This is a genomic window from Aeromonas schubertii (assembly GCF_000820105.1).
Lineage (GTDB): Bacteria > Pseudomonadota > Gammaproteobacteria > Enterobacterales > Aeromonadaceae > Aeromonas > Aeromonas schubertii.
In genome coordinates, this window is record NZ_CDDB01000074.1 from 1 (window position 1) to 56,101 (window position 56,101).

Here is a 56,101-nt window from a genome sequence, read left to right on the forward strand (position 1 = left end):
CGGTCCGGACAACCCCATGGGCCTGTTCGCCCTCTATATCGGCAAGCTCTACGCGATTCACGGCACCAATGCCACCTTTGGTATCGGTCTGCGAGTGAGCAGCGGTTGCGTGCGCCTGCGCAACGAAGATATCGAGTACCTGTTTAACACAGTGCCGGTGGGGACCCGGGTCGAGTTCGTCAATCGCCCGGTCAAGTTCAGTGTCGAACCCGATGGCAGCCGCTATCTCGAGGTACACCAGCCCCTGTCGCGTACCGAAGCCGAGTTCAACTCAGATGTGGTGGTGCCGCTGCCCATGACTCAGGCTCTGACCCGCTTCATCGCGAACGGTGAGAACGACTCCAAGCTGGTCAAACAGACCCTGGAGCAGCGTTCCGGCATGCCGACCCAGCTCAATCCCTGATGATGGGGCGGTAAGTGGTGAAGAAACGGCGACCCTGGGGTCGCCGTTTTGCATCATGCCGCGGGGGGCGCGTAGAGGGCGAGCCGGTTGCCCTCGGTATCTTCGATGATGACCCGGGATCCGTGGATGCCCATGGTGTGCAGGGGCTCGAGCACCTTGCCACCCAGGGTCGGTACCCGTGCCTCGGCCTCCTTGAGTCGATCGTTGAGTCCCAGATAGATGAGGGGCCCGCCACCTCCCGGCTGGTGATACTGATCCATGGGGCCGAGGCAGGCGGCCGCATTGCTGCCGTCGTGGCGCAGCATGGCAAAATCCATCCCCTCTTCGTGCTGGGCGTGAACGGGTACGTCCAGCAGGCCGGCATAGAAGGCCATGGCTCGCTCGAGATCCCGTACCGGAATGTCGGCCCAGACCAGAGTATTGTCCATCACCGTATTCTCCTGTATGACCGGCCGATGCGACCGGCGGCCTTTTCAGGGTAGGAAGGGGTGGGGGAGGGCGCCATCGGCCCCAAAAGGGGCGGCGCCCGAAGGCGCCGCTAAGTCATTTGCCGGCGACGGCGAGGCCACCAAAGCGGATGAGGGGGGCGTAGAGTCCCTTTCCATCGTCGTGATGCAGCCGGTTACCCACCGCTTCCACCTCCTTGAGCAGGCGATAGAAGTTGCCGGCTACCGTGATGCCGCGTACCGGCTGGATGCGCTCGCCGTCCTGACACAGGAAGCCAGAGGCGCCGAACGAGAAGTCGCCGCTTACCGCATCGGCACCGGAGTGCAGGCCGTCGAGCTTGACCAGTTCCAGATAGCGGCCGCTGGCGACCTGCGGCTCGTCGTGGGGACCGAGGCCGAAGACCAGGTGGCGCGGGGCCACGTCCAGGCTAGAGCGAGGACCACGGGCGGCGCAGCCGTTAGGGGTCACGCCGAAGTGGCGGGCGGTGGCGCTGTTGTGCAGCAGGGTCTTGAGCTCTCCCTCGCCGATCAGCAGCAGATCGGAGGTGGCGGCCCCCTCGCCGTCGAAGGCGCGGATCTTCATGCCCCCCGCCATATGGGCGTGGCTCTCCAGGGTGAGCAGGGGGCTGGCGACCGACTGGCCCAGCTTGTCGCGCCAGGGGTTGATCCCCTGCATGGCCCACTTGCCGGAGAGGGCGGCGCCAAAGCAGCCCAGCAGTTCGCTGAAGGCGTTGGTGCTAAACACCACGCTATAGTGACCGGTCGGCACCGCTTCGCCCTCGAGCAGGCCAAGGGCGGTGCCGTAGATGGTCTCGATCAGGCCGTCGACGGCCAGATCCGCGAAACGGCGCTCGCTTTGTCCCCGGTAATGCATGGACTGACGCCCACCCAGCTCGATCAGGGCCGTGGTGTAGCAGCCGACGCTCGCCTCCCTGTGATGGCACAGGGTGCCGAGGCTATTGGCCAGCCACAGCTCGCTGCTTCCCTCGTAATAGGCGTTGTAGGGGGCACCCTTGACCCCTTCCCGGCGCAGCATCTCCCCCTCGAGGCGCAGGGCCAGGGCAATCTTGTCATCGACCGGAGTCTCGTCCGGCTGCAAGATGGTCGGGTCCCGGGTTTCCAGCCGGCTGCCGGCGACCGTGATGCGCTGATCCGGGTCCGCCTTGGCGAAGCGGCTGGCGTCCAGTGCATCCTGCACCATGGCGTCCAGCGCCGGCTCGTCGAGGGCCTCCGAGTAGGCGATGCCGACCCGGCCATCCTTGATGAGACGGATGCCGATCTGCTGGCTGCCGGTCACCTTGTACTCCGACAGCTCCCCCTTGTCGGCCTTGAGGGAGAAGCTGCGATCCTGGCTGGCGATAAGGTCCGCCTCTGCCCCCAGATCCGCCACCTTGCCGAGCAGGCGCTCGAGCCGTTGCTTCATCTCGCTCATCAGCCGTTCCCCCCTACCAGAATGTTATCGACCTTGAGGGCCGGCTGGCCCACCGTGGTCGGGACCGAGCCCGACACCGAACCGCACATGCCGGCGGCCAGGGCCAGGTTGTTGCCGACCATGGAGATCTCCTTGAGCACTTGCGGGCCTGTCCCGATCAGGGTGGCCGACTTGAGGGGGCGGGTCACCTTGCCCTTCTCGATGAGGTAGGCCTCCTGCACGTTGAAGTTGAACTCGCCGGTGCCCGGTTGTACCGAGCCGCCACCCATCTTCCTGGCGTAGATGCCGTAGTCGACCGTGGCCAGCATGTCCTCCAGGCTGTGGGGACCGGCCTGGATGTAGGTGTTGCGCATGCGCGAGGTGGGGGCGAACTTGTAGGACTCACGCCGACCTGAGCCGGTGCGGGCATAGCCGGTCTTGAGGGCCCCCATGCGATCGACCAGGAATCCGGTCAGCACACCGTCCCGGATGAGCTGGGTGTTCTGGGTCGCCATCCCCTCGTCGTCGATGTTGATAGAGCCCCAGGCGTTGGGGCTTAGTCCCTCGTCGATGGCGCTGACCGCGGGGTTGGCGATGAGCTCACCCATCTTGTCGTGAAACACCGAGGCCTTCTTGGCCACCGAGGTGGTCTCGAGCAGGTGGCCGCACGCCTCGTGGAAGATCACGCCGCCAAAGCCGTTGTCCATGATGACCGGCAGGGTGCCGGAGGGGCAGGGTGCTGCACCTAGCTTGATCAGGGCCTGGCGGGCCGCGGTCTGGGCCAGCTCGAGCGGATCGATGAGGGCGCTGTGCTCCCATCCCATCAGGGCGCCTGGCGCCTCGTAGCCGACGCTCTGCTCACCGTCCTTCATGGCGATGGCGCGAGCCATCAGGCGGTTGTAGTGGCGGCGGTCACTCACCTCCAGTCCCTCGGAGTTGAACAGGGTCACCTCCTGCTCCCAGCCCAGGGCGTCGCCGCTGAACTGGCTGATGAGGGGGCTCTCGGCGCGGGCGACCCGATCCAGGGTCTGCAGGTAGGCGATCTTGGCCTCCAGCATGCGGTCGCGCGCCAGGGGCTCGCGCACCGGGTGACGGTCGGTCAGGGCGGTGAAGTCGAAGGCGGTGCGGGTGACTCGGGGATCGCGGCGATCCTTGGCCGCCAGCAGGGTGACGATGCGCAGCAGCTCCTCGCGATCGCCGCTGTTGGTGTAGCCGTAGAGCACCTTGTGGCCGTAGCACAGGCGCACGCCGATGCCGAAGTCGAGGCCGCCGCTGATGCTCTCGATCTGGCTCGAGAGCAGGCTGACCTGGCTGCGCCGGCGCCGCTCCACGAACAGTTCGGCAAAGTCGGCACCGAGGGCCAGGGCGTGATCGAGCACGGCCCCGGCCACCTCACTGCCAAGCAGTATGGGGTGGGTCATGAAAAACTCCTTTTTCTGAAATCTCGTCCGTTTGCTTCCGGCCCCTTGTCACCCGAGGCCTACGCAAAGAGTGACAGAGTTATGGAAACCTGTCACGGACGAGCATCATCTGATGATGCCAATGGGGTCTCATGGCGCCAGATTTTGCGACCAGGGTCAGAGCAGGCTTTCGATCTCGCCGAGAATTTGTTCAACCCATTGACCTATGCGTTGATCGGTCCTGTCATACTGGTTTGCCTCATCCAGGGCCAGCCCCACGAAGTGGCGACCGTCGTCGATGAGGGCCTTGGAGGCGTCGAACTCGTAGCCCTCATTAGGCCAGTAGCCGACCAGGGTGACCGGCTTGGTGATGAGGGCGTCGTGCAGCATGCCGAGGGCATCCTGAAACCATTCGCCGTAACCGAGCTGATCGCCGAGGCCAAACAGGGCGATGATCTGGCCGTCGAGGGGCAGGGTATGGATCTCGTCCCAGTGGGACTCCCAGTCCTCCTGCAGCTCACCGAAGTCCCAGGTGGAGATGCCGAGGATCAGCACCTCGTAGTCGCGCATCCGGGTCAGCGGCACGTCCTTGATGTTGTGGATATCGACCAGCTCGGGGCCGATCAGATCACGGATCTTCTCGGCGACCATCTCGGTGTAGCAAGTGGTGGAGCCGTAAAACAGACCTATCTTCATCTTGGTGTCAGGCTTGGTGGAGGTGGCTTCATCTTAACAAAAGCGACCGTCCCCTGCAGGCTCGGTTACAATGGCCCAAATAGAGTGGAGTCATCATGAGCCAGCCCCTGATCCAGCAATTCCTCGACGCGCTCTGGTTGGAGCGCGGCCTCTCCGATAACACCATCGCCTCCTATCGCACCGACCTCGAGAAGTTTTCCCTCTGGCTCGATGGTCAGGGCAGCTCGGTGTTGCTGGTCGATCTCGACACCCTGCAGCACTACCTCGCCTGGCGCATCGATCAGGGTTTCGCCGCCACCTCAACTGCCCGGTTCCTGAGCGCCCTGCGCCGCTTCTATCAATATCTCAACCGGGAGAAGCTGCGTGCCGACGATCCGACCGTGCTGCTGGAGGGACCCAGGTTGCCCAAACATCTGCCGGGTGATCTCTCGGAGGCCGAGGTGGAGGCTCTGTTGGCCGCCCCGCGACACGATGATCCGGTAGAACTGCGTGACAAGGCGATGCTGGAGCTGCTCTACGCCACCGGCCTGCGGGTCTCAGAGCTGGTTGGCTTGTGCGCCGAGCACCTGAGCCTGCGTCAGGGAGTGGTGAGAGTCGTGGGCAAGGGGAGCAAGGAGCGGCTGGTACCCATGGGGGAGGAGGCGATGCACTGGCTCGAACGTTACTACCGGGAGGCGCGGGGGCTGCTCATTCCCGAGGGGAGCAGCGACGTGGTGTTTCCCTCGAAGCGCGGGCGCATGATGACCCGTCAGACCTTCTGGCATCGCATCAAGGTGTACGCGATCCGGGCCGGTATCCCGGGGGAGCTCTCTCCCCACACCCTGCGCCACGCGTTTGCCACCCACCTGCTCAACCACGGAGCAGACTTGCGGGTGGTGCAGATGCTGCTTGGTCACTCGGATCTCTCTACCACCCAGATCTACACTCATGTGGCGGGAGAGCGGCTCAAGGCGCTCCACGGGGAGCATCATCCCAGAGCCTGACGGGTCAACCTCGCAAGATGCGGTTCTTGCCCGCCTGCTTGGCCCGGTAGAGGGCCTCATCGGCCCGCTCCAGCAGTTGGGCCGGGGCCGCCCCCTGTGCCTCGGCGATGCCGCCGCTGAAGGTGACACTCAGCCCGGGCTCACGCCACTCCAGCCTGGAGAGGGCGAGGCGCCAGCGCTCCATCGCCTGCTCCGCCTTGGCAAACTCACTCTGCTCGAAGATGGCGACCATCTCTTCGCCGCCGAAGCGGCACAGGGTGGCCATACCCGCCAACAGCTCCTCGCCTAAGGTGGCGGTGCGCCTGAGCACGGCATCCCCCGCGGGGTGGCCATGGGTATCATTGATCTGCTTGAAATTATCGATATCGATGATAGCCAGCACATAGGGGGTATTGTCCTGATGCAGGCGGATCATCAGCTCATCCAGATAGCGGCGATTGTAAAGGCCGGTGAGGCCATCGCGCTGTGCCTTCTCCGTCTCGGCCTGCATCTGATCGGAGATCATGGTGATCTCCTCCCCCAGCTCCTCTATGCCTGGAATGTGGGGAATGACGATCTGCTCACCCGGCGGGGTGACCCGTAGTAGTCTCACCACCTGGACCAGGGCCGTGATGGTGTGCTCCAGGCGTTGACGGAAGATGGTGGCCACCAGAATGAAGATGGCCAGGGACATGCCGAGCCAGATCAGGGTCGTGGGAAGCAGTTGTTGATAGAGGTAGCTCTGCCTGAGGGGGTAGTAGCTGACCACGGCCCAGTCGCTGTTGTTACTCAGAATATGAAAGGCCACCAGATCACCACTCGCCTGATCGATAAACTCCCCTTCCTGTGAGGGGCCCAGTCGAGAAAGCCAGCCGGGGGAGAAAGAGGTGCCGTTTTCGATCTCCTTGGCGCTGATCACTATGCCGGGATGACTCAGGTCGATGATCTGGTGCACGGCGCCGCTGGCGCGCTCCAGCACCTTGCCGATGCGCATGGACCAGGCCGGCAGATCGAGGTCGACACCGATGACACCGAGCAGGGATCCATCATCGTTGAGCACGGCCTGGGAGAGGGTTACCGTGGTGTCGTGGGTGACCAGGTCCTCATAGGGTTCACCCCATACCTGCTTGCCCGGCAGGGCGAGCGCATCCCGATACCACTGCCGCTCGCTGGCGGTGAAGGGGGTGGCGATGGGGTCGGGGGGATAGACCCTGAATTGGCCGTCTACCGAGGCGAAGAAGAGTGAGCGTACCGGCCCTATCTTGGCCAGTTGAGGCCAGCGCTTGAGGTAATGGGCATGTTGTTCGGTGTCAAACACGCCCTTGCTGGCGCGTATTTCGTCCCCAAAGAGCGTCAACTCCTGGCGTGAGAGTCGCAGGGTGTTATCCCACTGCAGGGCCAGGGTGCTGTTGAGCAGGCTCAGGGTGCGCAACTGGGCATTTTGCTGGTTGATGACGAACAGATAGAAGAGTCCGAAGCTGATGATAAGCAGAGGCGCTGCCAGCAACACCAGATAACGGAGGATAAAGGCATGGGAGCGGGGTTTGCTGCTGGTCACTGCGCGGGTCCCGGGTTGAACGTTGCTGAAATATGAGACAAAGCTAAACACACGCTCCCGGTTTGTCGACCCGAATTGGTGGGCGTTAGTTTTTTATTATGTGAAGGGCGTTGCGGCAGGGAGGCGCCTCCCCGCCGCAGTGACTTACTGATCGCGCTCTTTCTTGAGCAGGTCGCGGATCTCGGTGAGCAGCGCCTGATCCAGAGTCGGTGCCGGGGGGGCCGCCGGCGCCTCTTCCTCGGCACGCTTGAGGGTATTGATTGCCTTGAGCCCCATGAAGATGGCGAAGGCGATGATAAGGAAGTCGATCACAGTCTGAATAAACTTGCCATAGGCGATCACCACGGCCGGAGCACTCCCTTCGGCGGCTTTCAGGGTGACGGCCAGATCGCTGAAGTCGACCCCGCCCAGAATGAGGCCAATGGGGGGCATGATGACGTCACCCACGAAGGAGGAGACGATCTTGCCGAAGGCGGCGCCAATGATGATACCCACGGCCATATCGATGACGTTGCCACGGGCGGCGAAGGCCTTGAACTCTTGTAACAGGCTCATGTTGGAATCCTTTCGTTGTGATGGTTATAGAGCCTGCCCAGTCTCACACGAAAGGGGCGAAATGCCCAGTACCCCACCCCTTGGATGATAACCTGTCACTATTGACAGTTTTCAAGATATCGCGTTGTCGCCGGGGCTTATATTGGTTAGATTGTTGCAAAATCTCATTCATTATCAGAATTAAATGATAAAGCACCTCTTTCTGATAGGGATGTTGTTATGCGTCAGCATGATGGCCAGGGCGGCTGAACAGCAACTGGGCGAGCGGATCCATCAACGGCTCGGGATTCGGGTACTCGCCGTTTCCGAGAGCCCCATCCCCGGGCTTTACCGTCTGGAGACACCGGATGGAATCGTCTACAGCGACCGGGCCGGTGACTTCGTCCTGCAGGGGGCTCTGCTCGATATTCGCTCCGGCGTCGTCAATCTGACCCTGCGCGATCAGCAGCGACTGCGCCAACAGCGCCTGGCAAAAGAGCATCAATCGGGTCCGCTTCTTCAGGCCACTCCCGAACGCTATCATCTTCAGCTCTTTACCGATCTGGATTGCGATGAGTGCCTCTCCATGGGGCAAGAGCTCAGTGCGCTCCGGCAGGCCGGGGTCAGTGTCAGCCTGTTACCCATAGCGCACCCTCGTCAGGGGTGGTCCCAGTTTCGGCAGCAGTGGTGCAGCAAGATCCCCGCTCTGGCCCCATTCGATTTGCCAGAAGAGGGCTGTGATGCGATCCTCGAGCGACAGACTAGCCTTGCCAGTCAGTTGGGTATTCGCCGTTCGCCGACCTGGGTGCTTCCCAGCGGTGAGCGGGTGAGCGGCTATCGCAGCCCCAGCCAACTGCTGCAACTCCTGGAAAACAGCTGACAGATCCATGACCCTCTTGATTCGCCGCCGTCCCCGGGTAGATGACACTCATCTGCCCGCTACCCTCCATCCCTTGTTGCGCCAGATCCTTGCCAGCCGGGGAGTCGATGATCCCCGCCTGCTGGAACGCAGTGCCACCTCCCTGCTTTCTCCCCATGGTCTGATGGGGATGGCGGGGGCGGTCGATCTGCTGGTGGAGGTGCTTCATGGCCAGCAACGGATCCTCATCGTCGGGGACTTTGACTGCGACGGGGCGACCAGCTCGGCTCTCTGCGTGTTGGCCCTGCGAGCCATGGGGGCGCAGCAGGTGGACTTCCTGGTGCCGAATCGCTTCGAATACGGTTATGGCTTGACCCCCGAGATCGTCGAGCTGGCGGAGGCGCGCGGCGCCGAGCTGCTGATCACGGTCGATAACGGCATCTCGAGCATCGCCGGGGTGGCCGCGGCCAAGGCGGCGGGAATGCGGGTGCTGGTCACCGACCATCACCTGCCGGGCCATGAGTTGCCCCAGGCCGACGCCATCGTCAATCCCAACCAGCACGGCTGTGACTTCGACTCCAAGTCCCTGGCCGGGGTAGGGGTGGCCTTCTATCTGATGGCGGCACTCAATACCCGCCTAAAGCAGACGGGCTGGTTTGAGGCGCGTGGACTCACGGCCCCCAATGTGGCCGATTATCTGGACCTGGTGGCGCTCGGCACTGTGGCCGACGTGGTGGCTCTCGACGGCAACAATCGCATCCTGGTGCATCAGGGATTGCAGCGTATTCGTGCCGGTCGCTGCCGGCCCGGGATCCAGGCGCTGATCGAGGTGTCGCGTCGGGAGGGGCGCCGCCTCACCGCCTCCGACCTCGGCTTCGCCCTCGGTCCTCGCCTCAATGCGGTGGGCCGCCTCGATGACATGTCCCTCGGGGTGGCTTGTCTCCTGTGTGAGGACATTCATCTGGCACGTCAACTGGCGACCGAGATGGACTCGCTCAATCAGGAGCGCAAGGAGATAGAGCAAGGGATGCAGCAGGAGGCTCTGGCCACACTTGAGCAGGTCCGTTTTCGCGATGGTGAGGTGCCCTGCGGCATAGTGCTGCACCGCAACGACTGGCATCAGGGGGTGGTCGGTCTGGTCGCCTCCAAGGTCAAGGAGAAGTACTACCGCCCGGTGATCGCCTTCGCCGAGAGCAGCGAAACGGAGCTCAAGGGATCCGGCCGCTCTATCCCGGGGGTGCACCTGCGCGATGCACTCGAACTGCTCGACACCCGCCACCCCGGCATCATCAGCAAGTTCGGTGGCCACGCCATGGCCGCCGGCTTGTCATTGCCCAAGGATCGCATCGAGGCGTTTCGCAGTGCCTTCGAGGCGGTCATCGCCGAGCTGGTGACCCCGGAGATCCTGACCGGGGAACTGCTCACCGACGGGGCTCTGCTGGATGAGGAGCTGAGTCTGGAGATGGCCGAGCTGATCCGCGCCGCCGGCCCCTGGGGTCAGGCCTTCCCGGAACCCCTGTTCGATGGAGAGTTCGTGCTGGTGCAGCAACGTCTGGTGGGGGAGAAACACCTCAAGATGATGCTCACCACAGAGAGCGGACTCGCCATCGATGCCATCGCCTTCGGGGTGGATGTGCGCCGCTGGCCCGATGCCTCGGTGCGCCGGGTGCGCCTTGTCTATCGCCTCGATATCAATGAGTGGCGCGGCAACCGCAGCCTGCAACTGCTGGTGGAGCACCTCGAGGCGCTATGAGTGACGAATAGACAAAGCCCGGCATTTGCCGCAATGTCATTCAGATACGCATTTTTTTGTCTAAATATTCATGGTGTTGCTTGAGTTGGGAGAGAAGGGCTGTTTTAGGTCCATCTTCCTCCAGCCCTTGTACCGCGTGGCTGGCAAAGCAAGAGGGAGGCATCATGCCTCCCTCGTTTTTTAGCCCAGATACGACGTGGGCTGGCACTCAACGTCTCTTAAGTGATCAAATAGCGGCATCTGCCGGCCTCTCTGTTATCTGACCCTGAGGTCACAGGATAAAGGTGGCGACCTGACGGTTCAGGTCGTTGGCCCGTCCCTTGAGGCCGTGGGCCTGATCCAGATCGCGCATGGCGGCGGCGGTGATCTCGTCGGTCACATCCTTGATGGCGGTGGTGTTCTGGGTGATCTCGCCGGTAACCTGGGTCTGCTCCTCGGCGGCGGTCGCTATCTGGCCCGCCATGTCGGAGATGAGGGCGATGGCCTGGGTGATCTCCTCCAGGGCGCGAGCCGCCGCATCTGCATCCTGCACGCTGTTGTCGGCCAACGATTGACTGGTCTGCATCAGGCTGACCGCCCGGTTGGTGGTCTGCTGCAGGGTCTCGATGGTGGCGTGGATCTCCTGGGTCGAATCCTGGGTACGCTTGGAGAGCACCCGAACCTCATCGGCCACGACGGCGAAGCCGCGTCCCTGCTCGCCGGCGCGGGCGGCCTCGATGGCGGCGTTGAGCGCCAGCAGGTTGGTCTGCTCGGCGATCCCCTGAATGGTGGAGAGGATGCCCGAGATGGCCTGGGCGTGGCGGCTCAGCTCGCCGATCACTTCGGTGGCTTGCCCGACCTCCTCGGCCAGGTTGTTGATAGAGGCACGGGTCTGGTTCACCAGTTGCTTGCCTTGCTCGCTGCTCTGGGCCGACTGTTGGGCGGCGGCGGCGGTGCTCTCGGCGTTGTTGGCGATCTCCTGGGTGGCGCTCGCCATCTCGGTCACTGCGGTGGCGACCATGGTCACCTCCTGCTGCTGGCGTTGCAGCTCATTCACGGCCTCCTGGTTGGTGATGAGACTGCGCTCGGCATCTCCGTCCAGTTCGCTCGCCAGGGTACGAATGTGGCCGATTAGCTGGTGTTGACTGCCTACGAAGCGGTTGAAGCTCTCGGCCAGTTGGCCCACCTCGTCACGGGTATCGATCTTGATACGCTGGGTCAGATCGCCATTGCCGTCGGCGATGCGGGCCAGGGCCTGGGAGACCTTGGCCAGGGGGCCGAGCAGCATGCCGATGAGCCAGGAGATGGCGGCGATGCTGGCGACCAGGACCAGCAGAGCGAGTCCGAGTTGGGTCATCAACAGGGCAGAGAGGGGGGCTTCCAGGGTCTCTTTGTCCAGTACCAGTACCAGCTCCCAGTCGGTGCCCGGCACGTCGGTGGCCCACATCAGCTTGTCGCGCCCTTCACTGTCGAAGAAGACGGGGGTCAGGGTCTGACCGCGTTTGCTCTGCTCGATGATGGTGTTGGTCAGATCGTTATCGATCTCGGTAGCCGGCTTCATCGCCTTGGCCGGATCCTTGTAGGCGATAATGGTGCCGTCCTTGTGCATCAGGATGGCGTAACCGTCGGCCGGCAGGGTCATCTTGTTGACGTCTTCCACCAGGGAGGCGATGGAGAGATCCCCCCCCACGACTCCGCCGGGCACGGGTTGGGCCAGGGTGACGACCAGGGTGTTGTAGGCCACATCCAGATAGGGCTGGGTAACGACCAGCATTCCCTTGTTCATCGCCTCCTGATACCAGCCGCGAGAGCGCGGATCGTAACCGGTACGGTCGATGGAAGGATCCGAGTCGTGCATCTTGCCGTTGGCCTCACCGAAATAGGTGAGCTGGAAGCGACCGGAGATCTGGGCCTGCTGCAGGGCGTTGAGGGGCTCGCTACTGGCCTTGCCGGCCAGGGCTTTGACCACGTCCTGACGGGCTGAGAGCCAGTCGGCGATACGTTCTGCCTGTTGGGTGCCGAGGCGGCTCGCCTGCTCCTGGCCATCTTGTAACAGCATCTCTTTCTGGCCACTGTAACTGCGCCAGGAGAGCAGGGTGATGACCAGGGTCAGGGCCAGCACCACGGACAACAGTATCTTCTGCTTGAGTGATAGGTTGTTCATTTTGTGTTCTTCTTATGTTCCGTCAGAGAGGAGTGTGAAATTCCGCTTTTCTCGCGGCAGCGCATCACTAATAGCGGCCATTCCCGGAAAAACTGAATACTCAGTAGTCGATGGCGCTCAATTATCTGCCGCTTGTCGTGGCAAGCACAGAAAAATGTAAATTTGCATCCCCCCGACAGGGTGCTTGCCCTGTTTATTCCTTCCGCAATTGGCTAGAATGTTCCGCTTTACATGCACATCGATCCCGAGAGTTTTCACGATGTTTGAAGTCAATCCCGTATTGAACAAGCTTAAGGAGCTGTCTGAGCGGACAGAGCTCCTTAGGGGGTACCTTTGACTATGACGCCAAGAAAGAGCGTCTAGAAGAGGTCAACGCCGAGCTGGAACAGCCGGACGTATGGAATGAGCCCGAGCGCGCACAGGCGCTGGGCAAGGAGCGCGTCAACCTGGAGGGCGTGGTCGGTACCATCGATGCCCTGACCCAGGGGGGAGACGACGTGGCCATGCTGGTTGAACTCGCCGTCGAGGGCGAGGACGAAGAGACCTTCAACGAAGCCGTGGCCGAGGCCGAACTGCTTGAGACCAAGCTGGCCGAGCTGGAGTTCCGTCGCATGTTCTCCGGTCCCCACGATGCTGCCGACTGCTATCTGGACATCCAGTCCGGCTCAGGTGGTACCGAGGCCCAGGATTGGGCCAACATGGTGCTGCGCATGTACCTGCGCTGGGGTGAGGCCCACGGCTTCAAGCCTGAGCTCATCGAATGCTCCGAAGGGGAAGTGGCCGGCATCAAGTCTGCCACCATCAAGTTCACCGGCGAGTATGGTTATGGCTGGCTGCGCACCGAGACCGGCGTGCACCGTCTGGTGCGAAAGTCACCGTTTGACTCTGGTGGTCGCCGTCACACCTCCTTCTGCTCTGTGTTTGTCTATCCCGAAATCGATGATGACATCGAGATCGAGATCAACCCGGCCGATCTGCGTATCGACGTCTACCGCGCCTCTGGTGCCGGTGGTCAGCACGTCAACCGGACCGAGTCTGCGGTGCGGATCACCCACATCCCTACCAACATAGTGGTACAGTGTCAGAACGACCGCTCCCAGCACAAGAACAAGGATCAGTGCATGAAGCAGCTGAAGGCCAAACTCTACGAGTTTGAGCTGCAGAAGCAGAATGCCGAGAAGCAAGCCCTGGAGGACTCCAAGTCCGACATCGGTTGGGGTAGCCAGATCCGCTCTTATGTGCTCGACGATGCCCGTATCAAGGATCTGCGTACCGGCGTCGAAACCCGCAACACTCAATCGGTGCTCGACGGGGATCTGGACAAGTTTATCGAAGCCAGCCTGAAATCAGGCCTGTAAAACGAAGTAAGCAGGAATCACCATGTCTGAACAAACCATGACTCCGGAAGTAGAACTCGGCCAGGAACTCAACAATGAGATGGCAGAGCGTCGCTCCAAGCTGGCCGCCCTGCGCGCGCAAGGCAATCCCTTCCCCAACGACTTCCGTCGTGACAGCCTCTCCGGCGAACTGCACGCCGAGTTCGGCGATAAATCGGAGGAGGAGCTGGCTGCCCTGGGTAAACGGGTGAGCATCGCCGGTCGTATCATGACCCGTCGCATCATGGGCAAGGCGGCATTTGCCACCCTGCAAGACATGGCTGGCAAGATCCAGGTCTATGTGACCCGTGACGACCTGCCGGAAGGTTTCTACAACGAGCAGTTCAAAAAGTGGGATCTGGGCGACATCGTCGGTGTCGAGGGGACCGTCTTCAAGACCAAGACCGGTGAGCTCTCCGTTCACGTCTCCACCATCCGCCTGCTGACCAAGGCACTGCGTCCGCTGCCCGAGAAGCACAAGGGTCTGACCGACCAGGAGGCTCGCTGCCGTCAGCGTTACCTGGATCTGATCGCCAACGAAGAGTCCCGCAAGACCTTCGTGACCCGCACCAAGGTAGTACAGGGGATCCGCAGCTTCCTCAACAGCAAGCAGTTCATGGAAGTGGAAACCCCCATGATGCAGGTGATCCCGGGTGGTGCCTCTGCGCGTCCCTTCGTGACTCACCACAATGCGCTGGACATCGACATGTACCTGCGTATCGCCCCCGAGCTCTATCTGAAGCGTCTGGTGGTCGGTGGTTTTGAGCGTGTCTACGAGATCAACCGTAACTTCCGTAACGAGGGTATCTCTGTTCGCCATAACCCCGAGTTCACCATGCTCGAGTTCTATATGGCCTACGCCGACTACATCGACCTGATGGATCTCACCGAAGAGATGCTGCGCACCCTGGCGCAGGACATCCTGGGCGATACCAAGATCCGCTACGCCAAAGAGGGTGAAGAGGGTCTGGAGATCGATTTCGGTCAGCCGTTCCAGCGTCTCTCCATGGTTGACTCCATCCTGAAGTACAACCCGGAGGTGACCCGCGATGACCTCTCCACCCTGGAGAAGGCCACCGCCGTCGCCAAGCGCCTGAAGATCGAGCTGATGAAGAGCTGGGAGCTGGGCCACGTGATCACCGCCATCTTCGAAGAGACGGTCGAGCACATGCTGCTGCAACCCACCTTCATCACCGAGTACCCGGCAGCCGTCTCCCCGCTGGCTCGTCGTAATGACGTGAACCCGGACGTGACCGACCGCTTCGAGTTCTTCATCGGTGGCCGCGAGCTGGCCAACGGCTTCTCCGAGCTGAACGATGCCGAGGACCAGGCCGAGCGTTTCCGCGCCCAGGTGGCTCAGAAGGAGGCCGGCGATGATGAGGCCATGTTCTACGATGCCGACTTCGTGACCGCGCTGGAGCACGGCCTGCCGCCGACCGCCGGCCAGGGGATCGGTATCGATCGCCTGGTGATGCTGTTCACCAACAGCCACACCATTCGCGATGTGATCCTCTTCCCGGCACTGCGTCCGCAGAAGTAAGTGACCTGCTCACGATGAATTCCAAGCCCCGGTTTCCCCGGGGCTTTTTGTTTCTGGGGCGCCTTGAGGGCCAGACCGGATTGGGGCATGCTGTCCCCTTCTCATGGCAGAAGGAGCCATCACCCATGAACCTGCGCGATCTCGAATATCTGGTGGCCCTGGAAGAGGAGCGGCACTTTCGCAAGGCGGCCGAGCGCTGCTTTGTCAGCCAGCCGACCCTGAGTGGCCAGATCCAGAAGCTGGAGAACGAGCTGGGAGTGATCCTCATCGAGCGCACCTCGCGCAAGGTGCTCTTCACTCCGGCCGGTGAGGCGATTACACGCCAGGCACGCCAGGCCCTCAGGGAGATAGGGGAGATGAAGGCGTTGGCACAAGGCTTTGCCGAGCCCATGTCCGGCGAAATCCATATCGGCCTCATTCCGACGGTAGGACCCTATCTGCTGCCCCATGTGATCCAGGATCTGCGCGAACAGTTTCCCAGACTGGAGTTCTTCCTCTACGAAGATCAGACTCAGGTGCTGCTTAAGCGCCTCGAGGCCGGTGAGCTGGATTGCTTGATCCTGGCCGAGCTGGAGGGGATGGAGGGATTTGGCACTATCCCCCTCTATCAGGAGTCCATGTGGCTGGCGCTCCCGGCCGGCCACCCGGATGCCGGGCAGGAGCGGGTGCCGTTTCAGGTGCTCAAGGGGAAGAAGCTGCTGATGCTGGCCGATGGCCACTGCCTGCGGGAGCAGGCACTCGGCTTCTGTTTCGCCGCCGGAGTGGGGGAGGATCCGCGTTTCAAGGGAACCAGTCTCGAGACCCTGCGCAACATGGTGGCGGCCGGCAGTGGCATGACGCTGGTGCCTGAGCTGGCGGTACCGGGCAGGGATGAGGGGGGAGTCAGCTATCGCCCCGTGGTGGATCCGGTACCGGGGCGGATCATCTCACTCCTCTACCGTCACTATTCGGTACGCCGCCCCTGTTTTAATGAGTTGGCGGCGCGTATCGCTCAGCTGATGGCAAACAAAATGGCGGGATGACCCGCCATTTTGTTTCTTCCTTATCAGAAGATGTCATCCGTGGAGATACTCTCCCCACCGTCGAAGGGATCGCTGCCCCCCGCCGGCTCGGCATAGCGGGTGGGCTCTGTGCCCTGTTTGAAGTACTCGTTATGGCTACCGGCGCCACCGTGGCCGAGCAGTCCAGTCTCGTTGTCTATCGAGAGAGAGACGATATCGGCCGGCTTGATGTACTCCTGCTCCGGCATGCCCTTCAGCGCGACCTTCATAAAGTCGATCCAGATGGGTTGGGCCGTGTTGCCACCGAAGGCACCGGCACCCAGCGAGCGCTGGTGGTTGTCAAAGCCGATCCAGGCCGTGGCCACCATGCCGGGGGTAAAGCCGGAGAACCAGAGGTCGCGCGCCTCGTTGGTGGTGCCGGTCTTGCCTGCAATGTCGTGGCGCTTGAGCTCGACGGCGGCACGCCAGCCGGTGCCACGCCAGCCGTTGCCACCCCAGATGGCAGTCTTGAGGGTATCGGCAATGAGGAAGGCGCTCTGTGGGCTGATGGCCTGGGGAGCACAGGGCTGATCGCCCTGGACGCATTGGGCCGGTTGACCCACAACCTGGGGAGCCTGGTCGCCTTCAACGGGGACGGGGCTGCTCGCGGCCATGGGGCAGTCGGCACAGGCGACGGTGGGCTTGGCCTCGAACAGAGAGTTGCCATTGTTGTCGACCACCTTCTGGATGAAGTAGGGGGTCACCAGATGACCGCCATTGGCAAAGGCGGCGTAACCCCGAACCACTTCCAGCGGCGTGAATTCGGCTGCACCCAGTGCCAGCGGCTCATAGGGGGCGAGCTGATCCCGCGGGAAACCGAAACGGGAGAGGCCATCGACGAAGGTGTTGATGCCGATGGCGCGCAGCAGACGTACCGACATGACGTTCTTCGACTTGGCAAGGCCCATGCGCAGCGGCAGCGGTCCCTCATAGACGGGCGGCGAGTTTTTCGGCTGCCATGCCTTGCCGGAAGAGGGATCCCACTGGTTGATGGGGGCATCGTTGATGAGTGAGGCCAGAGTATAACCCTGCTCCAGCGCCGTCGCGTAGAGGAAGGGCTTGATGTTGGAGCCAATCTGGCGACGAGCCTGCTCAACCCGGTTGAACTTGGAGAGCTCGAAGCTGAAGCCGCCAACCAGTCCTTCGACCGCCCCGTCGTGGGGATTCAGTGCCACCAGGGCGGCGTTGGCGTCGGGGATCTGGCCGAGAATGAGGCGTTCGCCCTGCTCTCTGACCCAAATCTGGGCACCGACCTTGAGAATATCGCGGGCTGTGCGCGGAGCAGGCCCCATGCGCGAGTCGTTGATGAAGGGGCGGGCCCACTTCATGGCGTTCCAGTCCAGTTCGCCCTGCTTGCCAAACTTGAGGATCACCTGAACATTGCGCTCGCCGACCTCGGTCACCACGGCCGGAATAAGCGGGGTATAGCTGGGCTGTTTGGCCAGGTAGTCGGTGATCTGCTGATATTCCCAAGCGGTCTCACCATGTTGCCAGAGCTGCTTCTCGGCACCCCGATAACCGTGGCGCATGTCATAGTCAAACAGACCGGTGAGCAGGGCATCCCTGGCCGCTTGCTGACGCTTGGCGTCGACCGTGGTGTAGATATGCAGGCCCATGGTGTAGGCGTCTTCACCAAATTGCTCCACCATCTTCTGGCGTACCATCTCCCCCAGATAGGGGGCGTAGAGGGTCAGCTCTGCCCCGTGATAGCGGGCTACCACGGGTTTCTGGGAGTACTCGTCAAACTGGGCCTGGGTGATCTTGCCGGTATCGAGCATACGACCAAGCACCACGTTGCGGCGGTCGAAGGCCCGCTGGGGCGAGCGGATCGGGTTGAGCAGGGAGGGAGCCTTGGGCAGGCCCGCTATGATGGCGATCTGGTCCAGGCTTAATTCGGAGACCTGCTTGCCAAAATAGACCTGGGCGGCCGCACCGACCCCGAAGGCGCGATAACCGAGAGGAATCTTGTTGAGGTAGAGCTCGAGGATCTCATCTTTGGTGAGGCTCTGCTCGATGCGCCAGGCCAGGAAGATCTCCTTGACCTTGCGAATGATGGTCTTCTCATTGGAGAGGAAGAAGTTACGGGCCACCTGCTGGGTGATGGTACTGGCCCCCTGGCTGGCATGGCCTGAGGCAGCGACAGCCAAGGCCGCCCGCAGTATCCCGATGGGGTCGATCCCCGGGTGCTCATAGAAGCGGGCATCCTCGGTTGCCAGCACGGCATCGATCATCGGTTGGGGGATCTCGCTCAGTTTGAGCGGGATACGGCGCACTTCACCATACTGGGAGATGAGCTCGCCATCGCGGCTATAGACCCGCATCGGGGTGGCCAGCTGGACATCCTTGAGCGAGCTGACATCGGGCAGCTGGGGTTTGATGTAGAAGTAGATGCCGAGCAAGGAGGCTGCCCCGAGAGCAGCGCATAACATTCCGGCAAAGAGCAGGCGCACAAGCCATTTCAACATGGAGTTACTACCGATCGTCTTAAATTTGGCCAACGGGCGCAGAGTATAGCCGTTTTGGGGGGGCGAAATCGACGTTTTTCCCCTGTGGCGGCAGTGGTGTTTGATGGTTGCGCCTGTGCTTTTGTGAGGCTCATTGGGGTTTGATACGGCTTAATCTTGTTCAGTCTGTCCAATCCGGGAATCATGGAATAGACTGAAAAATCAATAGACATGGATGTGGCAGCCTTATGATTGCACTCTTCAGGGAAGGATCCTTGGTGCCCATGCTGGGGGTCGATTTCGGAACACACACCGTCAAAGGGGTCATGCTGACGGGGCGTTCCGGCAAGTTCGTCATAGAGGGAGCGGCCGATGGCGCCATGCCCAGAGGCGTGCTGGTCGACTATCAGTTGCAGGATATCGAGAAGGTCGGGCATGTCCTCAAGGGGCTGAGAAGGAGCCTGCCTACGGCGGGACAGTTTGCCGCCACTGCGGTTACCGGCTCCAATGTGATCAGCAAGGTGCTGCTGCTCGATGCAGGCCTGAGCGATGCAGAGTTTAACGCCCAGGTAATGCAGGAGGCCGAACAACTCATCCCCTTCCCCCTCGATGAAATCAGCCTCGACTACGAGGTGCTCGGGTTGAGCAGCAATGATCCCGAGCGCCAGGAGGTCTTGCTCAGTGCCGCCCGCACCGAGAGTATCAGCGGGCGGGTCAGCGCCCTGGCCGAGGCCGGTTTTGTTACCAAGGTAATGGATGTGGGGGCCCATGCCCTGGGGCGCGCCGTGGTCGCCTGTTATCCCCAACTGATCGAGAGCAACAAGGCGACAGCAATTGTCGACATAGGGGCCAGCGCACTCACGTTCGCGACCATGGTGAGGGGAGAGGTCATCTATTCACGTCTGCAAAACTTCGGTGGTGACCAATATACCCAGGCCCTCTCCTCCTTCTATGGGATGACCCTCGAGGAAGCGGAGCAGGCAAAACAGACCCGTAATCTGCCGGCTGGCCATGATCAGGATGTGACAGAACCCCATCTGGCGACCCTGTTGCAACATATCAAGCGTAACACCCAGCTCTTTTGCAGCTCCTCCGGATTTCGCGATATTTCGGATCTGGTCCTCACCGGTGGGGCCAGTCTGGTCGCCGGGCTACCTGCCTATCTTGCCCGAGAACTGGAAATTGAGGTCCTTCACCCCGATCCCTTTGCCGAGTTTGGCAGCCAGCAGATCAAGGAACTCGGTCATGGGGCTCGTTACATGACCGCATTCGGCCTGGCTCTGCGGAGTTTTACCCCATGTCAAATATAAACCTGTTGCCCTGGCGAGAGGCTCTCAGCCAGCGAAAGAAGAAACAATTTGGCCTGGTTCTGGCGATTTGCCTGGGGGTGACCGCATCACTGGGGTTGCTGGCCAATTGGCTGGTGATGAAGCAAGTCGAGATTCAACAGGCCCGCAACCAACGGATCCAGACCGAGATCGGGCTACTCGACATCCAGCTGGCCGAGATCGCCAAACTCAAAGAGGAGCGTCAGGCCTTGATTGCTCGTATGAAGCTGATTGAGGGGCTACAGGAGCGACGCAATCTGCCGGTACGGGTGTTTGACCAGTTGCCAGAAATGGTGCCAAATGGAGTCTATCTTGCCTCTCTGCAACTTCAGGGGGCCAAGATTGATGTCACCGGCAAGACCGAGGCCTATGGACGGGTGGCCAACATGATGCGGCGCATCGATGGCTCAGGATGGCTTGGGCAGTCACAGATGAACTCCATTTTTGCCACCGATAGTGGTCCGGTGGCCCTCAGCCAGTTCTCCCTGCTGTTTATGGTGCAGGGCGGGCAGGCGATGACGGGAGCGCCACAATGAATCTGCAGCAGCTCAATGAACTCGACTTTAACGATATCGGTAACTGGCCCCGGTTGGCCAAAGGGGTCTTGATCCTCTTCTTCTGTGGCCTGCTGGGGGGGGCGCTCTACTACTACGTCATCTCGCTCTCGATAGACTCACTCAAACAGGTGCAGGCTCAGGAGGTGGATCTCAAGAGCCAGTTTGAAGGCAAGGCTCAGTTGGCCGCCAGCCTGCCCGCCTACAAGCAGCAAATGGCCGAGCTGGTGAAGATGATCGATACCCAACTCAAGCAATTGCCCAACACCAATGAGGTCGCCGGTCTGCTCGATGACATCAGTTTTATTGCGACCGACAACGGGTTGAAGCTTAATCGCATCAACTGGGAACCCGAGGTGGTGAGAGAGTTTTCCACGGAATTGCCCATGCGCATCGAGGTGGAGGGTGACTACCATCAACTGGGTCGCTTTACGGCGGGATTGGCTGCGCTGCCCCGCATCGTCATTCTCGACACCTTCACCCTGACCGGCAGCAAGGAGGGGGATGGTATTGCCATGAGCATGTTGGCCAAGACATATCGCTATAACGGCAAGGTAGAGGAGAAGAAACCATGAACAGTGGCCGGGGGGTCAGTTTGTTTCTTCTTGGTGCTCTCCTGACGGGGTGTGACGGGGTCAGCGATGTCGAGGGTTATATCGCCGAGGTTCGAGCCAGGCCACCTGCACCTATTGAACCTCTTCCTGAGGTCAAGCCGTTTGTTCCCATGACCTATCAGGCGGGTGATGAACGAAGCCCCTTTATCCAGCCCCAGCCGGAGCAGGGGAGTGCCGTGGCTGAAGTCAAACCCGAGTGTCGCCGTGAGGAGCAGGAGAGAGCCAAGGAGATGCTCGAGCAGTATGGTTTGGAGAACCTTGCCATGACAGGGTCCGTAGGCCTCAAGGGTCAGTTGTGGGCCCTGATTACCACGCCGGATGGGCAGGTGGTCAGGGTCGGGCTGGATCAGCATATGGGATTGAACAACGGGCGCGTGATACGGATCAGCCGGCGCGCAGTGGATCTGATTGAAACGGTACCGGATGGCAAGGGGTGCTGGGTGACGAGGGATACCCGGCTGGCAATGGCAGGCACCAATTAGAATCATAAGCAGGGACAGTTATGAAAGGGACAGTGAGGTTTGTCAGGACAGGTGTGGCGCTGTTGGCTCTGGTATGCCAAGGGGCATGGGCGGTGGCCACCCTGCAGGAGGTAAGGGTTAATCCCCTGATGTCTGGACGGCTGGTGCTCGAACTCAAGTTCAGTGAACCCGTCTCCGGTTTCACCGATCGCTTGGCCTATCAACCAGATCAGCTCTGGATGCACATTCCAGGCGCGGTCGGAGCCCTGCAGACCAACCCCTTGCCCATCCGTCAGCAGGGGGTGGGTGAGGTAAAAGTCGAGTCCAAGGGGTCCGGGCTCGATGTGCGGGTCGGCCTCGATGAGCTGATGCCCTACCAAATCAACCAGCAAGGCAGTTCCCTGTTGATTGCCTTGGGTAATGAGGCCAATGCCCCGTTGCGGACCAGTCCGGCCATGACCCCCACTGCCGCTTCGGGTCTGAGTTCCGCCACTTCGGGATTGACTACGACGCCGCCTCGTCCTGTGATGAGCAAGAGTGCTGGACAGGCCACCGGGGATTATTTCAATGCGGTACGCAACCTCGATTTCCGCCGTGGCAAGGATGGGCGAGGCGAGTTTTTGGTGCGGCTGGACAACAGCTCGGCGGCTATCGATATCAGTGCCCAGGGGCCGAAGGTCAAGGCCAAATTTTTTGGCACCCGGCTGCCGGATGAGTGGCTCAACATCATGAATGTTCGAGACTTTGCGACTCCGGTTACCCAGGTTGAGGCCTTTCGTCAGGGGCGGGATACCCTGTTTGAGCTGACCGTCAACGGCAGTTACGACTACCGCTACGATCAGGCCGAGAATCTGTTCATCATCCAGGTGAACAAGAAGGCAGGGGGGGCGACCAGGCAGTATGCAGGCAAGCCCATCTCATTGAACTTTCAAAACATTCCAGTCCGGACTGTGCTGCAAATCATTGCCGACTTCAATCACTTCAACCTGGTGACCACGGATTCGGTGGCAGGCAATATCACTCTGCGCCTGGACGGGGTCCCCTGGGAGCAGGCGCTGGATGTGATCCTCAAGGTGAAGGGGCTCGACAAGCGACTGGACAACAACATACTGCTGGTGGCTCCGGCCGACGAGATTGCGGCCCGGGAGAAACAGCAGATGGAGAGCCGTAATCAGGTGGCCGAGTTGGCTCCGCTAGAGACTGAATTCTTGCAGATTAACTACGCCAAGGCAGCCGAGGTGGCGAGCCTGCTCTCGTCTGAGAGCACCAAGCTGCTCTCCAGCCGGGGGGCGGTGAGTGTCGATGAGCGCACCAACCTGCTGGTCATCAAGGATACCGCTGCGGTGATCGACAACGTCAAGCGGATGCTGGAGATGCTCGACATTCCGGTGCGTCAGGTGGTGATCGAGGCGCGCATGGTGACCATAGATGATGGTTTCGACGAAGCGCTGGGGGTGCGTTGGGGGGTCACCAAGACGGATGGTCATGGTAATGGCACCTCTGGTCACATTCAGGGGATCGACGGTGCAGGCAACGATAACGGCTCCAGTCTGATCACCCGGCCTGGCATTGAAGACAGGCTCAACGTCAATCTGCCGGTGGCCAATGCGGCGGGGACCATTGCCTTCCAGGTGGCACGTCTGGCTGATGGAACCCTGCTTGATCTGGAGCTGTCGGCCCTCGAGAAAGAGAGCAAGGCCGAGATCATCGCCAGTCCGCGTGTCACCACGGCCAACCAGAAGCCGGCGTTGATCGAGCAGGGGACCGAGATCCCCTATGTGGAGTCCTCCTCCAGCGGCGCCACCTCGGTGACCTTCAAGAAGGCGGTGTTAAGCCTCAAGGTCACGCCACAGATCACGCCGGATAACCGGGTGATCCTGGATCTTACCGTGACCCAGGATACCAAGGGGGAGACGGTGCCCACCGGGACGGGGGATGCTGTTTCCATCAATGCCCAGTCCATCACCACTCAGGTGCTGGTGGATAATGGCGAGACGCTGGTGCTGGGTGGCATCTATCAGCAAACCATCAAGAACGATGTGAGCAAGGTGCCACTGCTGGGGGATATCCCGGGTCTGGGGATACTCTTCAAGAAGACCATCAGTGAAAACAAGAAGCGTGAATTGCTCATCTTTGTGACCCCGAGAATCGTCACCGACGACCTCTAAGCGCTTTACAGCGACTGACAAAACACATATAACCTAACGCCCCAAAGCGGTCGGGGCGTTGGGTTGGCCGGTTGCCAGCCCCCCTTTCAATTGAGATAATTCCCCGTCTGATCCATCGCAAGATGAGGTTCACCGGCATCCCGGAGTCTCTTTTCCGGGATCTAACACAGTGAAAGAACAAACGAAAAAACATGGCTGAGAAACGCAATATTTTCCTGGTAGGGCCCATGGGTGCGGGCAAGAGCACCATTGGCAGACATCTGGCTGAGCAGCTGCATATGGAGTTTTTCGACTCCGATCAGGAAATCGAGCGCCGCAGTGGTGCCGACATCAGCTGGGTCTTTGATGTCGAAGGGGAAGAGGGTTTCCGGGTGCGTGAAGAACGCGTCATCGGCGAACTCTCCGAGATGCAGGGTATCGTGCTGGCGACCGGTGGTGGTGCCATCAAGAGCCGCGAGACTCGCAATCGCCTCTCCGCCCGCGGTATCGTTGTCTATCTGGAGACCACCATCGAGAAGCAGCTAGCACGCACCCAGCGTGACAAGCGTCGCCCCCTGCTGCAGACCGCAGAGCCGCCCCGTGAGGTGCTCGAGCGTCTGGCCGGGGAGCGTAACCCCCTCTACGAAGAGGTGGCCGATTTTGTCGTGCACACCGATGAGCAGAGTGCCAAGGTGGTCGCCAACCAAATCGTCAAGCTGATTGGCATGTAACACGGAGAGGACCATGGAAAGGTTGGTCGTAGAATTGGGTGAGCGCTCCTATCCCATCGAGATTGGAGCAGGTCTGTTGCGTCAACCCGAGCGTTATCGCCAGGTGATCAAGGGCCAGCGCGTCATGGTGGTCACCAACGAGACGGTGGCTCCCCTCTACCTCGAGACCCTGTTGGCCCAACTTGGTGACTACCGGGTCGATACCCTGGTCCTTCCTGATGGCGAGGCTCATAAGAGCCTTTCTACCTTTGAGACGGTGATGAGCGCCCTGCTCGAGGGCAATCACGGCCGGGATACGACCCTCATTGCCCTCGGTGGTGGTGTGATAGGTGATCTGGTCGGGTTTGCCGCCGCCTGTTATCAGCGGGGAGTGCCCTTCATCCAGATTCCGACCACTCTGCTCTCTCAGGTCGACTCCTCGGTGGGCGGCAAGACGGCCGTCAATCACCCCCTCGGCAAGAACATGATCGGTGCCTTCTACCAGCCCAAGTCGGTGATCATCGATATCGACTGTCTGGCCACCTTGCCCGAGCGTGAGTTTGCCGCCGGCATGGCCGAGGTGATCAAGTACGGGATCATTTGGGACAGCGATTTCTTCGTCTGGCTCGAGCAAAATATGGCGCGTCTGCAGCAGCTCGATGAAGAGGCGCTGACTCAGGCCATTCTGCGTTGCTGTGCCATCAAGGCAGAGGTGGTGGCCGAGGACGAGACGGAGTCCGGCGTGCGTGCCCTGCTCAACCTGGGTCACACCTTCGGCCATGCCATCGAGGCCGAGATGGGGTATGGCAACTGGTTGCACGGTGAGGCCGTGGCTGCCGGTACCATGCTGGCGGCCGACACCGCTGTTCTGTGTGGCATGATGAGCGACGCCGAGCGTGAGCGGATCCGTCGCCTGCTGCTGGCGGCACGCCTGCCGGTTCACGCCCCCGCAGAGATGGACTTCTCCGCCTTCATCGCCCACATGCGGCGAGACAAGAAGGTGCTCAATGGCACGCTGCGCCTGGTGCTGCCCCGTGGCATTGGCAAGGCCGAAGTGGTTGCCCATGTCACCGAAGCACAGCTGGCTCAGGTCATAGAGCAAGCGCGTGGCTGACATCAAACAGCTGCAACTGCCGAGCCAGCGTCAGCTGGTTGACCGCATGTTGCACCTCATCGAGTTTGACACTCCCTTTGTCCTGCTCTCCGGGCGGCCTGGTTCGGGCCGCTCGACCCTCTTCGAGCAACTCCTCGGGCAGTTACCCGATACCCTGCGTCCGGTGACCCTGATCCCGACCAAGACCATGAAGATGGAGCAGGTGCGAGAGGCCTTGTTGCGTCAGATGGTTCCCTCTCCCCTGTTTAATCCCGCGGATGCCCTTGCCGACAGTTTCTTGCGCATGGCGCAGGGACTAAGGCAGCAACTGGTGATCCTGATCGACGGGGTGGACAGGTTGCCACGGGAGCTGTTGGCCGAATTGTGGGCACTGATGCTGGCCAACGATGCCTTGCCACGGCCTCACCGTCTTGCCATCCTGCTCACCGCCGATGAGCAGTGGGCTCGTCAGCACCGTCCTCTGCTCAAGGGGCGGGCGCTGCCAGCTCTGGAGGTTGAGCTGGTACCACTGACGGCTCCCGAGCAAAAGATTTTTCTCTACGAGAAGGGCAACCAACTCAAGGTGCCCTCTCTGCTGTTGACCAAAGAGAAGGTGGTCGAGATCCTGGCCGTGGCCAAGGGTCATCCCGCCACCATCATGATGTCTCTGGAGGAGCTGATGAGTGATCGTCGTCCACGCAAGCGTCCCGAGCCCTTTCCGATCCGCAAGGCGGCCATCGGGCTGGCCGCTACCGCCCTCGTCTTGTTGGGCCTGACCTATCTGGTCCCTGCCTTCATGGGGGGCGCCGCCGACGCCCCCAAGGTCGAGAGCGTCTCCGGTACCCTGCCGCCACCGGTACCGACCGGGCCTGTCTCTACGGATCCGAGTCAGCCTGACACTCCGGCGACCCCCACGGGATCGGCTCCCGTCGTCCAGGAGTGGAAGTCGGAAAAGGCTGCCCTGCCCGAGCAGGTCAAGGGCGATACCCTGACCACAGAGAGTCAGAATTACGAAGGGCGCCGTGTGGTCATCGCCGATGAGGTGGTGCAACAGCTGATGAAGGACAAGCCGGTCAGCGGCGCGCTGCCCACCGAGGTACAGCAAGCCGTGGTGCCGGGCAAGCAGGTGATTGGCGAGCCCCAGGCTCCCGCCAAACCCGCCGCCGTGGTCAAGCCGGCCCCCGAGGTCAAACCCGTTCCCGAGCGGCAGACTGTCAGCCTGACCCCGGCCAAGACTCTCAACCAGAAACGCAGCAACCACTTCAGCGTCCAGCTGATGGGGGCCAGCAACATGAAGGCGGTCGAAGAGTTTGTGGGCACCCACAAGTTGGCCGGTCAGGTTTGGGTCTACCAGACCCAGTTCCGTGGTAACCCCTGGTACGTGGTGCTGAAAGGGGATTATGCCACTCTGGAACAGGCCCGCGCCGCCATTCGCCAGTTGCCGCCTCCTCTGCTCAAGGAGCAGCCCTGGCCCAAGTCATTTGCCCAGGTGAAGAAAGAATTGAAGAAATAGCGCGGAAAAGGGGGTAAACTTCGCCCCCTTTCGGGCCTCACTCCACTCACCGGAACTTCATGAAAAAAACACGCGCCTTCCTGAAATGGGCCGGGGGCAAGTTCTCCCTGATCGAAGAGATTGCCGAGCGGCTGCCCGAGGGGCGTGTGTTGCTGGAGCCCTTTGTTGGCGCCGGCTCCGTGTTTCTGAACACAGACTTCGAAGAGTATGTGCTCAACGACATCAATCCTGACCTCATCGACTTCTACAACCACCTCAAGCACTCTCCTGACCGCTTGATCGCTGAGGCGCGGCGCTGGTTTGACCCCGAGTTCAACAACAAGGCAGCCTACTACCGTCTTCGCACCCAGTTTAACCAGGCGAGCGACAGTCTGGAGCGGGCCCAACTGTTTCTCTACCTGAACCGGCATGGCTTCAACGGCCTCTGCCGCTACAACAAGAAGGGGGGGTTCAACGTTCCCTTCGGATCCTACAAGAAGCCCTACTTTCCGGAAAAAGAGCTCTGGCTGTTTGCCGAGAAGGCCCAGCGTGCCACCTTCATCTGCGAGAGTTATGTGGATGCCATGGCCCGTGCCGAGTCGGACTGGGTCATCTACTGTGATCCTCCCTATGCGCCCCTCTCTACCACCGCCAGCTTCACCAGCTATGCGGCCAGCGGCTTTACCCTGGACGATCAGGCCGTGCTGGCCCGGGTGGCCAGGCACACGGCGGCCGAGAAGGGGGTCCCCGTGCTTATCAGCAACCACGACATCGAGCTGACCCGAGAGCTCTACCGTGGTGCTCGCCTCGACGAGGTGCAGGTCAAGCGCACCATCAGCCGTAACGGCGGGGGACGCAACAAGGTGGCCGAACTGCTGGCCCTCTATCTGCCCGGCATCTCTCCCGAGCAGGGATGGTATCCCGAAGAGCCCCACATCGAGCCCGCCACTCGGGCGTGATTCGGCCTCGTCTCTGTCCTGGCTTTGCGGTAAAATTGCGCCGCTTTTTTGCCCCGCAGCCAATGGATGATGCCGATGAAAGACTTTCTGATTGCACCCTCGATCCTCTCTGCCGACTTTGCCCGTCTGGGTGAGGACGTGGCCAAGGTGCTGGCCGCCGGTGCCGATGTGGTTCACTTCGATGTAATGGACAACCACTATGTGCCCAACCTGACCATTGGTCCCATGGTGTGTGAGGCCCTGCGTGGCTACGGTATCGAGGCGCCCATCGACGTGCATCTGATGGTCAAGCCGGTCGATCGCATCATTCCCGACTTCGCCAAGGCCGGTGCCTCTCTCATCACCTTCCACCCGGAAGCCTCCGAGCATCTGGATCGCTCCCTCGGCCTTATCAAGGAGCTGGGTTGCCAGGCTGGCCTGGTTCTCAACCCCGCGACCTCTCTCTCCTGCCTCGAATACGTGATGGACAAGCTGGACGTGATCCTGCTGATGTCGGTCAATCCGGGCTTCGGTGGTCAGAGTTTCATCCCCGGCACGCTCGACAAGCTGCGCCAGGTGCGCCGCCTGATCGACGAGAGCGGGCGCGACATCCGCCTCGAGATCGACGGCGGGGTCAAGGTCGAGAACATTCGCGAGATCGCCGAGGCCGGTGCAGACATGTTCGTGGCGGGCTCCGCCATCTTCGGCAAACCCGACTACAAGGCGGTGATCGATCAGATGCGCGCGGAGCTGGCTCATGTCCGTCGTTGAGCATCCCTTCGACCTGGTGCTGTTTGATCTCGACGGCACCCTGATCGACAGCGTTCCCCAGTTGGCGTTGGCGGTGAACCAGATGCTGCGAGAGTGCGGTTTTGACGAGGTGCCCGAGGCGGTAGTACGCACCTGGGTCGGTAATGGTGCCGATACGCTGGTGCAGCGCGCCCTGGCCCATGCCGGAGCCGGTGAGGCGCTGTTTGCGACCGCTCGTCCGGCCTTTGGTCGCTACTATCAGGCCTGCCTGCTGGAGGGGCTCGAGATGTATGAGGGGGTGGCCGCCACCCTGGCACGATTGGCGACGGCGGGGTATCGTCTGGCTGTGGTGACCAACAAGCCAACCGCCTTCGTGCAGCCGATCCTCGAGGCACTGGGGATAGCAGGCTATTTCTCTCTCTGGCTCGGTGGTAACTGTCTGCCCGAGAAGAAGCCCCATCCCGCCCCCCTGCTGCACGCCTGCCACGAGCTGCAACTCTCTCCGGCGCGCACCCTGATGGTAGGCGACTCCGAGAACGATGTGCTGGCTGCCAAGGCGGCCGGTATGCGGGTTGTGGGGCTCACTTATGGCTATAACTACGGGCGTCCCATCGCCGACTCACAACCCGATTGGGTCTTTGAACACTTTTCCGGGCTGGACACGATCCTGCCCGGTTAATAAAGGAACTCACACTCTATGGCTAAACCAATCGTACTGAGTGGCGCCCAGCCCTCCGGCCAACTGACTATCGGCAACTACATGGGAGCCTTGCGTCAGTGGGTCAACATGCAGGATGACTACGACTGCCTCTACTGCATCGTCGATATGCATGCGGTCACCGTACGCCAGGATCCCCTGGCCCTGCGCAAGGCGTGTCTGGATGCGGCAGCCCTCTATCTGGCGGTGGGCATCGATCCCAAGAAGAGCACCGTCTTTATCCAGTCTCATGTTCCCCAACATGCTGAGCTGGGCTGGGTCCTCAACTGCTATACCCAGATGGGCGAGCTGTCGCGGATGACCCAGTTCAAGGACAAGTCGGCCCGTTTCGAAAACAATGTCAACGTCGGGCTGTTCGGTTATCCGGTGCTGATGGCCGCCGACATCCTGCTCTACCAGGCCAACCAGGTGCCGGTCGGCAACGATCAGAAGCAGCATCTGGAGCTGACCCGCGACATCGCCTATCGCTTCAACAACCTCTATGGCGAGGTCTTCACCATGCCGGATCCCTTCATCCCGACCGAAGGTGCCCGGGTGATGAGCCTGCAGGACCCCACCAAGAAGATGTCCAAGTCCGACGACAACGAGGCCAACTTCATCGGTCTGCTGGAGGATCCCAAGCAGATCGCCAAGAAGATCAAGCGCGCGGTCACCGATTCCGACAATCCGCCCGTGGTGCGTTTCGATGTGGAGAACAAGCCTGGTGTCTCCAACCTGCTGACCCTGATGTCGGGCGCCACCGGTCGCTCCATCCCCGAGCTGGTCGAGCATTTCGACGGCAAGATGTACGGCCACCTCAAGGGTGAGTGTGCCGACGCCGTGGTGGCCATGCTCGAGCCGATGCAGGCCCGTTTCAACGAGTTGCGCCAGGATGAGGCGCTGCTGCTCTCCATTTTGGCGGAAGGTGCACAAAAGGCACGCGAAAGGGCTGAAAAAACCCTCGCCAGGGTATATGATGTAATCGGCTTCGTTCCTCGAGCCTGACATACTGGGAAGGTGTAGTAGAAGAGAGCCGGGTATCGACCTGGCTTTCTTTGTTTTCATCGATAACAATTGTCCTCAGTGGCTCGTATTCCGGGCCTTCCTCTATACCTCAGAAACTCGTTGAGAAAGCATGACCGCCCACGCCGAAATACCCATGACCGAACTGGAAGACAAGGGGCACTGGCTCCGCAAGTTCCGCAAGGCAAAGAATCTCAATACCCTGCAGCTGATGGTTTCCAACGCCATCGACAGACATCACACCATGCCTTCGGTAGCGGCGGCCATCTACCTGGCCGAGTGCCAGCGGGAGCGGGAGCTGGAGCAGGGACGCCTGCTGGATCGCTAATCTCTTTCACCGACCGCGTATCGTCTTCTTTCCGTGTTGAGCCGCTCGGGTGATGGCACATCCCGGCGGCGCCATTTATTACGTCGGTGAACCATGCCAGAATGTGCCCCCGCCTGACCGGCCCCGTTTCTGATCTGACTGTTTGCGGTTTTCTATGTTGCTGCTGATCGATAATTACGACTCCTTTACCTGGAACCTGGTGCAATATTTCGGGGCGCTGGGCAGTGAGGTCGTGGTGCGTCGCAACGATGAGATCACGTTGGAAGGGATTGCCGCACTGGCACCGGATCAGCTGGTCATCTCCCCCGGTCCCTGTACCCCCAACGAGGCCGGGATCTCCCTCGAGGCCATTCGCCACTTTGCCGGTCAGTTACCGATCCTGGGAGTCTGCCTGGGTCATCAATCCCTGGCCCAGGTGTTTGGGGCCCGGGTGGTGCGTGCCCGCCGGGTGATGCACGGCAAGACGTCATCCATCCGGCACACGGGGGAGGGGGTGTTTCGCGGGCTCGCCGATCCGCTGACCGTGACCCGTTACCATTCGCTGGTGGTGGCGTGGGACTCCCTGCCCGATGCCTTGGCGGTCACTGCCTGGAGCCTGGATGAGGAGGGACGACCCGACGAGATCATGGGCCTTCGGCATCAATCTCTTAACATTGAGGGGGTTCAGTTCCATCCGGAGAGCATCCTCAGCCAGCAGGGACTCGATCTGTTGGCCAATTTTGTCCGTCCATCCCGCTGATTTTGTGATTTTCTTCGCAAATCCGACAGCCGATTTGCTTTTTCACTCCTGATAATTTATTCACCCACAACTCCCGCCATATTGGGGCTTGCCAAGCATGGCTGCTCCGTTATGCAATAGGCCCGCCTATTTTCTCATGCCTTGTCGAACATTGTTTGCCCAAGTACGGCAGGTTGCAGACTTTTTTCTTTTTTTTTGTGATAATCCGGTCGTGTTTACACGGATTTAACTTTTCGGCGGTCAAATATTCTGAGCGCCGATCACAAGGAGCAAGCTATGTCAGTGCAAGTGACACGTGATCAGTTCGATGAAGTGATGGTACCCAACTATGCCCCGGCCAAGATCATCCCGGTGCGTGGTGTTGGCTCCCGTGTCTGGGATCAAGAGGGGCGTGAGTACATCGACTTCGCCGGCGGTATCGCGGTCAACGGTCTAGGCCACTGCCACCCCAAGCTGGTGGAGGCCCTCAGGCACCAGGGTGAGCAGCTCTGGCACCTCTCCAACGTCATGACCAACGAGCCGGCCCTGCGTCTGGCTCGCAAGCTGGTCGATGCCACCTTCGCCGAGAAGGTCTACTTCTGTAACTCGGGTGCCGAGGCCAACGAGGCCGCCCTCAAGCTGGCCCGTCGTTATGCCATCGAACAGTTTGGCGAGCACAAGACCCAGATCATCGCCTTCCATCAGGGTTTCCATGGTCGCACCTTCTTCACCGTGAGCGTCGGTGGCCAGGCGGCTTATTCCGACGGCTTCGGTCCCAAGCCCGGTGACATCACCCATGTGGCCTACAACGATCTGGCGGCGCTCGAGGCGGTCATCTCCGACAACACCTGCGCCGTGGTCATGGAGCCGCTGCAAGGGGAAGGTGGCATCATCAGCCCGACCGATGAGTTTGCCAAGGGCGTGCGTGCCCTGTGTGACAAACACAATGCCCTGCTGGTGTTTGACGAGGTGCAGTCTGGTGTGGGCCGTACCGGTCACCTCTACGCCTACATGGGCCTCGGTATCACCCCGGACATCCTGACCAGTGCCAAGGCGCTCGGTGGCGGCTTCCCGATCGGTGCCATGCTGACGACCTCCGCCATCGCCGCCCACCTCAAGGTCGGTACTCACGGCTCTACCTATGGTGGCAACCCGCTGGCCTGTGCCGTGGCCGAGGCGGTGATCGACGTGGTCAACACCCCCGAGGTACTAAACGGCGTGAAACAGCGCGAGCAGTTGATCCGTGAGGGCCTGGAGGCGATCAACGCCAGGTACCACTGCTTCAGCGAAGTTCGCGGCCAGGGCCTGCTGCTCGGTGCCGTGTTGAACGAGGATTACAAGGGGCGCTCCCGCGACTTCCTGCTGGCCTCCATCGACCAGGGGCTGATGGCGCTGGTGGCCGGGACCAACGTGGTGCGTTTCACCCCCTCCCTGATTATCCCCGAAGCGGATATCAAAGAGGGTCTGGCCCGCTTCGAGAAGGCGGTCGCCCAGGTGGTGGGCGCCTAATCCTGTATTGAGGCGGGGAGCGTCTCCTGGCAGGAGCCGGGAACCCCGCCTGTCGTCAATCAAGGGAGTTGTCATTCATGTTGGTTATTCGCCCCATAGAGCAGAAAGATTTTGCGGGCCTCAAGACCTGTGCCATCGAATCCGGCACCGGCATGACCTCGCTGCCGGTCAACGATGAGCTGCTGCAACGCAAGATAGACGCGTCCATGCAGACCTTCTCCGACAAGCCGGCAGGCAAGGGAGATTGCCTCTACTTCTTCGTGGCCGAGGATCTCGAGACCGGCGAGATGGTGGGCACCTGCGCCATCGATGCCGCCGTCGGGCTCTCCCAGCCCTTCTACAACTACCACATCGGCAAGGTGGTCCACTCCTCGCCCAAGCTCGGCATCTACAACGTGGTCGAGACCCTGACCCTTTCCAATGATTACACCGGCAGCACCGAGCTCTGTACCCTGTTTCTGCGCGAGTGTGCCCGTGAGGGGCAAAACGGACGCCTGCTCTCCAAGCATCGCTTCCTCTTTATGGCGGAGCATCAGGAGCTGTTCGACAACACCGTCTTCGCCGAGATGCGCGGTGTCTCCGATGAAGAGGGGCACAGCCCCTTCTATGAGTGGTTGCAGACCCACTTCTTCTCCCTCGACTTCCCGACCGTGGACTACCTGACCGGTATCGGCAAGAAGCGCTTCATCGCCGAGCTGATGCCCAAGTACCCCATCTATGTGAACCTGCTCTCGGATGCGGCCCGAGCCGTCATCGGCAAGACCCATGACAAGACCCGTCCGGCCATCAAGATGCTGCACGACGAGGGTTTTGTGAACCGCGGTTATGTGGACATCTTCGACGCGGGCCCCGCCGTGGAGTGCGAGCTGCAGAACATTCGCAGCGTGCGGCGCAGCCGCCGCCTGGCGGTTCAGGTCGGCGATCCGGTGGGCGGGCAGAATTTCCTCATCTGCAACTCCCGCTTCAGCCAATATCGGGCCTGCTACGGCAACATCAGCATCAATCCCGACACCCATGAGGCCATCATCCCGCCCAAGATGGCGGCGGCCCTCAAGGTGCAGGACGGGGATCTGGTGCGGGTAGTCGAACTCGACTGATGATTTGCCGGGCCAAGGTCCGGCGTGACGGGCGCAGCCCGCTGGAGACAATGGAATGAATGTACAGCTGATTAATGGCCAGTGGCTGGCCGGTGAAGGAACAGAATTCGTCTCGGTCGATCCGGCCAAGAATCAGGTGGTCTGGCGTGGCCAGGCCGCCAGCCCCACCCAGGTGGATGCTGCCGTCAAGGCCGCTCGCGCCGCCTTCTACCAGTGGGGGGATAGCTCCCTCGAGGCGCGTCTGGCCATCGTGACCCGCTTTGCCGAGCTGCTCGGCGAGCATAAGGAGTCCCTGGCCCTGACCATAGCCCGGGAGACCGGCAAACCCCTGTGGGAGACCCGCACCGAGGTGGTCGCCATGCAGGGCAAGATTGCTATTTCGATCCGCGCCCATGAGGAGCGCACCGGCACCGTCGAGAACCCCATGCCGGGCGCCAAGGCGTTCGTGCGCCACAAGCCCCACGGTGTGGTGGCCGTGTTCGGTCCCTATAACTTCCCGGGGCACCTGCCCAACGGCCACATAGTACCGGCCCTCATCGCCGGTAATACCGTGGTCTTCAAGCCCTCCGAGCTGACCCCCCTGGTGGCCGAGGCAACCCTGAAGATCTGGCTGGAGGCCGGTCTGCCGGCCGGCGTCATCAATCTGGTGCAGGGGGAGGTCGAAACCGGCAAGGCCCTGGCGGGTCACGTCGACATCGATGGCCTCTTCTTCACCGGCTCGTCGCGCACCGGGCACCTGCTGCACCAGCAGTATGCCGGGCAACCGGGCAAGATCCTGGCCCTGGAGATGGGTGGCAACAACCCGCTCATCGTCAAGGACGTGAGCGATATGGACGGTGCCGTGCATGCCATCGTGCAGTCCGCCTTTGTCACCTCCGGCCAGCGCTGCACCTGCTCTCGCCGTCTCTTTATCCAGCGCGGTGCCGCGGGCGATGCCTTGCTGGCGCGTCTGCGCGATGTGGTGAGTCGTATCCGTGTCGGTCACTATGACGACGTTGAGCAACCCTTCATGGGCGCCATGATAAGCGAGAGGGCGGCACTGGGCATGGTTGCAGCCCAGAGCCACCTCAAGAGCCTGGGTGCCGAGCCCCTGCTCGAGCTCAAGCATCTGGAGCCGGGCACCGGCTTCGTCTCCCCCGGCATCATAGATGTCACCGGCGTCGCCGCGCTGCCGGACGAGGAGTACTTCGGCCCGCTGCTGCAGGTCATTCGTTATGACGATTTCGACGCCGCCATCGATCAAGGGAACGCCACCCGCTACGGCCTCTCGGCCGGTTTGCTGGGGGACAGTGAGGCGGACTGGCAGCACTTCTTCAAGCGTATCCGCGCCGGCATTGTCAACTGGAACAAGCCCATCACCGGCGCCTCCAGTGCCGCCCCCTTTGGTGGCATCGGCGCCTCGGGCAACCACCGTGCCAGCGCCTACTATGCGGCCGACTACTGCGCCTATCCGGTCGCCTCGGTTGAGGATGGCAAGGCGACCATGCCGGATCAGCTGTCACCAGGCCTTCGTTTCTAAAACAAGGGGCGTCCAGGCAGGCGCCCCGGTTTGTACCCCGCAAGCAAAGGAAAGAGAGAGATGCAAAAGGATATCGAGACCCTGTTCGGTCATCTGTGGGACAACTACATCAAGGTCACCCCGAGTGCCCACAAGGTGCACGAGCTGCTCGCCGGCGGCGAGTCTATCGTCAACGATCATGTCGCCTTCCGGACCTTCAACCTGCCCAAGGTGGGGCTCGAGAAACTGGCCGCCCACTTCCTGGCCCTGGGCTATGAGGAGAAGGGGCAGTACGAGTTCAAGGCCAAGAAGCTCAAGGCCAAGCACTTCGAGCACAGCGATCCGGATGCCCCCAAGGTATTTATCAGCGAGCTGAAGGTGGAGGAGCTCTCGGCCCCGGCCCAGGCGATCGTTCATGCTCTGGTGGAGCAGGTGCCCGAGCATCTGACCGATGCCCCTGCCTTCCTCTACGCCGGCGCTCCGTGGCGTGTCTCCCATGCCGACTACCAGACTCTGCTGGCCGAGAGCGAGTATGCCGCCTGGATGGCCGCCTGGGGCTATCGTGCCAACCATTTCACCGTCAGCATCAACCGCCTGCGTGACTTTGACACCATAGAGGCAGTCAACGCGGCCCTGAAGCGTGCGGGCTTCGTGCTCAACGCGGTCGGTGGCGAGGTGAAGGGCGATCCGCACGTGATGCTGGAGCAATCCTCCACCATGGCCGACAAGGCCGATGTGGCCTTTACCGACGGGGTGAAGACCATTCCAAGCTGCTTTTACGAGTTCGCCCTGCGTTACCCGCAGGCCGACGGCATCCTCTACCCGGGCTTCGTCGAAGCCTCGGCCGACAAGATCTTCGAGTCGACCAACGCCATGTAAGAGAGGGGCCGCTTGGCCCCTCTTCTTTTTCTGACGCGACCGTGGATCTCCTTTCCCGGTTTCGGCTAGAGTGAGAAATCATCCTCAACTGAGAACAGCTTATGCCGGCATACCTCTTTCTGCGCGAGGGCGAAACCCTCACTTGGCTGGAGATGGAAAGCGACGGTTATGGAGAGTCGCTCGTCCAACTGCTCGCTCAGGGGTTTGTCCCTCTGGGAGAGCCCCTGCTGGCCGAAGCGCCCGAGCAGGGCATCGCCCGGTTGCGGGAACGGGGTCACCTGCACGGTGAGCTCAAGGCATTTGGGAGCTACAGCATTCCCACCGAGGCCCTGGAGCCTCTGCTCACGCTGCGTTGATCGCCTCGAGGATAGCGCCGTCGGCGACCAGCAGGGTATCCATGCCGGCGGCACGCCCCGCCTGCACCCCAATCTCGGTATCTTCAAACACCAGGCAGCGGGTCGGCTCGACCCCCAGTTGCCCGGCGACCTTGAGAAAGGTGTCGGGATGGGGTTTGTGGTTCTCCACGTCATCGGCGCTCACTATGGTCTCGATATAGGCATCCAGGCCGGTCTGGCGCAGGATCTGCTCTACATGGCGGCGCGGTGAGCCGGTGCCTATGCCCATGGGTCGCTTGCCAAATTGGCTCCTGACCAGCTCCCACATGGGGGGATAGACCTGCACCTTGTCGATGTTGGCCAGATAGAGGGCGACCTTGCGCCGGGTGAAGGCCTCCACATCGATATGAAGTCCATGCTCGTTTGCCAGCAGGGCCACTATTTTGCGGGTCGGTATGCCTCCCATGCCGTGGATGCGGGCGCGATCGAAGGGCAGGCCAAACTCGGCGGCGGTCTGTGCCCAGGCGTCCAGATGCAGGGGCATGGAGTTCACCAGGGTGCCATCGAGATCGAAAATCAGGGCGTCGTATTGCTCAAACATGGGCCTACCTCGAAGAGTTGAAGGATGGCCAGACTAGCAGAGATCGCCCTCCGATGCCGAGGCGCGCGGCCACGAGAGATGTGGCTATTGGGAATAAAGAATACTTTTTTATTCTTTGTTGTTATTCACTCCCCCCGTTAGGCTCGATGCAAACCTCCTCATGGAAGATTCGAGCTATGTCATTGAAGGGCCTCTCTCCCCTGTCGGATGAGCAACAGCAGCAGCTCTCCCAGGTTCTATCCGGTCTCAACGTCCAGCAGCTGGCCTGGGTCAGCGGTTATCTCTACGGTCTCTCCCAGGGCGGCGTGGCGCCGGCCGCTTCCGTCAGCGTCGCCGCCTCCGGCTCCCTGACCATCCTCTACGGCTCCCAGACCGGCAATGCCAAGGGGGCCGCCGACGGCGTACGCAAGCTGGCCGAAGGGAAGGGGATCCCTGTGACCCTGGTCTCCATGGCCGATTACAAACCCAAACAGCTCAAGAAAGAGAGCCACCTGCTGGTGGTGGTGAGCACCTACGGTGAGGGCGAGCCGCCCGAGAGCGCGGTGGATCTGCATGAGCAGCTTAAGAAAGGCAAGCTTGGCAAGCTCGATGGCCTCAAGTTTGCCGTGCTGGGGCTGGGGGATAGCTCCTACGAGTTCTTCTGCCAAACCGGCAAGGATTTCGAGACCTTCCTCACCCAGGCCGGTGCCGAGCGCGTGGTCGAGAGCGCCCTGCTCGATGTGGATTACCAGGTGGCCGCCGCCAGCTGGGGTGAGCAGGCGATCACTGCCCTCGCCGCGACCCTGAGCACAGGCACCAGCGTCAGCTCGGCCGTCGCCCAGGCGGTCGGGCAGAGCCCCTACAGCAAGGAGCACCCCTTCCCGGCGCGGCTCTCGGTCAACCAGAAGATCACCGGTCGCGACTCCACCAAGGACATCCGCCATATCGAGATCAGCCTGGATGCATCCGGTATCCGCTACCAGCCGGGGGATGCCCTCGGGATCTGGTTCGACAACGCCCCCGAACTGGTTGGTGAAGTCTTGTCCCTGGCCGCTCTGACCGGCGATGAGGAGACCGCCCACGGTGACCTGCGCAGTGCACTGACCCGTCATTTCGAACTGACCCGGCTGCACGGCGGCTTTATCACCGGCCTTGCCGAGATCTCGGACAACGCGGCCCTGCGCGATCTGGCCGGCGACAAGAGCCAGCTTAACGCTCTGGTCTCCTCTGCCCAGGTGGTGGATGTGCTCAAGCGCTTCCCGACCGCGCTCTCTGCCGAACAGCTGATCGGCCTGCTGCGCCCGCTCACCCCGCGTCTCTACTCCATCGCCTCCGCCCAGAGCGAGGTGGAGGAAGAGGTGCACCTGACCGTCGGGGTAGTGCGCTACCCGCAGGAAGACGGCGTGGTGCGCAGCGGCGCCGCCTCCTCCTACCTGGCGGACCGGTTGGAAGAGGGGGCCGAGGTGCGGGTGTTTGTTGAGCACAACGACAACTTCCGCCTGCCGACGAATCCGGATACCCCCGTCATCATGGTGGGCCCTGGCACCGGCATCGCCCCGTTCCGTGCCTTTATGCAGGAGCGGGAAGCGCAAGAGGCAGAGGGCAAGAACTGGCTCTTCTTCGGCAACCCGCATTTTACCCAGGACTTCCTCTATCAGGTGGAGTGGCAGCGCTATGTGAAATCCGGCCTGCTGTCGAAGATCTCCCTGGCCTTCAGCCGGGATCAGGGCGAGAAGATTTATGTGCAGGATCGCCTGCGCCAGGAAGGGCGTGAGCTCTATGCCTGGCTGGAGCAGGGGGCCCACCTCTACGTGTGCGGCGATGCCAATCGCATGGCGAAAGACGTGCAAGAGGCCCTGCTGGAGGTGATTGCCGAACACGGTCGCAAGAGCCGTGAGGAAGCAGAAGAGTATTTGAGCGAACTGCGTCGTGCCAAACGTTATCAAAGGGATGTCTACTGATGAGCAAGCAAATCGTTCCCGGTCCGGTGGAAGGACCGCTCTCCGACAACGAGCGCCTCAAGCGCGAGAGCCACTTTCTGCGCGGCACCATAGAGCAGGATCTGCAGGACCCGCTTACCGGTGGCTTCAACGGCGACAACTTCCAGCTGATCCGCTTTCACGGCATGTATCAGCAAGACGACCGTGACATCCGCCCCGAGCGCGCCGCCCAAAAACTCGAGCCGCTGCACAACGTCATGCTGCGCGCCCGCCTGCCCGGCGGCATCATCACCGCGGCCCAGTGGCTGGTGATCGACCAGTTCGCCGAAGAGCACAGCCTGTACGGCAGCATCCGCCTGACCACCCGCCAGACCTTCCAGTTCCACGGGGTGCTCAAGCGCGACATCAAACTGATGCACCAGACCCTCAATAGCACCGGCATCGACTCCATCGCCACCGCCGGCGACGTGAACCGCAACGTGCTCTGCACCAGTAACCCGGTGGAGTCCGAGCTGCACCGGGAGGCCTACGAGTGGGCCAAGAAAATTTCCGAGCACCTGCTGCCCAAGACCCGTGCCTACGTGGAGATCTGGCTGGATGGCGAGAAGCTGGGGGAGGACGAGGAGCCAGTCCTGGGGTCGACCTACTTGCCGCGCAAGTTCAAGACGACCGTGGTGATCCCGCCCCACAACGACGTGGACATCCACGCCAACGATCTCAACTTCGTGGCGATTGCCGAAGGTGGCAAGCTGGTGGGCTTCAACGTGCTGGTGGGCGGGGGGCTGGCCATGACCCACGGCGACACCAGCACCTACCCGCGCAAGGCGAGCGATTTTGGCTTCGTGCCGCTCTCCCATGTGCTGGAGGTGGCGGCCGCCGTGGTCAGCACCCAGCGTGACTGGGGCAACCGGGTCAACCGCAAGAACGCCAAGACCAAGTACACGCTTGAACGGGTGGGGGTCGAGGCCTTCAAGGCCGAGGTGGAGAGCCGTGCCGGCATCGCGTTTGGCGAGGTGCGCCCCTATGCATTCACCAGTCGCGGCGATCGCTTCGGCTGGGTCGAGGGGATCGACGGCAAGCACCACCTGACCCTGTTCATCGAGAACGGCCGCCTGCTCGACTTTCCGGGCAAGCCGCTCAAGACCGGTATGCGCGAGATCGCCAAGGTACACCGGGGGGATTTTCGCCTCACCGCCAACCAGAATCTCATCATCGCGGGCGTGCCCGCCGGCGAGAAGGTGCGCATCGAGGCGCTGGCGCGCCAGTACGGCCTGCTCGATGACGGCGTGAGCGAGCAGCGCAAGCAGTCCATGGCGTGCGTGGCCCTGCCCACCTGCCCGCTGGCGATGGCCGAGGCCGAACGCATGCTGCCGGCCTTTGTCACCGACATCGAAGGGCTGCTGGCCAAACACGGTCTCGCCGATGACGCCATCATCTTCCGGGTCACCGGCTGCCCCAACGGCTGCGGCCGCGCCATGCTGGCAGAGGTGGGGCTGGTGGGCAAGGCGCCGGGGCGCTACAACCTGCACCTGGGGGGAAATCTCGAGGGGACGCGCATCCCGCGCCTGTACCGGGAGAACATCACAGAGGCGCAGATCCTGGCCGAGCTGGACGCCCTGATAGGCCGCTGGGCCACCGAGCGTGAGCCGGGCGAGTGCTTCGGTGATTTCGTCATTCGCGCCGGGATCACTGCCCCCGTCGTCAACTCGGCCGTGGACTTCTATGCCGCCTGAGGAGAGCACAATGACACTCGATCTCGACCACCTGCTCACCCTGACCCGGGATCAGCAGATTGATGCCCTGGCGCCCCACAACCGGGAGCTGGAGCAGATGAGCGCCCCCGAGCGGGTGCGCTGGGCCCTGGCTCACCTGCCGGGTACCCATATCTTATCGTCGAGCTTCGGCATCCAGGCGGCCCTGATGCTGCATCTGGTGAGCCGGGAGCGACCCGACATCCCTGTGGTGCTCACCGATACCGGTTATCTCTTCCCCGAGACCTACCGCTTCATCGACGAGCTGACCGAGCGCCTCGGGCTCAACCTGAAGGTCTACCAGGCGGCGCTCACCCCCGCCTGGCAGGAGGCGCGCTTTGGCAAGCTGTGGGAGCAGGGGGTGGAGGGGATCACCCGTTACAACCAGCTCAACAAGGTCGAGCCGATGGAGCGTGCCCAGCAGGAGCTCGGCGCCCGCACCTGGTTCTCGGGCCTGCGCCGGGAGCAGTCCGGCAGCCGCCAGGGGTTGCCGGTGCTGGCTATCCAGCGTGGCCGCTTCAAGTTCCTGCCGGTCATCGACTGGAGCAACAAGGACGTGCACTACTACCTCAAGGAGTTTGACCTGCCCTACCACCCCCTGTGGGAACAAGGTTATCTCTCGGTGGGCGACGTGCACACCACCGCCAGGTGGGAGCCGGGCATGAGCGAGGAGCAGACCCGCTTCTTCGGCCTCAAACGCGAGTGCGGGCTGCACGAAGAGGGCAAGGAGCAGGACGGCTCGGGGATCTGAGTCTTCACATCGATGAAGAAGGGGCCTGTCGGCCCCTTCTTTGTTGGGCTTCATGTGTGGCTGGTTGAGGTTGGCCCTGGATCGCATCCGAAATGATATTAATCAATAAGCGGATGGTGTTGACCCATTAGGATCTGAATTGGATCCTTTCAAGGAAGACTCCATGCACGATGTCGTCAAACGGCCTATCGACTACCTGCTGACCAAGCTCGCTTTGTTGCTGGGAGGCGTCATAGTGGTGATGAGCCTGGTGATGGCGGCGCTCAACTATCAGGATCTGGTGAACCTGCGGCTGGAGGGATACCGCCAGATGCTCCACACCCTGGAGACCAGCTACCTCAGGGAGCGGGTGATGCAGAGTCGGGCGCAGCTTGAGGTGCTCGACGCCGCCCTGGACAGGGAGGCGATAGCAAGGGGAGAGTCGGCTTACTCCCCCGTCTGGTCCATCGCCCACCGAATCAAGATGGCCGAGTCCCACTACATCTACTTCTATCACGTCCGCAGCGAGCGTATCGACAGCTACCCCTCCTTCTCACCCTCACCGGATTCGAGCTTCACCCCCCATCTTCGCCCCTGGTTCGCCTTGATGGAGAGCGACCAGCCCCAATGGGTCGGTCCCTATCGGGAATATGGATCCGGCATCCGGGTATTGACTCTGGGGAAGAAGATCCACGCTGAGGATGGCTCCCTGCTTGGACTCATGATGGTGGATCTCAACCTTCACTTCCTGCAGGAAGCGCTGGAGAGAGTGCTGGGTCCCCTGGATGCGACACTCTTTCTGCGTCATCCACACAGTGGTGAGATGCTTGCCGAGGTAAATCCGCAGTTGTTGCGACAGGTGCCCGCCACAGAGGAAGAGGAGCAGGCGGCCCTGAAGGGGCTGCGGCAGGGGGCACTACTGCTGCACGATGTTCCCTATGTAGGTTGGGAGCTTGGCCTCTATGTGCCCGCGGTTCGCTTCTGGCGAGCCCTGACCCATGAGCTCTCCCTGCTGATGTTACCGCTGGGCGCCATGATGCTGGTGGTTTGGATGGGAATACGCTCCCTGCTGCGCATCTTCCACCGGGAGCTGGATCTGCTGCAGGGGCGTCTCAACACGCTGGTACGGGGAGAGCAGGAGGAGGAGGGGGCATCCCAGGCTCCCTGGTTTGTCGAGGCGAATCTGAAGGAGTTGGCGGTCATCGAGGATCACTACCGATCCCAGCAACGGGCCCTGCTAAGCGATCCTCTGACCGGGATCGGTAACCGTCGCTCCTTCGACGAAGCGATGGAGAGTGTGGGGACACAGGAGACTTATGCCCTGGTGTTGATCGATGTGGACAGGTTCAAGCTGATCAATGACCACTGTGGGCACAGTGTCGGGGACGGGGTGCTCTGCCGGGTGGCCGAGTGTCTGGTCAGCGTGTTTGGGCCTGCGGGCTGCTATCGCATCGGCGGGGATGAGTTTGCCGTGCTCACTCCCTGGGGAGAGCAGGAGCTGGGAGAGGCGCTCGACAGGCTCGGGCGAAGGATCCATCGTCAGCGCTGGCGAGAGGGGATCCGGGTCACCCTCAGCATGGGGGTGGCGTCGGGAGGGGCGCCGGACTGGTTTGAGCGGGCCGATGCGGCGCTTTATCGCAGCAAGGAGGCGGGGCGAGATCGCTGGTGTCGGGAGTGAGGGGCCGAAGGCCCCTCGTGTGTTACAGGGCCTTCATCACCTCGGCGCCGATGGCGAAGGAGCGCTTGCGGGCGTCGTGATCCGTGATGGGGCCGTTGAACATCAGTTCATCGGCACCAGTCTCGGCCAGCAGGGCGCGCACGCCGTGGTAGATCTCGTCCGGATCGCCGACCAGGGAGCGGGCCAGGGTGCGCTCCATGGCGAGCAGCTCGTGGGGAGGCCAGCCATCGAGATCCGCCACCGGGTGGGGCAACTCACCCGCATCCCCCCGGTGCAGCCGCAAAAACTGCTGCTGCACAGTGGTGAAGAGGCGCCGGGCCGTGGCCGAATCGTCGGCGGCGACCAGGTTTACGCACACCAGGGCATGGGGTTTCGGCCAACGCGCCGAGGGCCGGTACTGGCTGCGGTAGAGTTCGAGGGCCTGCAGCAGCATGGCCGGCGCGAAGTGGGAGGCAAAGCCAAACGGCAGCCCCATGGCGGCGGCGAGCTGGGCACCGTAGAGGCTGGAGCCGAGCAACCAGACCGGCACCTCGAGGCCGCGTCCGGGTACGGCGCGCACCGGACCGCGGCTCTGGCCGAAGTAGTCCATCAGCTCGGCCACCTCGGCCGGGAAGTCGTCGATGCTCTGATCCTTGTTGCGACGCAGGGCCCGCATGGTGGTCTGGTCGGTGCCGGGGGCGCGGCCGAGGCCGAGATCGATGCGATCTCCGAACAGGGAGGCCAGGGTGCCAAACTGCTCGGCCACCACCAGGGGGGCGTGGTTGGGCAGCATGATGCCGCCGGCCCCGAGGCGAATGCGCGAGGTGCCGTTGCCGAGGTGGCACAGCAGCACCGAGGTAGCGGCGCTGGCGATCCCCGGCATGTTGTGGTGCTCGGCCACCCAGTAGCGGGTGTAACCGAGCGCTTCGGCGTGGCGGGCGAGATCCAGCGAATGGCGGAATGATTCGGCCGGGCTCGAGCCTTCCGGTACGGGCACCAGGTCGAGCAGGGAGTAGGGAATGCGCATGTCATGCTCCATTGACGGATTCTATTGGCAACAAAGCGACCACTCTAGCACAGGTCTCCCGTCGTCAAACTGTTAACTCTGCGAGGTGACCTATCGGTCGAAGGCCTCATAGGGGGACCCAAGGCGCCTAGCGGGGAGGCGCTCTTCAGCCCCCCTGGCCCTGTTATCCCGGGGCAACACCCGTCGCGCTCTTTCGATCGCCACCGAGCGTCGTTGCGGGGCCCCCCATCGAGTGCGATGGGCGGTTGCACCGCAAGTGCGTCATGGGCAGCGCTTGTCCGGGGGCTGCTGTTGCTCGCGCTGCTCCTCGAGCTCCTTGCCGAGGAAGTAGTTGAGGAAGGTGCGGATCACCGCGATCACCGCCAGACGGATCAGCTCCTCCTGGCTCGGGGCTATGGTGGTGGCCAGGATGTCGGCGGCGAGCTGGAACTCCAGCGCCAGAATGAGCCAGCTGCCAAAGCAGAGACGGATGCGCGGGAAGCCGGGTTCATGGTCCCGCTGGCGCAGGGCCAGCAGCAGGGTCTTGCCAAGGCCGACGACCACACAGGCCACCGAGATGAGTTCGAGGGCGAATTGGACCAGCTCCACGCCGTGCAGCATCGCCGATTTCCACTGTGCAAGTTCAAACCAGAGTGTCACCGGGTTGCCTCCTTCTTCGTTACTGAGCCTTCATATAACTTCCCCTTGCTGGCGGTCAATTGACAGGCCGCGCAGCCAGCCGGCGAGCTGGTCGATGAGTTGGCGCGCCGCCGGGCTGATGGCGGCCAGCTGGAAGTAGCCATGGGTGACCCCGAGCTGGCGCTGGCAGGCGGCCTCGACCCCATGCTCTATCAGAGCATGGTAGAGTGCCTCCCCTTCGTCCCGCAGGGGATCGAACTCGGCGGTGAGGATCAGGGTCGGCGGCAGGGCTGGCAGTGCCGGATGCAGCAGGGGGCAGGCCTCGGGATGATCGTATGCCACTGGGCCGAGGTAGGCGGTAAAGCCGCTTTGCAACATGTCGGCGGTGATGAGGTAGTCCTCACCGAGGGTGCGGTAGCTGTCGCTGCGCCCGGCCGGGTCGAGCATGGGGTAGAGCAGGCACAGGGCTGAGGGCTGCGTGGCCCCCGCACTGGCGAGACGCAGGGCGGTGACCAGAGCCAGGTGGCCGCCGGCGCTGTCGCCGGCCAGGGCCAGACGCTCGAGGCTGCCGCCCCAGGTGGCCAGTGATCCCATGATGGCGCGGGTCGCGGCCAGGGCATCGTCGTGGGCGGCGGGGTACGGATGCTCTGGGGCGAGGCGGGTGTGCACGGCAAATACCAGGGCGCCGGCGCGGCGACAGAGCATGCGCAGCTGGCGGTCGTGGGTGTCGAAGTCGCCGCTCACGAAACAGCCGCCGTGAAAGTAGATGAGTGCCGGCCGATCGAGCCCGGCCCCATCCGGTTGGTAGAGGCGCACCCGGCACTCACCCTCCTGCCACTCCTGGATGGTGCCCACGTCCTCGACCTCACCGCCGAGGGGGGCACTGGCCCGGTAACCGTCGCGGCGGGCCTGCCAGCTCTGCTCGCTGGCCTTGGGGCGACCGGCGGCGACAAACTCATCGACCATCTTGGCCAGGGCGGGTTCGAGAATAGGATTCATCACATCTCCTGTATAAAAAAACAGTTATTTTGCACCATGGATGCCAAATGGCAATGAATTTAGGGGAAGGGCCGCACAATGTGGGCTCAATGAGCCCCACGGCAGGATCGATGAGGACAATCGTCGGAAGTGCGGCGGTTTGGTATGCCTTGCCCCCGTGTTTCCGGTAGAATCATCGCCGCTTTTTCAAACCGGTGAGGAGAGGGGATGACGGTTCAGTTCCAGGCGTTTCACACAGTCGGTGCACTCGACGAGGAGCAGGTGCTGCTCAACTGGTCCGGCACCAATCCACTGGCCCGGACCTGGCAGATTTACCGCCCCCGCAGCGAGACCGAGTTGCAGCAGCGCCTGCGCGATGAGCCGACTCGTGCCATCCGCCTGATCGGCTCCAGCCTATCCTATGAGCCTATCCACAGCGTCTTTCACGACCCCCATGCCCTGCTGGTGGATCTCTGCCACCTGCAGGGAAGGGTGGTGATGGATGAGGAGAGTGTCACCTATCGGGCCGGCACGCCGGTCGATACCCTCTACGCCGATCTCATCGCCATGGAGCGCATGTTGCCCGCCTCTCCCGGGGTGATCGGCATTCAGACCCTGGGCGGGGCGCTCAGCACAGGCACGCACGGCCAGGGGCTCGGGCAATCGTCCCTGTGCGAGGCGGTGCTTGCCCTGCGGGTGCTGCTGGCGAGCGGAGAGATAGTCCGCATTGAGCGGGATGACCCCCGCTTCGGTGCCTTCGTGATGGGGCTCGGTTGCCTCGGCATCCTGCTCGAGGTGCGCCTTCGCACCGTACCCAACCGCATCATGCGCTGCACCAAGTTCACCACCGATTACGACTGGTTGTTTGAACACAACGAGCGGGTCAATCGGGAGCACGGCTTCGTCAAGAGTTGGTGGTTTGCCTGGACCGGGGAGAGCCATCTCTGGCTGGTCGATCCGGCCTCGGAGGAGGAGGAGGCCCGCTACCGGGCCGGAGGTTGCGAGGTGCTGCCTCTCGGGGATACACCCGACTCGCGCATGAATGCCACCATAGAGCAGACCCTCGGCAAGATGGCCCGGGACACCAAGGATCTGCAGCAGGCCGGCGAGCACTTCGAGACGGTGCGCCGCTTCAAGGATGCCACCGACCTGGTGGGCAACGTCTATCAGATCCTCTGCAAGGGGATCCCGGCCCCCCAGATCAACTGCGAGATTGCCGTCCCTCTGTCCCGTATGCAGGAGGCCATGACCCTGCTCAGCCAGTGGCAGCAGGCCAACCCGGGGGTGCTCCATTACCCCTTCATCCTGCGCTGTTGCGGCGCCTCGGATGCCTGGCTCAGTCCCGCCTACGGGCGTGAGGTGTGCTGGATTGGTTTCCTGGTTTATCTGGCGGCAGACGGCACCTTCGTCGGTGGATCCCTGGATCAGATGCACGAGCTGCAGCGTCTGCTCGCTCCCCTGGGTGGCTTGCCCCATTTCGGCAAGCATCTGGTCCCCTCCCTCTATGATTTCCCGACCCGCCTGCCGCGCTGGCACGACTTCCAGGCCCTGCGCCGGGAGCTGGACCCGAGTGGCCGTCTGCTCAACCCCTGGCTGCGTAACCTGTTTGAACCGGAGACCTCTTCATGCTGACCGACGTCAACGATCCGCGGATCCCCGTCACCCTGCTCACCGGCTTCCTCGGCAGCGGCAAGACCACCTTGCTCAACCACTGGGTGAAGCAGCCCGAGCTCGGCGAGTGCGCCGTGCTTATCAACGAATTTGGCTCGGTCGGGCTCGACCACCATCTGGTGCAGCAGATTGACGAGCAGGTCGTACTGCTCGACTCCGGCTGTATCTGCTGCTCGGTGCAGGGCTCCCTGGTGGAGGCCTTGCAGGGGCTCTTCATGAAGGCGGTGCAAAAACAGATCAAGCCGTTCAAGCGCCTCATCATAGAGACGACCGGGTTGGCCGATCCGGCGCCGGTGCTCTTTACCCTGCGCGAAGAGGGTTTTATCGCCCAGCGCTATCGCTTCGACGGCACCGTCACCGTGGTCGATGCGGGCCATATCGGCCAGCAGTTGGCGAGCCAGTATGAGGCGGTCAAGCAGGTGGCCCTGGCCGATCTGCTGGTGGTGAGCAAGGGGGATCTGGCCGACGAGGCAACCCTGGACGAGGTCGAGGCGCGTCTGGGCGCCCTCAACCCGGCCGCTCCCATCGAGCGGGTCAGTCACGGCGAGCTCTCCCCGGCTGTGCTGGAGAGGCTGGGGGCCTACAACGCCGAGGCCGGGCGCGATGTGCGTCAGCTGCTGGCCTGGCTGCGGACCGAGGCGCCGCGTCAGGGGCTGGCCTCTCCCATGCGCCCCCGGATGGCCCCGCTGGTCGCCCAGGTGGGGGCCAGTGCCCCCTCCCACTTCGAACACACGGATGTGGAGAGCTTCTCCCTGCGTATCGGTGAGCCCCTCAAGGCGAGTCGCTTGCTGGCCGCCATCGATGCGGTTCAGGCCCGGTTTGGGGATGCTCTGTTAAGGCTGAAGGGGATCTTGCAACTGGAAGGGGAGAGCCAACCTGTGGTGATCCACGGGGTACACGGCCAGCTCTACCCCCTGCAGACGCTGGGTGATTGGCCGGAGGGCAAGGCCCAGTCCCGGCTGGTGTTTATCGTGCGCAGCGCCGATCGGGCCGAGATCCAGGCCCTGTTCGAGCAGACCCTGAGTGCTCCCGAGCCGAGCCTGGAGGAGCGGCTGCGCGCCATGCTGGGTGGTGATATCGCATAAAGAGGAGGGCGTCCATGTCCGTCAGTGCGTTTGAACGCAAGGTATTGCCAGGATTGGCGGCCTTCGGTTTTTTCATGCAGGCACTGGACGCCACCATTCTCAACACGGCCCTGCCCACCATGGCCAGGGCGCTTGGCGAGAGCCCTCTGCAGATGCAGACTGTGGTGATCGCCTATGTGCTGACGGTCGCCCTCTTGATCCCGGCCTCCGGCTGGCTGGCCGACCGCTTCGGTACCCGTACCGTTTATCTCTGGGCCATCGCCCTCTTCACCCTGGGGTCGCTCGCCTGCGCCCTCTCTCCCACCTTGCCCGCCCTGGTGGCGGCGCGTGTGTTACAGGGGATCGGTGGCGCCCTGCTGGTGCCGGTGGGGCGCCTGGCGGTGCTGCGGGTCTTTCAGGGCAGTGAGCTGCTGCGGGCCATGTCGTTTGTCACCATTCCCGGCCTGGTGGGGCCCCTGATCGGACCGGCCCTCGGTGGCTGGCTGGTGGAGGTGGCGAGTTGGCACTGGGTGTTTTTCATTAATCTGCCGGTGGGGGTTCTGGGGCTGCTGGTGTGCTGGCGCTTCATGCCGGATCTGCGTCAGGAGACCCGTCGCTTCGACTGGCAGGGGTTTATCCTCTTCAGCCTGGGACTGGTGCTCGCCTCTCTCGGCCTGCAGGGGATGGGGGAGCGCAGCTTCTCCCTCGGGATCTCGCTGCTGATGCTGCTCGCTGGCCTGGCGGCCATGGCCGGTTACTGGCTCTATGCGGCCCGGGCCGAGCGCCCCCTGTTCGCCCTCTCCCTCTTTGCCACACCCACCTTCGCCATCGGCATCCTGGGCAACCTGTTTGCGCGTCTCGGCAGCGGCGCCATGCCGTTTCTCACCCCGCTGTTTCTGCAGCTGGGGCTGGGCTTCTCGCCGAGCAAGGCGGGGTTGACCATGATCCCGACCGTGCTCGGGGCCATGCTCACCAAGACGCTGGTCAATCGCCTCATTCCCCGGCTCGGCTATCGCCGCATCCTCATTGGCAATACCCTGCTGCTCGGGGTGATGATGGGGGCCTTCTCCCTCATCGACAACCGGTGGCCATACTGGGCCATGGTGGGATGGATGGGGATCTTTGGCGCCCTCAACTCCCTGCAGTTTTCGGCTATGAACACCCTGACGCTCAAGGATCTCGGGCCCGAGCAGGCGAGCGGTGGCAACAGCCTGCTGTCGGTGGTGATGCAGCTGGCCATGAGCATGGGTATCGCGGTGGCCGCCAGCCTGCTCAACCTCTTCCACGGTGGGCAGACCGAGTGGCTGCCCACCTTCCATGTCACCTATCTCTGTGTCGGAGCCATGTCGATGTTGGCAGCCCTCATCTTCTACCAGCTGGATCACACCCGGAACTGATCGATGGCGCGGGCAAGCTTGCCGGCCTGCTCTTCGACCTGCAGGGTCGCCGCCAGGGACTCCTCGGCCTGTCCGCGCACCTGGTTGGCGATGTCGCGGATCATCACCGCATTGCGGTTGATCTCGCTGGCCACCGAGCTCTGCTCCTCGACCGCGGTGGCGATCTGGGTGTTCATGTCGAGTACCGCCTCCATCCGCTCGGTGATCAGGCCCAGCTGCTCGCCGGCCAGGTTGGCGGCGGTCACGCTCTGCTCACCATTCTCACGGCACTCGCCTATCTGGGCCACCATGCTGGCGGTACGTGATTGCAGGCTGCCTATGATGGTGGCGATCTCTGTGGTGCTCTGCTGGGTACGCATGGCGAGGCTGCGAACCTCGTCGGCGACCACCGCAAAGCCCCGTCCCTGATCCCCGGCACGGGCGGCTTCGATGGCGGCGTTGAGGGCCAGCAGATTGGTCTGCTCGGCGATGGCGCGGATCACGTCCAGCACGCTGCTGATGGTTTGGCTCTCGCTGGCGAGGGCCTCTCCCTCCTGGCTGGTGCCGGCGAGCCGCTCCGAGAGTTGGCGTATGGTCTGGCGGGTCTGCTGGACGCTGTCACGCCCCTGCTCGGCGGCGCAGTGAGTGTCACGGGCGCTGGCGGCGGCGGTCTCTGTGTTGTCGGCAATGTTGGCGATGGTGGATTCCATCTCGGTGGCGGCACTGGCGACCAGATCGCTCTCTTCGAGCTGCTTGAGCAGGGCATGCTGGGCCTGCTCGGCTTGCTGGCTCAGCAGACGGGTCTGGGATTCCAGGTGACCCACTGTGCCCTTCACCTGTTCGATGAGGGCATGGAAGTGATCGAGCATGGTATCGAAGTCGCGTCCCATGGCGGCCAGCTCATCCCGGCCGGTGAGACGGGCACGCAGGGTCAGATCGCTGCTCTGGGTCACCCGGCGCATCACGCCGGCCAGCTGATCTATGCCTCCCATGATGCTGCGGCCTATGCCCAGATTGAGCAACAGCGCCGTGAGAATGCCGGCGGCGCAGAGCAGGATCATCATCCAGAGTTGGCGATCGTGCTGGGTTTCGGCATAGCGGGTGAGCGCCTCGAGCAGGGTGGCGCTGTAGCCCGCCATCTGGCGCTCTTTATCCGTCAGGCTGGCACGCAGCCCCTCCTTGCCGGTCAGCCCCAACTGCTGCTCGGCCGCCACCAGGTCCCCAAAGTGCTGGCGGTAGCGCTGGAGCAGGGCGGCCTGCTCGGGAGAGGCGGCCAGGGCCTCGGCCAGCGGGGCGGCATTCTCCTCCAGCTTGGCCAGATAGCGCATATCCCGGCGCAGCATGAAGTCTTTCTCATCCCGGCGCAGTTGCAGCAGCATCACCTGTAACCGGGGCTCGTCGCGCTCCTTGAGGGCGGCCTCCAGGCTATGGGTTGCGGCTCTGAGCTGGCCATAGAGGCCGCTCTCGGGGGTGAGCCCAATCTTCTCCTGCTGCTGCTGGAGCTTCTGGAACTCTCCCCGATATGCGTCGAGCCCCTGACCCAGGGTGGTCAGATGGTCTGCCAGCTCGGCTGGCAATGTCTCACCCAGCTGCTTCATGGTCTCGTGGGCCAGCTGGAGGCCGCGATTAAATTCCTGTACCAGAGCCGGATCTTTGCGCAGCAGGTAGAGCTTCTCATCGAGGGCCAGTTGGGTGCGCTGGGTATCCAGTTGCTGGGTCAGTCGCTGGGCGGTGGCGAGACGCTCACTGCGTTCGGAGAAGTAGGACAATCCACCCACCAGCAGAAGCTGGATCAGGGTGATGAGGAGGGCGGACCAAAGTAATTTCTGTTTGACGCTCATGACTGACTCACAGCAAGGGGGGTGTCTATCCCTATCGACCCGCTCAGAAATTACTTTAATAAAATCTTTATTATCAATATGTTAGTGATTCTTTTCTCACTTTTGGCGAGGGCGGGTTCCAGTCGAAGTCGACCGGCTGCAGACGCTGACTCTGTTTGTCATAGGCAGCCCAAAGATCGCCATAGCGAGCCTGGGTGAGCGGGTGACGACGCTCGGGGGCGAGCTCGGCAAGCGGCCAGAGCACGAAGGCATTGGTCACTATCTCGGCACGGGGCAGGCTGACCGGCTGGTCACAGATCAGATCGTCATAGAGCAGCAGGTCGAGGTCCAGGGTGCGCGGCGCAAACTTCTTGGCATCGGCAGGGCGACCGTGGGCAAACTCCAGCTCGCGCAGCTCCCGGGTGACCGAGGAGAGGGAGTGATCCGTATCGGCACCCACCACCAAGTTATAGAAGGGGCTGCCGGCAAAGCCGACCGCCTCGCTCTCGAAGACCCGGGAGACCTGCAGCGAGCCATAGAGTCGGTGCAGGGCATCGAGCCCGGCGCGGATGTGCTGCTCCCGCTCTATGTTGGAGCCGAGGCTGATATAGATGCGCGCCATTACTGCTCACTCGGTCCGGGCTGCTGATGGCGCAGGATCTCGACCCCGACACCGGCCGCGTTGGGGACGGCGCCGGGCTTGGTCAGGGTGACACGGACCCACTGCACCCGGTTATCGGTCAACACCAGGGTGGCGACCTGCTCGGCCATGGTTTCCACCAGTTCGACCACTGTGGTGCTCATGTGTCGGGTGATGCGCTCGCTCAGGTTGGCGTAGTCCAGCGCCTGGTGAATGTCGTCGCCGGCAGCGGCCGGCCGGTTGTTGAATCCCATCTCGAGATCCACGATCAGCTTGCGGCGGATCCCCTTCTCCCACTGGTAGACGCCAATGGTAGACAAAACCTCCAGACCGCGAATAAACACCTTGTCCATAGCACTACTTCTTCTTTACTCTTGAGCTGTTGTTGCAAGCATCAGGATGCTGGCAGCGGCAGACCTTCTGCCGCAAGGCACACAGGGATGAACCGTGCGCCACAGGGAGCCCGCATTCTACTCCATTCACCGCAAGGTAAGAACGACCAAGATGACGGCCCTGACGTTTTTGATGATTGTTCTGGCGTATCTGGGAGGCTCTCTCTCCAGCGCCGTGCTGATCTCCCGCTCCTGTGGCCTGCCCGATCCCCGCGACTATGGCTCGCACAATCCCGGCGCCACCAATGTGTTGCGTCTCGGCGGGCGCGGCGCCGCCGCCGCCGTGCTGGTGCTCGACATCCTCAAGGGGCTGATCCCCGTCTATCTGGCCTGGTTCCTCGATATCAAGCCCGTCTTTCTCGGCTTTATCGGCGTCGCCGCCTGCCTCGGCCACATGTACCCGGTGTTCTTTCGCTTTCGCGGCGGCAAGGGGGTGGCGACGGCGCTTGGGACCATGCTGCCCATCGGCTTCACCATGGGGGGACTGGTGATCGGCACCTGGTTGCTGGTGCTGCTCGTCAGCGGCTACTCATCGCTGGCCTCGATTGTCACCGTGCTGCTCACCCCTGTGTTCACCTATTTGCTCAAGCCCGAGTACACCCTGCCCGTCTCTCTGCTCTCCTGCCTTATCCTGATCCGCCACCACGAGAACGTGGTGCGACTGATGCGGGGCGAGGAGCCCAGGGTGTGGCGACGCGGCTCGCCCCGCAAGGACACAACTGAGTAAAATCGGCTCCAGTGGATAAAAAAGAGACGAACGAGACGAAAACTGAAATTTCCCGTTGACCCGCCGAACCAAAATCCGTTTAATAGCGGCCACGCCCAGATAGCTCAGTCGGTAGAGCAGGGGATTGAAAATCCCCGTGTCGGCGGTTCGATTCCGTCTCTGGGCACCAATTTTGGTGCCATGAAATAAAAATTTGTTCATGCACAATGGTTTAACGTGTGCCGGCTTAGCTCAGTAGGTAGAGCAACTGACTTGTAATCAGTAGGTCACCAGTTCGATTCCGGTAGCCGGCACCATTTGCCCAGATAGCTCAGTCGGTAGAGCAGGGGATTGAAAATCCCCGTGTCGGCGGTTCGATTCCGTCTCTGGGCACCACCTTCACAGCCTTGGCTGTAAAAAGTTTGTTCCTCCGTAGTTCAGTCGGTAGAACGGCGGACTGTTAATCCGTATGTCACTGGTTCGAGTCCAGTCGGAGGAGCCACATAAGAAGCCCCTGTCGCAAGACAGGGGCTTTTTTCATTCCACCATTCGACGAAAACAAGAACCGTTCAGAGACAGGACCGACATGGATAATCAAGCCGTCACCGAATCCAGGGAGATTCGCCACTCTTCACTGCGCCGCTGGCTCGAGCCGGTACTGGTGCTGACCATACTGGGCAGCCTGTTTGGTTATCTGGGCAGCCAGATGGGCCTCTCCGCCATGGTCAACACCCTGTTTAACACGGCGCACCAACTGCTGCTCAATACGGTGCTCTTTATCATGGGGATCACAGTGCTCTCCGGTGCCTTGAGCCAGCTCTTGAGCGAGTTCGGCGTGATCCGTCTGCTCGAGGTGCTGCTGGCCCCCCTGATGAAGCCGGTGTTCCGCTTGCCCGGTCGCACCGCGCTGGCGGCCCTGATGACCTTCTTCTCCGACAACCCGGCGGTCATCAGCCTCGCCAGGGACAGCCGTTTTCGCAAGGGCTTCACCCCCTGGCAGCTGGTGTCGCTGACTAACTTCGGTACCGCCTTCGGCATGGGGCTTATCGTGGTCACCTTCATGGCCACCCTGCAACTGGGGGGCGGTGGCTCCACCGTCAAGGCGGCCATGATCGGCCTGCTCGGCGCCCTGATTGGCTCGGTCGTGTCGACCCGGCTGATGCAGAAGATGATCCGCCCCCTGGTGGGGGAGACGCCGGTGGACGATGGGGCCCTCTCCCAGGGCCCCAAGCCGGGTCTCTCCCATGAGCAGGCGCCGACCTGGCTGCGGGTGCTCAACTCCCTGCTCGACGGGGGCAAGTCCGGGGTCGAGCTGGGAATGGCAGTGATCCCCGGGGTGCTCATCATCAGCACCTTCGTCATGCTGCTCACCTTCGGCCCGGGTGACAAGGGCTACACCGGCGAGGCCTTCCAGGGGGTCGCCCTGCTGCCGGTGCTGGCGGCCAAGATTGGTTGGCTGTTCGAGCTGCTGTTCGGCTTCACCCAGCCCGAGCTGGTTGCCTTCCCGGTGACCTCCCTCGGCGCCGTGGGGGCAGCCATGTCCCTGGTGCCGCCCTTTATCGCCAAGGGTTGGATCGGTGGCAACGAGATCGCCGTCTTCACCGCCATGGGGATGTGCTGGAGCGGCTTTTTGAGCACCCACACCGCCATGCTCGACGCCCTCGGCTATCGCCACCTCACCTCCCGGGCCATCGTCGCCCACACGGTTGGCGGGCTCTGCGCCGGCGTCGCGGCGCACCAGCTGTTTGTGCTGCTGGGGTGAGCCGGGTAGCAAGAGAGAAGAAATAAGAAGAGGCGCCGCGGCGCCTCTTTGATATCTCGTTGCCCCGGTCGGGAGCGGGTAATAAAAAACCGGGCATGGCGCCCGGTTTTGCTCTCTGACTCTCGTTACTGGAGGACCAGCACCATCAGCAGACCCACAGTGATGGCCGACACCAGGAAGGCGAAGCCATAGAACACATAGTGGTGCAGCTTGGTGGTGTGGATCCCCAGATCGTGCAGACCGTGGTAGACCCGGTGCATACCGTGCCAGATGGGCAGGGCGATGAGCACCAGTATGATGGCGGCGCCCCACCAGGAGCTGGCGAACTCGAGCACGCGATCATAGCTCATGGTCTCCACGTCCATGATGCCGAGCGGTACCAGGATGCCGGTGATGAGGACTACGATGGGCAGCAGCATGGCGACCACCATGCCACCCGCACCAAACAGACCCCAGTAGATAGGTTCATCGGAACGTCTCATGGTTTCACTCCTCATGCCACGATGATCAGAACAATCAGGGATACCACCGCCAGGGCCACGTACTGGGCCAGCACGATGGGCTTCTCGGGGATCAGTTGATCACCCTTGAAGATACGCATGGCCTTGGGGGCCAGCGCAAACCAGGTCTTGGCATGGAACAGGCAGGCGGCC

At 62.0% G+C, this 56,101-nt stretch carries 52 protein-coding genes and 4 tRNA genes (1 of these 56 cut by a window edge); 39 read left to right on the top strand and 17 right to left on the bottom strand.

Features of this window, described 5'->3' with window-relative positions; genetic code table 11:
• Positions 1–403, top strand: a 403-nt coding sequence (locus tag BN1133_RS14915) for a L,D-transpeptidase family protein (protein WP_157432350.1), incomplete at its 5' end; no start/stop codon positions are given.
• A gap of 53 nt (positions 404–456) precedes the next feature.
• Here the strand turns inward: BN1133_RS14915 and BN1133_RS14920 are convergent.
• The 4 genes from BN1133_RS14920 to fldB form a co-directional block, all read right to left on the bottom strand.
• Complete coding sequence (locus BN1133_RS14920) at positions 457–831, bottom strand: VOC family protein (RefSeq protein WP_136612805.1); 375 nt, start codon at positions 829–831, stop codon at positions 457–459.
• A gap of 115 nt (positions 832–946) precedes the next feature.
• Positions 947–2,281 (bottom strand): TldD/PmbA family protein, encoded by a 1,335-nt coding sequence (locus tag BN1133_RS14925; protein ID WP_050667285.1) that lies wholly within the window; start codon positions 2,279–2,281, stop codon positions 947–949.
• Complete coding sequence (locus BN1133_RS14930; RefSeq protein WP_050667286.1) at positions 2,281–3,681, bottom strand: TldD/PmbA family protein; 1,401 nt, start codon at positions 3,679–3,681, stop codon at positions 2,281–2,283. The genes BN1133_RS14925 and BN1133_RS14930 overlap by 1 nt, the downstream gene beginning before the upstream one ends.
• A gap of 156 nt (positions 3,682–3,837) precedes the next feature.
• Positions 3,838–4,356: a flavodoxin FldB gene (fldB, locus tag BN1133_RS14935; RefSeq protein ID WP_050667287.1), complete on the bottom strand. Its 519-nt coding sequence runs from the start codon at positions 4,354–4,356 to the stop codon at positions 3,838–3,840.
• A gap of 95 nt (positions 4,357–4,451) precedes the next feature.
• Between fldB and xerD the strand changes: the two genes are divergently transcribed.
• On the top strand, positions 4,452–5,339 hold the full coding sequence (gene xerD, locus BN1133_RS14940; RefSeq protein WP_050667288.1) for a site-specific tyrosine recombinase XerD: 888 nt from the start codon (positions 4,452–4,454) through the stop codon (positions 5,337–5,339).
• Between the two features lie 4 nt (positions 5,340–5,343).
• Here the strand turns inward: xerD and BN1133_RS14945 are convergent, their stop codons facing one another.
• Both BN1133_RS14945 and mscL read right to left on the bottom strand, forming a co-directional pair.
• The gene (locus tag BN1133_RS14945; protein WP_050667289.1) at positions 5,344–6,876 is read right to left on the bottom strand and encodes a sensor domain-containing diguanylate cyclase; all 1,533 of its coding nucleotides are present in this window, start codon (positions 6,874–6,876) and stop codon (positions 5,344–5,346) included.
• Between the two features lie 144 nt (positions 6,877–7,020).
• Positions 7,021–7,431, bottom strand: coding sequence for a large-conductance mechanosensitive channel protein MscL (gene mscL / locus BN1133_RS14950; RefSeq protein ID WP_050667290.1), 411 nt, complete (start codon positions 7,429–7,431; stop codon positions 7,021–7,023).
• A gap of 184 nt (positions 7,432–7,615) precedes the next feature.
• Here mscL and BN1133_RS19795 point away from each other — a divergent pair, with 184 nt between their 5' ends.
• On the top strand, positions 7,616–8,290 hold the full coding sequence (locus BN1133_RS19795) for a DsbC family protein (protein ID WP_082178022.1): 675 nt from the start codon (positions 7,616–7,618) through the stop codon (positions 8,288–8,290).
• Positions 8,291–8,297: 7 nt separating this feature from the next.
• Positions 8,298–10,022, top strand: coding sequence for a single-stranded-DNA-specific exonuclease RecJ (gene recJ / locus BN1133_RS14965; RefSeq protein WP_050667293.1), 1,725 nt, complete (start codon positions 8,298–8,300; stop codon positions 10,020–10,022).
• Positions 10,023–10,293: 271 nt separating this feature from the next.
• Here recJ and BN1133_RS14970 read toward each other — a convergent pair whose 3' ends face one another.
• The gene (locus BN1133_RS14970) at positions 10,294–12,165 is read right to left on the bottom strand and encodes a methyl-accepting chemotaxis protein (RefSeq protein ID WP_050667294.1); all 1,872 of its coding nucleotides are present in this window, start codon (positions 12,163–12,165) and stop codon (positions 10,294–10,296) included.
• A gap of 259 nt (positions 12,166–12,424) precedes the next feature.
• Here BN1133_RS14970 and prfB point away from each other — a divergent pair.
• The 3 genes from prfB to oxyR all read left to right on the top strand — a co-directional run bounded on the left by prfB (position 12,425) and on the right by oxyR (position 16,103).
• Positions 12,425–13,523, top strand: a protein-coding gene (gene prfB / locus BN1133_RS14975) for a peptide chain release factor 2 (RefSeq protein ID WP_153006771.1) whose coding sequence is annotated in 2 segments (ribosomal slippage) — positions 12,425–12,499 and positions 12,501–13,523 — 1,098 coding nt in all. Because the reading frame shifts where the segments join, the coding sequence is not laid out codon by codon here.
• A gap of 22 nt (positions 13,524–13,545) precedes the next feature.
• Positions 13,546–15,081, top strand: coding sequence for a lysine--tRNA ligase (lysS, locus tag BN1133_RS14980; protein ID WP_050667296.1), 1,536 nt, complete (start codon positions 13,546–13,548; stop codon positions 15,079–15,081).
• Positions 15,082–15,206: 125 nt separating this feature from the next.
• Complete coding sequence (gene oxyR / locus BN1133_RS14985; protein WP_050667297.1) at positions 15,207–16,103, top strand: DNA-binding transcriptional regulator OxyR; 897 nt, start codon at positions 15,207–15,209, stop codon at positions 16,101–16,103.
• Positions 16,104–16,126: 23 nt separating this feature from the next.
• Here oxyR and BN1133_RS14990 read toward each other — a convergent pair whose 3' ends face one another.
• The gene (locus BN1133_RS14990) at positions 16,127–18,586 is read right to left on the bottom strand and encodes a penicillin-binding protein 1A (RefSeq protein WP_050667298.1); all 2,460 of its coding nucleotides are present in this window, start codon (positions 18,584–18,586) and stop codon (positions 16,127–16,129) included.
• A 227-nt stretch (positions 18,587–18,813) separates the two neighbouring features.
• On the opposite strand from BN1133_RS14990, the gene pilM reads away from it, so the two are divergent.
• The 19 genes from pilM to BN1133_RS15085 all read left to right on the top strand — a co-directional run bounded on the left by pilM (position 18,814) and on the right by BN1133_RS15085 (position 36,757).
• Positions 18,814–19,875: a type IV pilus assembly protein PilM gene (pilM, locus tag BN1133_RS14995; RefSeq protein ID WP_050667299.1), complete on the top strand. Its 1,062-nt coding sequence runs from the start codon at positions 18,814–18,816 to the stop codon at positions 19,873–19,875.
• Positions 19,863–20,429 carry a PilN domain-containing protein gene (locus tag BN1133_RS15000; RefSeq protein ID WP_050667300.1) on the top strand — a complete coding sequence of 189 codons (567 nt, stop codon included), beginning with the start codon at positions 19,863–19,865 and terminating at the stop codon, positions 20,427–20,429. Before pilM ends, BN1133_RS15000 begins: the two co-directional genes overlap by 13 nt.
• The gene (tapO, locus tag BN1133_RS15005; RefSeq protein ID WP_050667301.1) at positions 20,426–21,022 is read left to right on the top strand and encodes a PilO family type IV pilus biogenesis protein TapO; all 597 of its coding nucleotides are present in this window, start codon (positions 20,426–20,428) and stop codon (positions 21,020–21,022) included. The genes BN1133_RS15000 and tapO overlap by 4 nt, the downstream gene beginning before the upstream one ends.
• Positions 21,019–21,543: a pilus assembly protein PilP gene (locus tag BN1133_RS15010; RefSeq protein ID WP_050667302.1), complete on the top strand. Its 525-nt coding sequence runs from the start codon at positions 21,019–21,021 to the stop codon at positions 21,541–21,543. The genes tapO and BN1133_RS15010 overlap by 4 nt, the downstream gene beginning before the upstream one ends.
• A gap of 20 nt (positions 21,544–21,563) precedes the next feature.
• Complete coding sequence (locus tag BN1133_RS15015) at positions 21,564–23,690, top strand: type IV pilus secretin PilQ (RefSeq protein WP_050667303.1); 2,127 nt, start codon at positions 21,564–21,566, stop codon at positions 23,688–23,690.
• Positions 23,691–23,881: 191 nt separating this feature from the next.
• On the top strand, positions 23,882–24,400 hold the full coding sequence (gene aroK / locus BN1133_RS15020; RefSeq protein WP_050667304.1) for a shikimate kinase AroK: 519 nt from the start codon (positions 23,882–23,884) through the stop codon (positions 24,398–24,400).
• A 13-nt stretch (positions 24,401–24,413) separates the two neighbouring features.
• The gene (aroB, locus tag BN1133_RS15025; RefSeq protein WP_050667305.1) at positions 24,414–25,493 is read left to right on the top strand and encodes a 3-dehydroquinate synthase; all 1,080 of its coding nucleotides are present in this window, start codon (positions 24,414–24,416) and stop codon (positions 25,491–25,493) included.
• Positions 25,494–25,539: 46 nt separating this feature from the next.
• Positions 25,540–26,985 (top strand): SPOR domain-containing protein, encoded by a 1,446-nt coding sequence (locus BN1133_RS15030; RefSeq protein WP_169793531.1) that lies wholly within the window; start codon positions 25,540–25,542, stop codon positions 26,983–26,985.
• 59 nt (positions 26,986–27,044) lie between these two features.
• Entirely contained in the window at positions 27,045–27,923 is an 879-nt protein-coding gene (locus tag BN1133_RS15035; protein ID WP_050667307.1) for a Dam family site-specific DNA-(adenine-N6)-methyltransferase, read from the top strand.
• A 75-nt stretch (positions 27,924–27,998) separates the two neighbouring features.
• On the top strand, positions 27,999–28,673 hold the full coding sequence (gene rpe / locus BN1133_RS15040) for a ribulose-phosphate 3-epimerase (RefSeq protein WP_050667308.1): 675 nt from the start codon (positions 27,999–28,001) through the stop codon (positions 28,671–28,673).
• The gene (locus tag BN1133_RS15045) at positions 28,660–29,331 is read left to right on the top strand and encodes a phosphoglycolate phosphatase (RefSeq protein WP_050667309.1); all 672 of its coding nucleotides are present in this window, start codon (positions 28,660–28,662) and stop codon (positions 29,329–29,331) included. The genes rpe and BN1133_RS15045 overlap by 14 nt, the downstream gene beginning before the upstream one ends.
• Before the next feature lie 18 nt (positions 29,332–29,349).
• Positions 29,350–30,354, top strand: a complete 1,005-nt coding sequence (trpS, locus tag BN1133_RS15050) for a tryptophan--tRNA ligase (RefSeq protein ID WP_050667310.1) — start codon at positions 29,350–29,352, stop codon at positions 30,352–30,354.
• Between the two features lie 130 nt (positions 30,355–30,484).
• The gene (locus BN1133_RS15055) at positions 30,485–30,700 is read left to right on the top strand and encodes a hypothetical protein (RefSeq protein ID WP_050667311.1); all 216 of its coding nucleotides are present in this window, start codon (positions 30,485–30,487) and stop codon (positions 30,698–30,700) included.
• 154 nt (positions 30,701–30,854) lie between these two features.
• Positions 30,855–31,439: an anthranilate synthase component II gene (locus tag BN1133_RS15060; protein ID WP_050667312.1), complete on the top strand. Its 585-nt coding sequence runs from the start codon at positions 30,855–30,857 to the stop codon at positions 31,437–31,439.
• 276 nt (positions 31,440–31,715) lie between these two features.
• The gene (locus BN1133_RS15065; protein ID WP_050667313.1) at positions 31,716–32,927 is read left to right on the top strand and encodes an aspartate aminotransferase family protein; all 1,212 of its coding nucleotides are present in this window, start codon (positions 31,716–31,718) and stop codon (positions 32,925–32,927) included.
• Between the two features lie 77 nt (positions 32,928–33,004).
• Positions 33,005–34,024, top strand: a complete 1,020-nt coding sequence (gene astA, locus BN1133_RS15070) for an arginine N-succinyltransferase (RefSeq protein ID WP_050667314.1) — start codon at positions 33,005–33,007, stop codon at positions 34,022–34,024.
• Positions 34,025–34,079: 55 nt separating this feature from the next.
• Positions 34,080–35,543: a succinylglutamate-semialdehyde dehydrogenase gene (astD, locus tag BN1133_RS15075; RefSeq protein WP_050667315.1), complete on the top strand. Its 1,464-nt coding sequence runs from the start codon at positions 34,080–34,082 to the stop codon at positions 35,541–35,543.
• Between the two features lie 60 nt (positions 35,544–35,603).
• Positions 35,604–36,401: a DUF1338 domain-containing protein gene (locus BN1133_RS15080; RefSeq protein WP_050667316.1), complete on the top strand. Its 798-nt coding sequence runs from the start codon at positions 35,604–35,606 to the stop codon at positions 36,399–36,401.
• A gap of 101 nt (positions 36,402–36,502) precedes the next feature.
• Positions 36,503–36,757 (top strand): hypothetical protein, encoded by a 255-nt coding sequence (locus BN1133_RS15085; protein ID WP_050667317.1) that lies wholly within the window; start codon positions 36,503–36,505, stop codon positions 36,755–36,757.
• On the opposite strand, the gene BN1133_RS15090 is transcribed toward BN1133_RS15085, so the two are convergent.
• Positions 36,744–37,337 carry an HAD family hydrolase gene (locus tag BN1133_RS15090; protein ID WP_050667318.1) on the bottom strand — a complete coding sequence of 198 codons (594 nt, stop codon included), beginning with the start codon at positions 37,335–37,337 and terminating at the stop codon, positions 36,744–36,746. The two genes, BN1133_RS15085 and BN1133_RS15090, sit on opposite strands and share 14 nt — an antisense overlap.
• Positions 37,338–37,513: 176 nt before the next feature.
• On the opposite strand from BN1133_RS15090, the gene BN1133_RS15095 reads away from it, so the two are divergent.
• From BN1133_RS15095 to BN1133_RS15110, 4 genes are all read left to right on the top strand, one after another.
• The gene (locus BN1133_RS15095; RefSeq protein WP_050667319.1) at positions 37,514–39,277 is read left to right on the top strand and encodes an assimilatory sulfite reductase (NADPH) flavoprotein subunit; all 1,764 of its coding nucleotides are present in this window, start codon (positions 37,514–37,516) and stop codon (positions 39,275–39,277) included.
• Positions 39,277–40,989 carry an assimilatory sulfite reductase (NADPH) hemoprotein subunit gene (cysI, locus tag BN1133_RS15100; RefSeq protein ID WP_050667320.1) on the top strand — a complete coding sequence of 571 codons (1,713 nt, stop codon included), beginning with the start codon at positions 39,277–39,279 and terminating at the stop codon, positions 40,987–40,989. Before BN1133_RS15095 ends, cysI begins: the two co-directional genes overlap by 1 nt.
• Positions 40,990–40,999: 10 nt before the next feature.
• Positions 41,000–41,758 carry a phosphoadenylyl-sulfate reductase gene (locus BN1133_RS15105; protein WP_197273680.1) on the top strand — a complete coding sequence of 253 codons (759 nt, stop codon included), beginning with the start codon at positions 41,000–41,002 and terminating at the stop codon, positions 41,756–41,758.
• 163 nt (positions 41,759–41,921) lie between these two features.
• Positions 41,922–43,415 carry a sensor domain-containing diguanylate cyclase gene (locus BN1133_RS15110; RefSeq protein ID WP_050667322.1) on the top strand — a complete coding sequence of 498 codons (1,494 nt, stop codon included), beginning with the start codon at positions 41,922–41,924 and terminating at the stop codon, positions 43,413–43,415.
• Positions 43,416–43,437: 22 nt separating this feature from the next.
• Here BN1133_RS15110 and BN1133_RS15115 read toward each other — a convergent pair whose 3' ends face one another.
• The 3 genes from BN1133_RS15115 to BN1133_RS15125 all read right to left on the bottom strand — a co-directional run bounded on the left by BN1133_RS15115 (position 43,438) and on the right by BN1133_RS15125 (position 46,038).
• Positions 43,438–44,421: an LLM class flavin-dependent oxidoreductase gene (locus BN1133_RS15115; protein ID WP_050667323.1), complete on the bottom strand. Its 984-nt coding sequence runs from the start codon at positions 44,419–44,421 to the stop codon at positions 43,438–43,440.
• A gap of 261 nt (positions 44,422–44,682) precedes the next feature.
• Entirely contained in the window at positions 44,683–45,021 is a 339-nt protein-coding gene (locus BN1133_RS15120; RefSeq protein WP_050667324.1) for a DUF1622 domain-containing protein, read from the bottom strand.
• A 69-nt stretch (positions 45,022–45,090) separates the two neighbouring features.
• Positions 45,091–46,038 carry an alpha/beta hydrolase gene (locus tag BN1133_RS15125; protein ID WP_050667325.1) on the bottom strand — a complete coding sequence of 316 codons (948 nt, stop codon included), beginning with the start codon at positions 46,036–46,038 and terminating at the stop codon, positions 45,091–45,093.
• A gap of 207 nt (positions 46,039–46,245) precedes the next feature.
• Here BN1133_RS15125 and BN1133_RS15130 point away from each other — a divergent pair, with 207 nt between their 5' ends.
• Genes BN1133_RS15130 through mdtD form a run of 3 tightly spaced genes read left to right on the top strand, consistent with a single transcriptional unit; the run spans position 46,246 to position 50,149 of the window.
• The gene (locus tag BN1133_RS15130; protein WP_050667326.1) at positions 46,246–47,649 is read left to right on the top strand and encodes a D-arabinono-1,4-lactone oxidase; all 1,404 of its coding nucleotides are present in this window, start codon (positions 46,246–46,248) and stop codon (positions 47,647–47,649) included.
• The gene (locus BN1133_RS15135) at positions 47,646–48,773 is read left to right on the top strand and encodes a CobW family GTP-binding protein (RefSeq protein ID WP_050667395.1); all 1,128 of its coding nucleotides are present in this window, start codon (positions 47,646–47,648) and stop codon (positions 48,771–48,773) included. Before BN1133_RS15130 ends, BN1133_RS15135 begins: the two co-directional genes overlap by 4 nt.
• A gap of 14 nt (positions 48,774–48,787) precedes the next feature.
• Positions 48,788–50,149 (top strand): multidrug transporter subunit MdtD, encoded by a 1,362-nt coding sequence (gene mdtD / locus BN1133_RS15140; protein WP_050667327.1) that lies wholly within the window; start codon positions 48,788–48,790, stop codon positions 50,147–50,149.
• Here the strand turns inward: mdtD and BN1133_RS15145 are convergent.
• The 3 genes from BN1133_RS15145 to folB all read right to left on the bottom strand — a co-directional run bounded on the left by BN1133_RS15145 (position 50,134) and on the right by folB (position 52,941).
• Entirely contained in the window at positions 50,134–51,969 is a 1,836-nt protein-coding gene (locus BN1133_RS15145; protein ID WP_050667328.1) for a methyl-accepting chemotaxis protein, read from the bottom strand. The genes mdtD and BN1133_RS15145 overlap by 16 nt on opposite strands.
• A 73-nt stretch (positions 51,970–52,042) precedes the next feature.
• The gene (gene folK / locus BN1133_RS15150) at positions 52,043–52,570 is read right to left on the bottom strand and encodes a 2-amino-4-hydroxy-6-hydroxymethyldihydropteridine diphosphokinase (RefSeq protein ID WP_050667329.1); all 528 of its coding nucleotides are present in this window, start codon (positions 52,568–52,570) and stop codon (positions 52,043–52,045) included.
• A complete protein-coding gene (folB, locus tag BN1133_RS15155; RefSeq protein ID WP_050667330.1) occupies positions 52,570–52,941 on the bottom strand; it encodes a dihydroneopterin aldolase in 372 nt (123 codons plus the stop codon). Before folB ends, folK begins: the two co-directional genes overlap by 1 nt.
• 151 nt (positions 52,942–53,092) lie before the next feature.
• Here folB and plsY point away from each other — a divergent pair, with 151 nt between their 5' ends.
• The 6 genes from plsY to BN1133_RS15185 all read left to right on the top strand — a co-directional run bounded on the left by plsY (position 53,093) and on the right by BN1133_RS15185 (position 55,448).
• Positions 53,093–53,707: a glycerol-3-phosphate 1-O-acyltransferase PlsY gene (gene plsY / locus BN1133_RS15160; RefSeq protein ID WP_050667331.1), complete on the top strand. Its 615-nt coding sequence runs from the start codon at positions 53,093–53,095 to the stop codon at positions 53,705–53,707.
• 93 nt (positions 53,708–53,800) lie between these two features.
• A tRNA-Phe gene (locus tag BN1133_RS15165) sits at positions 53,801–53,876 on the top strand.
• Between the two features lie 51 nt (positions 53,877–53,927).
• Positions 53,928–54,003 (top strand) — tRNA-Thr (locus BN1133_RS15170).
• A 3-nt stretch (positions 54,004–54,006) separates the two neighbouring features.
• Positions 54,007–54,082 (top strand) — tRNA-Phe (locus tag BN1133_RS15175).
• Positions 54,083–54,112: 30 nt separating this feature from the next.
• Positions 54,113–54,188: transfer RNA gene (locus BN1133_RS15180), tRNA-Asn, on the top strand.
• Between the two features lie 84 nt (positions 54,189–54,272).
• Entirely contained in the window at positions 54,273–55,448 is a 1,176-nt protein-coding gene (locus tag BN1133_RS15185) for a CD0519/CD1768 family membrane protein (RefSeq protein ID WP_050667332.1), read from the top strand.
• 125 nt (positions 55,449–55,573) lie between these two features.
• Here BN1133_RS15185 and frdD read toward each other — a convergent pair whose 3' ends face one another.
• Positions 55,574–55,930 (bottom strand): fumarate reductase subunit FrdD, encoded by a 357-nt coding sequence (gene frdD, locus BN1133_RS15190; protein ID WP_050667333.1) that lies wholly within the window; start codon positions 55,928–55,930, stop codon positions 55,574–55,576.
• 11 nt (positions 55,931–55,941) lie between these two features.
• Positions 55,942–56,101: the final stretch of a fumarate reductase subunit C gene (locus BN1133_RS15195; RefSeq protein WP_050667334.1), read on the bottom strand. It continues 239 nt past the right edge of the window; 160 of the gene's 399 nt are visible here — the last part of the coding sequence; its start codon lies off the right edge, out of view; the stop codon is at positions 55,942–55,944.

Bases quoted from the DNA above. Each gene is read 5' to 3' on its own strand.
- BN1133_RS14920 (WP_136612805.1), bottom strand. From the start codon at position 831: ATGGACAATACTCTGGTCTGGGCCGACATTCCGGTACGGGATCTCGAG.
- BN1133_RS14925 (WP_050667285.1), bottom strand. From the start codon at position 2,281: ATGAGCGAGATGAAGCAACGGCTCGAGCGCCTGCTCGGCAAGGTGGCG.
- BN1133_RS14930 (WP_050667286.1), bottom strand. From the start codon at position 3,681: ATGACCCACCCCATACTGCTTGGCAGTGAGGTGGCCGGGGCCGTGCTC.
- fldB (WP_050667287.1), bottom strand. From the start codon at position 4,356: ATGAAGATAGGTCTGTTTTACGGCTCCACCACTTGCTACACCGAGATG.
- xerD (WP_050667288.1), top strand. From the start codon at position 4,452: ATGAGCCAGCCCCTGATCCAGCAATTCCTCGACGCGCTCTGGTTGGAG.
- mscL (WP_050667290.1), bottom strand. From the start codon at position 7,431: ATGAGCCTGTTACAAGAGTTCAAGGCCTTCGCCGCCCGTGGCAACGTC.
- BN1133_RS19795 (WP_082178022.1), top strand. From the start codon at position 7,616: ATGATAAAGCACCTCTTTCTGATAGGGATGTTGTTATGCGTCAGCATG.
- recJ (WP_050667293.1), top strand. From the start codon at position 8,298: ATGACCCTCTTGATTCGCCGCCGTCCCCGGGTAGATGACACTCATCTG.
- BN1133_RS14970 (WP_050667294.1), bottom strand. From the start codon at position 12,165: ATGAACAACCTATCACTCAAGCAGAAGATACTGTTGTCCGTGGTGCTG.
- lysS (WP_050667296.1), top strand. From the start codon at position 13,546: ATGTCTGAACAAACCATGACTCCGGAAGTAGAACTCGGCCAGGAACTC.
- oxyR (WP_050667297.1), top strand. From the start codon at position 15,207: ATGAACCTGCGCGATCTCGAATATCTGGTGGCCCTGGAAGAGGAGCGG.
- BN1133_RS14990 (WP_050667298.1), bottom strand. From the start codon at position 18,586: ATGTTGAAATGGCTTGTGCGCCTGCTCTTTGCCGGAATGTTATGCGCT.
- pilM (WP_050667299.1), top strand. From the start codon at position 18,814: ATGATTGCACTCTTCAGGGAAGGATCCTTGGTGCCCATGCTGGGGGTC.
- BN1133_RS15000 (WP_050667300.1), top strand. From the start codon at position 19,863: ATGTCAAATATAAACCTGTTGCCCTGGCGAGAGGCTCTCAGCCAGCGA.
- tapO (WP_050667301.1), top strand. From the start codon at position 20,426: ATGAATCTGCAGCAGCTCAATGAACTCGACTTTAACGATATCGGTAAC.
- BN1133_RS15010 (WP_050667302.1), top strand. From the start codon at position 21,019: ATGAACAGTGGCCGGGGGGTCAGTTTGTTTCTTCTTGGTGCTCTCCTG.
- BN1133_RS15015 (WP_050667303.1), top strand. From the start codon at position 21,564: ATGAAAGGGACAGTGAGGTTTGTCAGGACAGGTGTGGCGCTGTTGGCT.
- aroK (WP_050667304.1), top strand. From the start codon at position 23,882: ATGGCTGAGAAACGCAATATTTTCCTGGTAGGGCCCATGGGTGCGGGC.
- aroB (WP_050667305.1), top strand. From the start codon at position 24,414: ATGGAAAGGTTGGTCGTAGAATTGGGTGAGCGCTCCTATCCCATCGAG.
- BN1133_RS15030 (WP_169793531.1), top strand. From the start codon at position 25,540: ATGTTGCACCTCATCGAGTTTGACACTCCCTTTGTCCTGCTCTCCGGG.
- BN1133_RS15035 (WP_050667307.1), top strand. From the start codon at position 27,045: ATGAAAAAAACACGCGCCTTCCTGAAATGGGCCGGGGGCAAGTTCTCC.
- rpe (WP_050667308.1), top strand. From the start codon at position 27,999: ATGAAAGACTTTCTGATTGCACCCTCGATCCTCTCTGCCGACTTTGCC.
- BN1133_RS15045 (WP_050667309.1), top strand. From the start codon at position 28,660: ATGTCCGTCGTTGAGCATCCCTTCGACCTGGTGCTGTTTGATCTCGAC.
- trpS (WP_050667310.1), top strand. From the start codon at position 29,350: ATGGCTAAACCAATCGTACTGAGTGGCGCCCAGCCCTCCGGCCAACTG.
- BN1133_RS15055 (WP_050667311.1), top strand. From the start codon at position 30,485: ATGACCGCCCACGCCGAAATACCCATGACCGAACTGGAAGACAAGGGG.
- BN1133_RS15060 (WP_050667312.1), top strand. From the start codon at position 30,855: ATGTTGCTGCTGATCGATAATTACGACTCCTTTACCTGGAACCTGGTG.
- BN1133_RS15065 (WP_050667313.1), top strand. From the start codon at position 31,716: ATGTCAGTGCAAGTGACACGTGATCAGTTCGATGAAGTGATGGTACCC.
- astA (WP_050667314.1), top strand. From the start codon at position 33,005: ATGTTGGTTATTCGCCCCATAGAGCAGAAAGATTTTGCGGGCCTCAAG.
- astD (WP_050667315.1), top strand. From the start codon at position 34,080: ATGAATGTACAGCTGATTAATGGCCAGTGGCTGGCCGGTGAAGGAACA.
- BN1133_RS15080 (WP_050667316.1), top strand. From the start codon at position 35,604: ATGCAAAAGGATATCGAGACCCTGTTCGGTCATCTGTGGGACAACTAC.
- BN1133_RS15085 (WP_050667317.1), top strand. From the start codon at position 36,503: ATGCCGGCATACCTCTTTCTGCGCGAGGGCGAAACCCTCACTTGGCTG.
- BN1133_RS15090 (WP_050667318.1), bottom strand. From the start codon at position 37,337: ATGTTTGAGCAATACGACGCCCTGATTTTCGATCTCGATGGCACCCTG.
- BN1133_RS15095 (WP_050667319.1), top strand. From the start codon at position 37,514: ATGTCATTGAAGGGCCTCTCTCCCCTGTCGGATGAGCAACAGCAGCAG.
- cysI (WP_050667320.1), top strand. From the start codon at position 39,277: ATGAGCAAGCAAATCGTTCCCGGTCCGGTGGAAGGACCGCTCTCCGAC.
- BN1133_RS15105 (WP_197273680.1), top strand. From the start codon at position 41,000: ATGACACTCGATCTCGACCACCTGCTCACCCTGACCCGGGATCAGCAG.
- BN1133_RS15110 (WP_050667322.1), top strand. From the start codon at position 41,922: ATGCACGATGTCGTCAAACGGCCTATCGACTACCTGCTGACCAAGCTC.
- BN1133_RS15115 (WP_050667323.1), bottom strand. From the start codon at position 44,421: ATGCGCATTCCCTACTCCCTGCTCGACCTGGTGCCCGTACCGGAAGGC.
- BN1133_RS15120 (WP_050667324.1), bottom strand. From the start codon at position 45,021: ATGCTGCACGGCGTGGAGCTGGTCCAATTCGCCCTCGAACTCATCTCG.
- BN1133_RS15125 (WP_050667325.1), bottom strand. From the start codon at position 46,038: ATGAATCCTATTCTCGAACCCGCCCTGGCCAAGATGGTCGATGAGTTT.
- BN1133_RS15130 (WP_050667326.1), top strand. From the start codon at position 46,246: ATGACGGTTCAGTTCCAGGCGTTTCACACAGTCGGTGCACTCGACGAG.
- mdtD (WP_050667327.1), top strand. From the start codon at position 48,788: ATGTCCGTCAGTGCGTTTGAACGCAAGGTATTGCCAGGATTGGCGGCC.
- BN1133_RS15145 (WP_050667328.1), bottom strand. From the start codon at position 51,969: ATGAGCGTCAAACAGAAATTACTTTGGTCCGCCCTCCTCATCACCCTG.
- folK (WP_050667329.1), bottom strand. From the start codon at position 52,570: ATGGCGCGCATCTATATCAGCCTCGGCTCCAACATAGAGCGGGAGCAG.
- folB (WP_050667330.1), bottom strand. From the start codon at position 52,941: ATGGACAAGGTGTTTATTCGCGGTCTGGAGGTTTTGTCTACCATTGGC.
- plsY (WP_050667331.1), top strand. From the start codon at position 53,093: ATGACGGCCCTGACGTTTTTGATGATTGTTCTGGCGTATCTGGGAGGC.
- BN1133_RS15185 (WP_050667332.1), top strand. From the start codon at position 54,273: ATGGATAATCAAGCCGTCACCGAATCCAGGGAGATTCGCCACTCTTCA.
- frdD (WP_050667333.1), bottom strand. From the start codon at position 55,930: ATGAGACGTTCCGATGAACCTATCTACTGGGGTCTGTTTGGTGCGGGT.